This window comes from Heyndrickxia acidiproducens DSM 23148 (assembly GCF_000374345.1).
GTDB classification, from domain to species: Bacteria; Bacillota; Bacilli; order Bacillales; family Bacillaceae_C; genus Weizmannia; species Weizmannia acidiproducens.
The window spans coordinates 1-46,498 of sequence record NZ_KB893984.1 but is presented as its reverse complement, the minus strand read 5'-3'; the positions used below and the strand labels follow the sequence as shown (position 1 = coordinate 46,498).

Below are 46,498 nucleotides of genomic sequence, written 5' to 3'. Positions count from 1 at the left end.
AGAAAAAAGTTACCTCAAATGGCTTTCATCCCCCTGATGAACGCTATCCCGGAGAAAAAAGCGGTTCCACTTTAAGTAAAATTCCTCATGGGTGTGACTTACTGAGGAAGATTAGCTGAAGCTGATTATTTGTCTGGAAAATATAAATCAAATTTCAAAGTGGCCTCTTGAAAGTATTTGATTACTTCTTTTTCATTGAAAATAATTTTTTCTTCTTCAGCCAAAGTCCTGCCAAATCGGAACAAACCTTCACCTTCCTCATGTTTAACACGCGGAAGGGTTTCTTTACCCGGGAAAAACGCAGTGCCAACCGGGTATGGTGTATGGAAAGAAAAATGGCCGTTCTGCAATGATTCGTGTCCAACGGTGAGATAGTAGAGGGAATAGTAGTCTTTAATCCTCTCAACATGGCACTGGGGGCATTTTAATATTGCTGTTTTATTTTCTTCATAAAAATCCCGTTTGGTCACATAATCAAATTCTTTTTCATTCATCCATAATTCAAAATGCCGCGTGCAAAAATTCAGGTGTACAATCTTATCAGGTTGATCAGGGCGGTAAAACGAGAGAATGGCAAAAGGCGTCCGGATCAGCCGCCGCAGTGATTGATTTTTCATTTGGTAAAACATCTCTTTCTTTGCTTCATAGGCATGGACTTTTGTTCTTGCACGCCGGGCTTTCACCTGGCATTCTTTTGCCCAGCGGCTTGCCCACATTGTCCAGAAGCAAAGTTGCAGTGCTGCGCCCAATTGGCCGTCAATGCGGAACCAGTCCGACAGCATTTTTCTCCACTCTTCTTTGTAGAAATGTTTACGCATTTGCTCATTTTTCTTTTTGGTCACAATCGATTTTTTTGCAGCCAGTTTTCTTTTTTCTTCAATTTTTAACTGATGTTGCTTTCTCCATTCATTGATTTCCGCTTGTGTGATGAGGCGGATCGAATATCCTTCATACAACGGGTACTCCAATGTTTTTCCCCATTTATAAAAACTTGCATAGCATTCAACCGCAAGTTTGCCTTCCTTTGTCCTTCTTAGCCGCTCAGTTTTAGAAATACCCAGCATTTTTTCGACTGCTGCCGGGTGAAGAGCAAGATCCTGGGCATATTTTATGTAAATAAATGGAAGTTCCTTATCATCAATGGCCGCTATCACCCGTGTGAACAATTCCGGCTTTTTTAAGGAAGCTTTTTCTTTTTCCTTTAAACGAAGGATTTCGCCTAATTGGTTTTTTTTCAAAAAGGCAAGCCCTTTTATCCGGACTTTAACTGCAGAGAAAAGTTTTTACCATTGGGAAATACTTTCTTTTAAAAGGCTTTCTTTCAATAAGTTCAAATCTCTCAATTATTCACTATTTTTCGAGTTTCATAGGCACTTGATCCCGACCTAAACGATATCCGGATTCTATTGAATAAGGACAGAATTTTCTTATAAGACTGCCTTTACCTATGAATATAGCAAAGACAAAATTTAATGCACTAAACCCGTAAGATTTTCTGACAACTTTTATTATAATAAAAATCACACCTCCACCACCCGCATCCTACCGAAATGAAATCGGGCAAGTTACAGGAGATGACAGGCGCTTGGTTACATATTCGCTGCCTGCTGCTTTGCCTGTTCCAGTACATCTTCAACAGCTTTCGGTTCTATGTTTGGCGGGTATCTATGTTTGCGCAAAAACTCTTGCCTTCCCAGTACGGCTGCTCCCGGATGAAGAGCAAAATCCCGGCGTATTTTTTTAAAATTGAAAACAGCCAATACGGGTTGAATCCTCCTGAATTATGGTGGCTGCGCCAATTACTTTTATTGAGGAAAGGCTTGTTCCAAACAAACCTCCCCCAAAACCTGTTGTAAAACCAATTATAATGACTGAGGGAAAGGCTTGTCTCTAAAACCGTTTCCGGAGTCTTAAAGCGTCTGGGTCCGTACATCGTCCTCCGCGGGAAAGTCGATCACAGCCGGGCTGACTTTAAATCCCTTTGTGATAAAAACAAGATAAACAAAGCCAATGACTGCCCATGTGATGCCCAGTAAAAATGAATTGCGCTCCAGGTTCAGCCATAATACACCGATAAAGGCGGCACCGATGGCAGGCATGATCACATAGGAAAAAAACCCCTTTGCAGTGCGGTGCCTCTTCTTCCGGAATGCGTAGTGGGCAATCACAGATAAATTGACAAATGTAAACGCGACTAAAGCGCCGAAGTTAATAAATGAAGTTGCGGTTCCGAGGCTGAAGAACATGGCGCTTAAGGAAATGAAACCGACTAATAGGATATTGAACCAAGGCGTCCGGAATTTCGGGTGCACATAAGCGAACACTTTCTTTGGCAGAATATTGTCCCTTCCCATTGCATAGAGCAGCCGGGCGACACTCGCATGCGATGATACCCCGGAAGCAACCACTCCGGCAATTCCGCCTGAAAGAAAAATCATCTGTACGGCTGTGCCGCCGATCTTCATGGCGATTTCCGGTGACGACGCTTGCGGATCTTTAAAGTTTGCAACTGTTGGAAAAACCGATTGGGCAAAGTACGAAGCTGCCGTGAACAAGACGCCCCCCAATAATGCAGTAATGAAGATGGCTTTTGGAATGGTTTTTTTCGGATTTTTCGTCTCTTCGGATAACATGGCAACCGCATCAAATCCCAAATAGGAAAAGCACAACACTGCAGACCCGGCAACAAGCAACGACGGATCCATCCCGCTTGAATAAAACGGATGAACAGAAAACAGTTCCCCTGTCCCTTTTCCGTGGAGCAGTGCGCGGGCTGAAATGAAAACAAACATGGAAATAATCGCAATTTGAAAGACAACCAGGAATGTGTTAAAGTTTGCGGTAAAATTTACGCTGCGCAAGTTCAAAACCGTGATAAGCACCACAAATTCCAAAACCCAAATCCAGGAAGGCACAGCTGGGAAAAAGGCACTCAAATAGATTTTAAAGATTAGGGCATTCACCATAGGCAAAAACAAATAGTCCATTAACGCGGCCCAGCCGACCATAAAACCAAGATGGCGGTTTATCGCATGCTGTGTGTATGTATAAGCAGAGCCTGCGGTTGGAAACACCTGGATCATTTTCTGATAACTGGCGGCGGTCAAGAGCAAGGCGGCCAAGGCTAATATATAGGCTGCCGGAACATGCCCGTGAGTCATTTCAGAAGTAATTCCAAATGTATCAAATACAACCATCGGGGTCATATATCCGACTCCAAGCAGCACAATTTGCCATAAGCTTAATGAGCGTTTTAGGGTGACCGCTTGTTTTTCCATTATCATTCCTCCAAGATTAGGTCATTTTTCTATTCACGTAATCTCTTCCTCACGAAAAGGACAAATTTTTATCATTGATCAAATTGTACGAAACTGCATATTTTCTTTCATTATATTTGTAAAATTACCTAACATAAAAATTTTCTGTTATTTTAACGCAAATGAAGAGCGCCGGATTGTTTCGTCGCAAATCTGGTATAAGCCTGCCAAAAGACCTGCAGCTGAACAACAGGCGGGGGATAAACCATTCTCCCCCGCCAGCTCCTCTGCCTGGCCGTTACGGGCAAGCTTACATCCTGGTTATACTTCAAGTTCAGCAAGTACTTGATCAAATGCAGTTATGACTTGATTCACTTCTTCTATTGCAATCGTTAACGGCGGCTCGATGCGGATCGTTTTCGAGTTGACCAGTGTGCCGGCAACCAATATGCCTTCATCAAACATGCCTTTAGCAAAGTTATAACCGATTACGTCATTTTGAAATTCAATTCCGATCATCAGGCCCTGCCCGCGGATTTCAAAAATTTTATCCTCATGGCCTTTTGCCTGTTCCTTCAGGCGGGCAAGAAAGTAATCCCCAACTTTCGCTGCGCGTGCAGGAAGGTCCTCTTCCAGGAGTACGGAGATGGTCGCAATGGCAGCCGCGCAGGCAAGCGGGTTGCCGCCAAATGTCGTTGTATGCATGAACGGGTTGTCAAAAAGGTTTTTAAATACCTTTTCTTTTGCTACAACCGCACCGGCCGGCATAATTCCGCCGCCAAATGCTTTCGCCAGGCAGATGATATCCGGTACCACGCCGTACAGTTCAGCAGCAAACATTTTGCCGGTACGCCCCATTCCGGTTTGCACTTCATCCAAAATCAAGAGTGCCCCATACTCATCGCACAGCGCGCGGACTTCCTGCAGATAGCCATCCGGCGGTAAAATAATCCCGCCTTCCCCCTGGATCGGCTCTAAAAGAACGGCAGCTACGTCTTCTCCAACAAGCGCGCATGTTTCAAATGTTGTTCTCATCATATCTATATCGCCGAAAGGAACATGGCGGAATCCCGGTACGAGCGGCAAGAAAGGTTTTCTGAACATTCCCTTGGCCGTGCCGGACAACGAACCGAGGCTCTTGCCATGGAACGCGCGCGTTGCCGCAACAAATGTCGTGCGCCCGCTGTACATTTTTGCAAGTTTTAATGCCGCTTCAACGCTCTCAGTTCCGCTGTTTGTAAAAAACGAATACTTTAGATCGCCGGGCGTAATCTCCGCAAGTATTTTCGCCAAAATGGCACGGAGCGGGTCCAGCAGATCCTGGCTGTGGAGGGCCTGGCGTTTAAGCTGGTATTCGACTGCTTTTACCACTTTCGGATGCCTGTGGCCGACATTGTAAATGCCAAAACCGCCGAGGCAGTCAATATATTGTTTTCCATTCACATCCTGAAAGCATGAGCCCTTGTCAGACCATTCTACAGCTGCAAACTGTGTATCCAATGTGACAGTTTTTCTGTATTCCAAAAATCCCGGATTAACATATTCTCTGAAGCCGTTCACGGTTTCCGCCGTAATCCACTTTGCTTCTTCTTCGGTTACTTCCGGTTTTTCAATTAAGCCCAATACCTTTTCCATGTATTTGTGGAGATCCTGCCCTTTTGTTTTTACATCCATCGCATGGCTCATTTTCCCACTCCCCTTAATTTTAAATAAAATGAATGAACATCAGTCATTTTGCCGCAGGAAAGATCAGATGCGTAAAGCAAGTGATCTTTTAAAGAAATGGAAAAGTTCGAGCTTTGCCCCTTCCAGCGTGCTGCCTGTGTCGTTTGCAATATAAAATCTTTCCGCTTCATTTTCCATTAAGTTGATCATCATCGTGGCATGCCATTTCACGTTCACCGGAATAATTTGCTTCGTTTCGGCCGCTTTTGCTAAAATGCCTTCAAACCACCGGTAGTAAGGCGTATAAATCGTCTCCCACGTTTCCATCGAATATTCGAATGCTAAACCAGCATAGCATAGAACAATTACATCCTTATATTGTTTGGTGGTTTGAAACGTTTGGTCGATCATGACGAGCAAAATATCCCAGAAATCATCCTTTCCATGGGAACGCTTTTTGATTTTTCCGAAAGAATACGTCAACAAGTTTTCTGCTATTGCAGGGATCAAAGCATTCTTTGAGCGGAAATACAAATAAAACGTCCCCTGTGCCACGTCCGCTTTTTTTACAATGTCAGAAATGGATGCCTTTTCCATTCCCTTTTCTGAGATGACGTCAATGGCTGCTTTTAAAATGCGTTCATACTTTTCATTCCTTGCCTTTTCCAATCCACAACCTCCGCATTAAAATGACTGAAGTTCATTCATTTTTCTATAATATGAACTTGTTTTTATTTTAACCCCTATCCTATTTATTGTCTTCCGTTTTGTAAGAAAAAGCTACACTTTTTTTAAAACAGGTGCGGCTAAGTGAATTCAACCTGGATAAACTATAAAACATCATTAACATTTTTCATAGAAAATGGTAAGATTACGAATAGGTAAAAACTGTTTGATAAATAGATAAAAATTTCAGAAAAGGGACGAAGAAATGAAAAAGAAAATCTTAATCACGATTGGGATCATCCTTGCGATTCTCGTAATCGGAGGCGGCGGGCTGGTTTATTATGTCTACCATTCTGTGCAAAAAACCGCAGATAATATGTACGATGGCAAATCTGTCAAGCCTTCAAAAGAAAATACCGAGAAAATTAAAACCCAAAAACCAATATCTATCCTGCTTCTCGGTGTGGATGAGCGGAAAGGGGATGTCGGGCGTTCCGATACCATGATCGTCCTTACCTTAAATCCACAAAAGAACGCGATGCAGATGATCTCCATTCCGCGTGACACCAGAACTGAAATTGCCGGGAAAGGAACAATGAACAAAATCAATGCTGCCTATGCTTACGGCGGCCCGAAAATGTCTTTGGCAACTGTCAACCAATTTGCCAATTTAAATCTGGACCAATATATCCGGATTAACATGGAAGGCCTGTCCGACCTTGTGGATGCTGTCGGCGGCGTTACGGTTAACAATAAACTTGACTGGCACGATGAGGGCTATTATCAGAAAGGCTACCACTACCAAAAAGGAAATATCACCTTGGATACCGGCAAAAAAGCGCTTGGTTATGTGAGGATGCGCCATCTCGATCCGCAGGGCGACTTCGGACGCAACCAGCGCCAGCGTGATGTCATCATGGCTGTCATCAACAAAGCGGCCACGATCCAGTCATTCTCGCGTTACCAGGAAATCCTGGCTGCCATCCAAAACAATATTAAAACAAACCTTACTTTTACAGATATGAAAGACATTGCGATGAATTACCGTGAATGCCGCAACAATACAACAGACTATGAAGTTGCCGGCACAGGCGGAAAAATCGGCGGCGTTTATTATTTAAACGTCAGCGAAGCAGAACGCCAAAAGGTCCACAACATGGTCATCAATATGGAAAAATAAGAAAAAGGGGTCCGGCCCTGCTGATTGTGCGTTTCAACAGCAGGGCCGAATCCCTTATTTATTTTCTTCTTGAGGTTTTACCGGATCCCGTTCCGGTTCAATATCCTTGTTGTGATGCTGTTTTTCCTTTTGTTCCTGCGAGTCGCCTTTTTTGTCTTTGTTGTAATCCATGCTGAATCCTCCTCCCGGCTTGGTTTTTATGCCTTTTACACAATGTCCGGCATAAAGCCGTTCGTATTTTAAACATTACCCGGTGCTGTCCGGAGCAAAACATATTACGCTTACCCCATACAAAGGAAGGCACTAAAAAGAAGAACGAAAAAGCGGTGAACATATCCCATTTGGAATGTCTCACCGCTTTTTTGTGAACAATAAACATCCAGCCATTCTTGCGTAGGTTTAGAGCGAGCCGATCACCAATTTCTGTATCCTTGCTGCTAGGTATTCTTCTGCAAAAATCCTTCTTCCGGCGGTAATAAACCGTATCCTTTCGCGGTCAAAAAAGTTTCATGATCATCCATAAAACGAACAGCCATACCGGAACCGACAAAAGCATTCCGATCAGGCATCCTTTTGCAAAATTTCCATCATGTCTGTCCATTGGATCGATTCCTTTTCTCACCGGAACACCGCTTCCGATTCATTTTAATGATGCCATTATACCAATTGCCTCACCAGACCCCAAATTTTCCCGGAAAAATTTCGTCTTGAAGGAACACATGTTTGCATACCATAGAACGGGGGTGAGTCTATTGCCGCAAATGTTAACAGAGGGAGAAGAACAACTCATCGATGCGTTTATTCTGCTGCCGCTAGCCAGAAAAACACTGGCCTGGGATAAAAAAGCCATTGAAGCAAGCGCTATAAAATTCAAGGAGCCGTACATCCGGGCAATTGAAAATATGCTGGCCCGCCTGTCGCATGATTTATACAGCATAAAACGGGAAACAGGCCGGCAGCAGATGAAATTTTATAAAAGAAGCGACTTGGACTATACCGTGTTTGTGCGCGGATGGCGTTTTGAGAGAAGATACCACCCTTCGATTGCAGCTGATTGGGTGAAAGAACGGGTAACAAACTATCTGCTAAACAGCTGAAGAGCCGTCATCCTTTCCCCGTCCGGATATTTTTCCATTTCCGGAAGCTCTCCTCAAGGCGCATAAATCCTTTACCCATTTCTTCATCACTGCAAAACGCAAAGCAAAGGCGGATTTTCGTGCTTGGCGTTTCCTCCATTGTAAATGCATTCCCCGGTACAAAGATCACGCCATCTTCTGCAGCAATCCCCATCCACTCCCGTACATCTTTTTTCCCAACATCGGCCCAGTAAAACAGCCCGCCGGCCGGTTCAACAGCTGTCCACTGTTCCGTCTCATTCATGTGCCGGAGAAATTGTTTGGTCCACGCTTTTCTTTTTTCATAGAAGCGTTTTTGTTTTTCCAGCGTTGCCGGCCAGGCTTCTGAGGCGATCAAAGTACCGGCAAGCATTTGATTGAACGGTGATGTGCACGCATCCTGTACTTGCTTGAACTGCTCCAGTTTTTGAAGAAAAAAAGGATGGGCAAGAATGAATCCGGTTCTCATGGCAGGGGCAATTATTTTAGAAAAGCTGTACAAATAAATGACTTTTTCTTTCATGGGGTCGAGTTCAAATAAAGATGGAGGGCGATCATGGAACAGCAAATCCCGATATGGGTCATCTTCAATAATCGTAAAATCATATTGGTAAGCCAGTTCAATTATTCTTTTTCTTTTCTGAAGGGACGTTGTTACACCGGTTGGATTTTGAGCATTTGGAATAATATATAACGCTTTCAAACTCTTTTCCTGTAAGGCTTTTTCCAAAAAATCCACATCCATGCCATCATGTTCAAGCGGAATACAAACTGCCTGCAGCTGGTGCTGATGAATGGCGGATAGTGCAATCGAGTACGTATATTGTTCGACTGCAAAACCGTCCCGTTCATTGAGCAGCATACGGCAAACAAGGTCAAACCCCTGTGTATTTCCGTTGGTCGCCATGACATACTTTTCCGGAATATTTTCTTTCTTCGCAATGACTGAAAGGAATGGCTCAAACCCCTTGGCCCCGCAATACTGGTATAAACCGGGCGGCCCCGTATCAAAAATGGCATTCATACATTCCTGCAAAGGCTTTTTCGGAATCATGGCGCCATTTGGCATCCCCACACTGAAATAAACAGGATCTGCTGCAGATGTCTGAATGCTGTCCATGTAAGCATCAATGGCATTTTCTTTTATCTTCCCGCTCAAATCGGATAACACATGGTTCACTGCCGCACCTCACTCTCCTCCGCTGTCATCGGGCATATCAAACAGGGTCACAGAAAATGTGTATATCCTATTTATATGGTATGCGCGGAGGATCGTGCACATCCCCTGCGAATGAAAAAAGATGAAATGGACGATGCTTACCGGAGATGCCCGGTTACCTTTTCAGCAGTCCGGCTTTCCGAATTTTATCCCAGGTACGTTTTCAAATGCTTTTCCACAAATTGCAAATGGTCCAGCATCCCGTGCCTGGCTTTTTCCGTATCGCGGGTTTCAATTCCTTTCAATATCTGCTCGTGCTGTTCATACAGGACCCCGAATGTAGATGGGTTGGAATACAGCATCATTTTACGTGTCTCCTTCATTGCCTTGACCATCGTATCTGAGACCTGGCTCATCAATCGGGCAAGAAGCGGATTCTGCGTAGCGCGGACAATGGCGAGATGGAAAGCAAGATCCGCCTGTTCCCCCAGTTCTTCGTTCCCCGTTGCCCGTTTCATTTCGCGAAGGGCATCATGCATATCCGCTAAATCTGATGCTGCGCGCTTTTCCGCTGCCACAGCAGCTGCACCGGACTCTAAAATTTTGCGGACTTCCAAAAGATTTTCAATATCATCTTTATCCATTAATATGGCCTGGGAGATCGGATAAGAAAGGTTGCGTACGTCAAAACTGCGGATAAATGTTCCCTCTCCTTGTTTTAATTCGATATAGCCAAGCGCCCGCAAAGACGTAAGCGCTTCCCTTATTGCCGAGCGTCCAACAGAAAATTTTTCTGCAAGCTGCGGAACTGCATCCAGTTTGTCCCCGGGCTTTAATTCCCCTTGTTCAATCATGGCAATGATTTCATTTGCCACTTGTTCATAAATTTTTTTTGGCTTGATTTTTTTAAATTCCATTGATTTCCCCTCAATCCCCATTTGTAACAATTTTACCTTATGAGCCGTGAAAAAAATAGCAAATAAAATGGAAAAATCTATTGTATTTTCTTTCTATTATACTTATACTTTTTAACATGTAAACCTTGTCATCTGATGACATTTTCATATTGTCATCAAAAACTCGAATATGGGGATATTCGTGAGAAACAAACAAAGGGAGTGTATGATCTTGACTTATGTACAAAATTTTATTCCGATCCACGGCCACTTATTTTGGTCCGCCTTGATTGCTGTTTTGCCCATTGCGTTTTTCTTTTGGGCATTAGCAATTAAAAAGATTGCAGCGCATCTTGCCAGTTTTTTTACGATGCTTCTTGCTTTGGCTATTTCTGTAATCGTTTACAAGATGCCTGCTGCATTGCCGGTCATGTCGGCTACACAGGGAATTGTTTACGGGTTGGTCCCGATTTCCTGGATCATCGTCAATTCTGTTTTCTTATATAAACTTACCGTGAAAACCGGCCAGTTTGATGTGATCCGCAACTCTGTCGTTTCAATTACAGAGGATAGAAGATTGCAGGCTTTATTGATTGCGTTTTCATTTGGCGCTTTTCTGGAGGGCTCCGCCGGGTTTGGCGCGCCGGTTGCAATTACCGCTGCTTTGCTCGTCGGTCTCGGTTTTAACCCGCTCTATGCTGCAGGGATCTGCCTGCTTGCCAATACGGCGCCGGTTGCGTTCGGCGCGATCGGTTCACCAGTTATCGCGATGGCCGGCCCGACCGGCTTGCCCGCTTTGGAAATTTCAAAAATGATCGGGCGCCAGCTTCCGCTGATTTCGATGTTTATTCCGCTTTACTTGATTATCGTGATGGCAGGATTTAAAAAAGCCATGGAAGTGCTGCCTGCTTTGCTGGTTTCCGGGCTGTCATTTGCAGTCACGCAATTTTTCACCGCAAATTTTATGGGCCCGGAATTGCCGGATGTCTTGTCCGCACTTGTCTCTTTAATCACTCTGGCAGTGTTTTTGAAATTTTGGAAGCCAAAAAGCATTTTTTACTTTAAACATGAGGAGGCCGCAGCGGCTGTGGAAGCGGCGCCCGCATCCCAAACAAAAGGCCAGATTGCCAAAGCCTGGTCGCCATTTATTGTCCTGACGATTTTCATTACAATTTGGGGCATTCCGCAAATCAAACTTGCACTCACCGGACAATATACGGGCGGAAATGCAATTTTAAATGCAATAAACGGAATTGGCAGCGCAGCAACATTCAGTCCGAACGTGCCATTTTTGAATAATCATATTATTAACAGTTCAAATGACCCGATTGCTGCCATGTACAAACTGGACCTTTTGGGGACAGCGGGAACTGCAATTTTTGCCGCAGCGATCATGACAAAGTTTTTGTTGAACATTTCCTGGAAAGACTGGTTTCACGTGTTTTTCGATACTTTAAAAGAATTGAAGTTTCCGATTTTAACCATTTTGTTTATCGTCGGCTTTGCGTATGTGATGAATGCATCCGGCATGATTACGACCCTGGCTCTGACGCTGGCAAAAACAGCGGCCCTGTTCCCGTTCTTTTCACCGGTTCTCGGCTGGCTCGGCGTCTTCATTACCGGTTCGGATACGTCTTCCAATGTTTTATTCGGTACACTGCAGCAGGTATCCGCGCAATCTGTCGGCATGAACCCGCTTTTAGCACTTGGCGCCAACTCTTCCGGCGGGGTGACAGGAAAAATGATCTCCCCGCAATCAATTGCTGTGGCCTGCGCCGCAACCGGACTAATCGGCAGGGAGTCAGAACTGCTGCGCTTTACAGTCAAACACAGTTTGTTCCTGCTCCTCGTCGTTTGCATTTTGACATTCCTGCAATCAAATGTACTGTCATGGATGGTACCGTAACCGTCTGACATAAAGCCACCTGCCCTATGGCAACACGGGCAGGTGGCTTTATGTGGGTTAAGGGATCCCTTGCCAGGTGGGGGGTTTTATGGGGAATCTGACATTATGAATTATGGCCGGGTAATCTGGAATTTTGAAAAGCCCCGGGCTGTTATGGATAATCTCCATATTTAAGTTAGTCTGAAAAGTGGACACGACGAAATGAGACTCGTATATTTCACTTGATTTGGGTTCATTGGGCTTATGGTAGTCATTTTGAGCCTATATTTTGCCCGTGATGGCGTTCATCGCGCTTATGATAGGCATTTTGAGCCTATATTTTATCTGTGATCGCGTTCATCGGGCTTATGATAGTCATTTTGAGCCTATATTTTGCCTGTGATCGCGTTCATTGGGCTTATGATAGGCATTTTGAGCCTATATTTTGCCTGTGATCGCGTTCATCAGGCTTATGATAGTCATTTCGTTCCTAAATTTTGTCTGTGATCGCGTTCATCGGGCTTATGATAGGCATTTTGAGCCTAAATTTTGTCTGTGATCGCGTTCATCGGGCTTATGATAGTCATTTTGAGCCTAAACTTTGTCTGTGATCGCGTTCATCAGGCTTATGAACGACCGGGCACGTGGGTTTTCTTCCGGCTCGGGCTTTCATTTCCCCTATGAACGACCGGGCGCGCGAGTTTTTCTCCAGCATGGGCTTTCATTCCTCTTATGAACGACCGCGGGCGCGGGTTTTTTCCCAGCGCGGGCTTTCATTCCTCTTATGAACGACCAGACGCGCAGGTTTTTCTCCGGCACGGGCTTTCATTTCCCCTATGAACGACCGCGGGCGCAGGTTTTTTCCCAGCGCGGGCTTTCATTCCTCTTATGAACGACCAGGCGCGCAGGTTTTTCTCCGGCATGGGCTTTCATTTCCCCTATGAACGACCGCGGGCGCGGGTTTTTCTCCGGCACGGGCTTTCATTCTACCTATGAACGACTAAACGCGCGGGTTTTTCCCAAGCGTGGGCTTTCATTCCTCTTATGAACGACCGGGCGCGCGGGTTTTTCTCCGGCATGGGCTTTCATTTCCCCTATGAACGACCGGGCGCGCGGGTTTTTCCCCAGCACGGGCTTTCATTCCTCTTATGAACGACCAGACGCGCGGGTTTTTCCCAAGCGCGGTCTTTCATTCCTCCTATGAACGACCGGGCGCGCGGGTTTTTCTCCGGCATGGGCTTTCATTTCCCCTATGAACGACCGCGGGCGCGGGTTTTTCTCCGGCACGGGCTTTCATTTCCCCTATGAACGACCGGGCACGTGGGTTTTCTTCCGGCTCGGGCTTTCATTTCCCCTATGAACGACCAGGCGCGCAGGTTTTTCTCCGGCATGGGCTTTCATTCCTCTTATGAACGACCGCGGGCGCAGGTTTTTTCCCAGCACGGACTTTCATTCCTCTTATGAACGACCGCGGGAGCGGGTTTTTCTCCGGCACGGGCTTTCATTTCCCCTATGAACGACCGCGGGCGCGGGTTTTTCCCCAGCACGGGCTTTCATTCCTCTTATGAACGACCAGGCGCGCGGGTTTTTCCCCAGCACGGGCTTTCATTCCTCCCATGAACGACCATGGGCACTGTTTTTCTTTCAGCACGGCTTTCATTCTCTTTATGAACGACCGCGGGCGCGGGTTTTTCCCCAGCACGGGCTTTCATTCCTCTTATGAACGACCAGGCGCGCGGGTTTTTCCCCAGCACGGGCTTTCATTCCTCCCATGAACGACCATGGGCACTGTTTTTCTTTCAGCACGGCTTTCATTCCTCCCATGAACGACCATAACTGCAAATTTTTCCCCGGCACGGGCTTTCATTCCTCTTATGAACGACCACGGGCACAGGTTTTTCCCAAGCGCGGGCTTTCATTCTACCTATGAATGACTTGTCTAATAGGCCGCTTCTATTGAACACTTCGCCCTGTTTTTTTATCTAAATATCTCTTAGAAATCTGCTATAGACAATCCGCATCATATGTACATACCGCGGTAATAAATAAGCCTTTGTAAAATTCTTCGGTTTCCCTCACCTGAAATCCCGCCTGCCTGATCAAAGCCAGCGTGTTGCGGTTTAAATGGCAGCCGTCGCATATTTTTTTCCAAAACGGCGTAAGCATGTCCTGCGTTTTGGCGAGCAGCGGCTGCTCCATTTTTACATGTTCAAAAAATAGAAAAACAGCACCCGGTTTGGCGACCCGCTGGATTTCTTTCAACGCTTTTTCAGGGTCGGGGATCGTGCAAAAAACAAGTGTGGAAACAACCGTGTCAAAAGTTTGATCTGCAAAATCCAGTTGTTCCGCCGTCTGTTGGTGGCAGTAAATGGGAACGGACGCCGCCTGCAAACGGGACGCTGATTTCTTCTGCATCTCCCTGCTCGGCTCAATGGCATCCACCTGCTGGACTTCTTGATAGAGCGGAAAATTCACGCCCGATCCCGAACCGATTTCCAGCACACGCCCCCTTGCTTTTTGCAAAAGTTTTTTTCTAACCGCCGTAAATCTTTTGGCTTCCAGCGGTTTCATCCCGAAGTCATATATGTATGGAAACCATTTGCCCATCTAAACCATCCTTTCTATAAATCATTCTAACATTTTTCCGAAAAAAGCCCTCCTCTCCAGGGAATGTGCCCCCACAACAAGGGGAATTCCGAATAGATGCCAGGCATCCACCTAACATTACCATTTTTTAAATTAACCATTGATTATTATCTTTCTAACTATTAAAATATTAATTACGATTCTTATATTTAAATATTATTCTAAAAATTTGACTGGAGGACTGATTATGACGCGACCAATCAAACTGCTTGCCCTTCTTCCAATTATCGGAGTTTTCAGCGGGCCGGTATTTTTTAATCAGGTAAAGCCTTTTGTCCTTGGCATGCCGTTTCTGCTCTTTTGGCTAGTGATGTGGACGGTCCTTTCCTCGCCTATAATGTGGATCGTTTATCACTTTGATCCTGACAGGAAGGAGGACAGACTTGCATGAATTCTGCTTTGCTCATCATTTTCGCCTTTCTGCTGATGTCCATTGCCTTGGGCGTCCGGGCAAGAAAAGGAAAAGAAATGGACTTGGAACAATGGTCTGTTGGAGGAAGAGGTTTCGGTTCTATTTTTGTATTTATCCTGATGGCCGGTGAAATTTATACCACCTTCACATTTCTGGGAGGCAGCGGCTGGGCATATGGAAAAGGCGGGCCCACTTACTACATTATTTCGTACAGTGCTGTCGCCTACATCATGTCCTATTTTCTTCTTCCAAAGGTTTGGAAATACGCCAAACAGCACCATTTATTATCGCAGTCAGATTTTTTTGTATCGAAATATAACAGCCCTTATTTGGGTATCTTTGTTTCTCTTGTCGGTGTGTTGGGAATGATCCCCTACTTCATTACGCAATTAAAAGGGCTGGGGCTAATTGTCTCCCAGGCATCTTACGGAAGCATTTCCCCAAATGCCGCGATTTGGATCGGTGCGATTGCAGTCACCATCTACGTCATGATCTCAGGCATACATGGTTCTGCATGGACAGCTGTCGTAAAAGATTTCTTGATTCTGGCCGTTGTATTGTTTCTTGGCATTTATTTACCTATTCATTACTATGGCGGGATACAGCCGATGTTCGAAGCCATCAACGCAAAAAGCCCGGGATTTCTGGCTCTTCCGGAAACAGGGCAAAGCGCTTCGTGGTTTATTTCCACGGTTTTACTGACATCACTCGGTTTCTATATGTGGCCGCATACTTTCGGATCTTCCTATTCCGCCAAAAATGCGAATGTATTTCGAAAAAATGCGATAATCATGCCGCTTTATTCCCTGGTTTTGCTATTCGTGTTCTTTGTCGGATTTGCAGCAATTTTAAAAGTGCCCGGGTTAACAGGATCCGATACCGACCTTGCCCTTTTAGAAATTTCAAAGGCTACTTTTGATCCATGGATGATCGGTATCATCGGAGGCGCCGGCGTACTGACAGCCCTCGTTCCAGGTTCCTTAATTTTAATGAGTTCAGCAACTCTTTTATCAAAAAATATTTTTAAAGTCGTAAACAAAAAAGCATCCGACAGGCAGGTTGAAGCAGCCGCCAAAATTCTTGTTCCTGTCGTAGCATTAATCACTGTTTACTTCACAATCAACGGCGGGGATACAATTGTCGCTTTGCTGCTCATGGGATACAGTCTTGTCACCCAGCTCTTTCCTGCCTTTGTTTTCAGCTTGCTGAAGCATAACTTTGTAACAAAATATGGCGCATTTGCCGGCATTGCGACCGGGGTTTTTACCGTTGCTTATGTGACACTTTCCAATCATACGGTTGGCACTTTAGTACCGTTTCTGCCCCAGCCGGTACAGGATTTAAATGTCGGCATCATCGCAATGATCGTGAATCTGTTTTTCCTTGTTACCGTAAGCCTGGTAACACGCCCTTTTATGGCAGCAAGAGAAGCAGGTATGGAGTTGGATAGTTAATGATGAGTTACCTATGATTGGTGCCTTCATGATGGCGGGTATGATTTGCAGGTGTTTATGCGGGATTATATGGAGAAATTAGTCCGGGTGGTTGTAATTTAAAGCGGGCGGGTATTAAAAATCTCAACTTTTAATAAAAGCCAGAACAGCTGTCGTATATGACAGTTGTCCTGGCTTATTGAGTGCTATTCCAAATTTAACGCCGTGTCTTTTTTAAATAATTTCAATACGATCAAATAGACAATACCAATTGCCAGCCAAATAAATCCAAGTTTCTTAGATAACGGGTCAAGACTGATCCACACATAGGCAATAACAGCAAATCCGATCAGCGGAAGCAGCAGATGTGCAACATAATTTTTGCTTTTTTTCTTTCTGATAAAATAATTCATTACAGATAAATGCAAAAACAAGAACGATGATAAAGCCCCGAAATTGACGACTGAAGAAAGTTTGCCAATCTGTGATGAGAAAAATGCTGTTACAATAATAGAAATGATTGCGATCAGCAGCGTGCTCAGATAAGGTGTTTTGTATTTCGGATGGATTTTTGCAAGGAAACCCGGTAATTTACGATCGCGAGCCATGCTGTATAAAATCCGTGAAATGGCTGCTTGTGCGACCAGCGCATTCGCGATTCCCCATGAGAATGCCGTTGCGACAATCGTGAGTACTTTCAGCCAAGTTCCGCCGGCTATCTCTGCAATCTGATAAAAAGCAACGTCCGGATTTTTAAACGCGTTAAAATTCGGCCAAATCAAGGCAGCAACCCATGTTTGGATAATAAATAATCCGCCTACGGCTAGAAGAGAGTACACGCATGCTCTTCCGATGGATTTGCTGCCTTCTGTCGTCTCTTCCGCCAGTGTGGAGATGCCGTCAAATCCAAGGAAACTTAACACTGCAATAGAAACAGCTCCCATGACAACACTCATGCTGAAATGGCTGTGATCATATAGCGGCTTTACCGTAAATTCTGCACCGTTTACACCTTTTACAATTGCTGCAATGCCAACCGCAAGAAAAATAGCAAGTACAATTAGTTCAAGTACAACAATGATTTTGTTTGCTTTTGCCGTAAACTCAATGCCTCGGACATTGATGACTGTGTTAATTGCTATGAACAAAACAGCCCATGCGATAATCGGCACTTGCGGAACAATATCGTGTAACGCTGAAGCACTAACGAGATAAAGCAAAGCCGGTACGAAAATATAATCTAATAAAATCAGCCATCCTGCAATAAAGCCGACTGAATCATTAATGCCCCTTTGTGCATAAGAGTATACAGAGCCTGCAATCGGGAAAGCTTCAGACATTCGCGCATAACTGAATGCTGTAAAAGTCATCCCTACCATGCCAATTAAATAGGTAAGAGCGACCATTCCATTCGAACCCTGGGCAACCGATCCGTAAATCCCGAACGGGGCAATCGGCACCATAAATACCATTCCGTAAATAAGTAAATCCCCAAAAGTTAAGGACCGTTTCAGCTCCTGTTTGTAGAGCGGCTGCTGGTCCGCTTTTGCCATTGTTTGTTCCGCCATTGTATTTCCTCCTAAAATATTTTGGTAATGCCAAGCTGATTGATAATCATTTTTGGTACAAACATTCTGGCTGTTTTAAGCGGATCGACTATTTGGCTTACTTGAACATCCCCTGCCGCACTTAATAACATGGTCACCTCACTAACCGACAAATCGGAGCGCTCTGCCAAGTAGTGAACCATCTCCTTCACTGCTTCCTCTGCTGCCTCATCAAGAGTAGGCTTGGAAACAATAAACGCAAACCCTTCTTGATTTTCAACAACCGGCGTGCTTAATGCTTCACCTGTTATAACGGTTAACGCAACTGTTATTTTGGCAGGAATTTCAACACCGGAAACACAAACTTCCCCATCGCCCATAGCGGCATGAACATCTCCTAAGGAAAACAAAGCCCCTTCATGGAACACCGGGAAGTATAATGTTGCGCCTTCTGTAATTAAAGTCGTATCCATATTCCCCCCATGTTCCCCTGGTGTGCCGCAATTGACTTCCCCTTCTTTCGGCGCCACACCAATCACGCCGATCATTGGCCTTAACGGGAAGTTGATTTTTCCATTAAACACCGCATGACTATTTTCTACATGGATTTTCCTGATTGAAAAGTCAGTGAGTTCACTTCCCAGGACACCAAGTTCCGGACCGGTTACCATCGTACCCTCTTTTTCCAGTTCGATCTTTTTGATTTCCACTTTTATAATATCCCCTGGAGCTGCCCCTTCTACATAAACCGGGCCTGTTGCAGGATTAATTTGGTTCCAATCAATAGAGTTGTAGGCTGTTTTTTCACTATCAATCTGATTTAAAAAACAATCGTACGTTTCAACAACAATTTCACTACCCGACTTCACACGCATAGCAGGTTCATGTTTTGCACTCATTGCATAAATATAATTTTCCCTTGAGAGTAATTTTGTCATATATTTAACCTCCTTACCTATATCTTAAAGTATTAAGAATATTAACATTTATAAAATCTTGACATTATTTTATTAAATCTTTACTTTTTCTTGTCAGCATTACTGCCAATCCCACAATAAAGGCACCTACAGCAGTAACAGCAAGCGCTGCGTAAAAATTTCTCAACAAAATACCTGTCGCTCCTCCACAAATGGCTACAACAAGAACGGAAAACGGGAGCAAGATTGTTCGCTTCTTTTTTCCGACAAGCAAGGCATAAAAAGGAAGGGAGATGGCCACGTAATAAAGAAAATAAATTTTCCATAAATATTTCACGTTACTCCCTATTCCAAATTGGACCAGCACACACAGTGAAACGATCAGCAACAAGGTGATAAAAAAATTTTTCCTCTTTTGAAGCATTGCCTTCCGTTCAAATAAGAAAGCCAACATAACGGCTAAAGCGTAAACTGAGAACATAACCGTATTCATGATACTAAAAAGCCAAACAATGATAATCATCGACCGTATAAAAGGAGGCGGGAAAGAAAAAATAGCATGACCCAGCCCAGTAAAAGTGGAAATGCGGAATTTACTCATTAAGTACACAGTATAGAGCATGATTGAGAGCGGAACGCCGGAAAAACATAGCAGTGATAACCTGATTGTGCTATTCCGGTAATTTTGTTTAATCGAGCATAGTACCTGCCATAAAAAAACATGTACTGACAGCATACCGATAAAGGCCATAAATAAAGCGGCAACCAGCAAGACCATATTTTTTGTATGGGGGATCACCATACTGTAATGTTGATATATATGATGAATTCCTTCTCTTAAAAAGAAAAAAAGCGGGACAAAAAGCAGGATAAATCCGCAAATCAATAGAAATGCATAGCCTGTCCTGTACATCACATGTATCCCGCCCAACCCGGCAATGATGAGACAAAACAATGCAGCGAGACCAGTAAAAAGGGCCGGAGACATTTGAAAATTCATTTCAAAAATACGTCTTGCAAAAGATAGCTGCAACATCAAACCATCCAAATTTGCAATGAGCAGTAGAAAAAACCCCAGTTTAAACCCGGCCGGCGATAACCTGTTTTCATAAACTTTTAATAATACCGGGCAGTTCTGTCCTCTCTCTTGGACATGCCATGGCAGATAGTGAATGCAGATCAATGTGAGAAACAAAAATAAGATCAAAAAAAACAAACTCCACAAATAACCAAAATGAAACGTACAGTAGATGGGAATCACTAAATAAGTTTGCGTAAAAAACGATATCCAGATCAACACAATCCCTTGCTGAATACCAAACCTCTGGCTTGGATGAAGAAATTGAAACCGGGCAGAAGGATCTGCAATTTTTTCCAAATTAAAAACCACCATAGCCGCAAACAAAAACAAAATGAGGTACCAATCAATCATGATATTTACCTTCCCTATATTGTGTTGGGGTTTCACAGGTATGCTTTTTAAACGACTGGCTGAAGTGGTTAATCGTGGCAAATCCCGTTTCTTCCGAGACTTTTTGGATCGACCAGTCCGGATGTTTTTTTAAAAATACTTTGGCCATCTCAATTCGATAAGTCAACAAATATTCTTGAAAGCTCATGCCGAGTTCCTTAGAAAATTTCCGGCTTAAATAATTTGGGGATACATGAACCCTTGCGGCAAGATCAGCCAAGTTAATTTTCGAACGGTATTCCTCCCGAATCACCCGGATTACTCCCTGAATGTCAAGGGAAAGCCCTTCTACATAACCATAACGATTCATATAATGTTCAAGCATTCGGTATAATTCTTCCGTCATAATTGGTTTCACGAGATAGTCGAACACATGCAGTTTTATCGCATGTTGGGCATATTGGAAATCAGCATGCGCCGTAATCATCACGCATTCTGTTTTATAGTTTCCCCTTATATAATCGCATAACTCTAAACCAGACTCCCCCGGCAAATGGATATCTAGCAACGATAAATCGATTAAATGCTGGCTGAGCACTCTTTTTGCCTGTACCGCGTCCTCAGCTTCAAACAAATTCCATTCCGGGTAACGCTGATGAATTAAAAATACCAGCTGCTCCAATTCAAGTAATTCATCATCGACGATTAAAATATTCATACTTTTCCCTCCGGTGTATATGGCCATACCACTATAGAAACTGTTTTATCGCCTTCTCTTTTCACAGATAATTCTGAACGTAAATCATAAATTAAATCCAGCCGTTTCCGAATATTCATAAGGCCTACACCCATACCGTCCGGATCTGAAGCATTTATACCCGGCCCGTTATCCGCAACAAGCAGTGTGACCCAATTTCCTTCCCGTTTCAGCAAGATTTCTAGCTGTTTATCCCCCGGCTGTTTTTCAAGCCCATGTTTAAAAGCATTTTCCACAAGGGTTTGTAGCATATAAGGAGGCATGTAAGTCGGTTTCGCATCTTCTTCAAATTGTGTGTTCACTTTCAAACGGTTTCCAAAACGAATCTTCTGGATGGAGATATAGTGGCTTGTATATTTCAATTCTCTTTCAAAAGAGACGAGCGATTCTTTTTCCGTATATTTATAGCGAAGGAATTTTGAAAATTCTTCAAGTGAATGAGTTAAATCCCGGGCCCGCCCAAGCCGGTTTAACGATAACATCGCATTTAACGAATTAAATAAAAAATGAGGCTGGATTTGCTGGTTGAGCTGCAAATACTCAATCCGATGCAGTTCCTTTTCCATTTCCATTTTTCTATTTTCCAGTTGCAGATAATCCAATTCTTTATCCAAAAAGCCTAGTAGCAAAAGAACAACATAACCCGCAATTGGTGCGCCCAAAGACAACATCACCAGCAATGTAAAAATCCACTCATCCATTACAGCGCTGCTCCTATCCAATTATTTAAAAAGTTATTATAATAAAATGTTTTAATCAATGAAATAAATTATATCATAAATTTGAAATTTCTTATTTGGCCCTTAGAAACCCTACCACGTTGATTTTACTAGGCTTTTATTCTTAATTTCATCTTTAGAACCCCGATAAAGACAATCTACTTCAAAAAGTTATATACTGAAAATAGAATGAAAACCTTCACAATAAAGGCGGTGTGTAAAATGGAAAGTGTTTCAATTTTGGGTTGCGGAACGATGGGGCATACGATTGCTTTGTGTGCGGCATGGGCAAACATGGATGTAAAAATGAAAGGGATGGACCAGGCTGATATTGAACGGGGCCTCTCTGGAATTAAGAAAAAGCTGGACACACTGATTGACAACAGCATCATAAAAGAAGCAGACAGAACAGAAATTCAACGCAGGATTTCAACGATGACTTCCTTGGAGGATGCCGTAGACGGCGCAACCTTTGTCATCGAAGCGGCGCCGGAAGACTTAAAGTTAAAACAGGACCTTTACCAACAGCTCGACCGGCTTTGCGGGCCGTCCGTCATTTTAGCGAGCAACACTTCCGGACTGAAGCCGACCGATATTGCCGCACAATTGGCGCATCCTGAGCGGGTTGTGGTGACGCATTTCTGGAATCCTGCCCACCTTGTGCCGCTCGTTGAAGTCGTCCGCGGCAAAAAAACAAGCGATGAAACGGTCGCACGTTCTATGAAACTGATCAAACAGATGAACAAAAAACCAATTGAAGTCAAAAAAGAAGTGCCGGGCTTTGTCGGGAATCGGCTCCAGTTTGCGCTTTTTCGCGAAGCCCAGGCTTTGTTGGAAGAAGGCGTGGCGACGAAAGAAGACATTGACGCGGCCGTTACATTTGGAATTGGGCGCCGTCTGCCAGTAACCGGACCGATTTTATCTGCCGACATGACCGGGCTTGATGTGGCAAAAGCGATTACCGACTACTTATTCCCCGTGCTCAGCAACGCCGCGCAATCGGCTATTCTCCAACAGCTTGTTGGCGAACAGAAACTCGGAGATAAAACGGGAGAAGGCTTTTACAATTGGAATGATGCTTTTTCAAAGGCCATCAACGAAAAACGGGAAAAAGTACTGATTCAATTTTTAAAAAGTGATATAAAATAAAATCCCGGGCTTCCATCTGATGCATGCGGGCAGCCCGGTTTGCTTCCGGAAGAAATGTTGCTGTTATGAAATGAACTTAAGTTTTTACATCAAGGCCAGGCGTCAATTGCATGATGACTGCTTTTTACAGCAGGCAACAAAGCAGCAATGTTTTGTTCATTTTATATATTATTTTTTCACATAAAATAACCGTGATACCAGCAGGCCTGTTGCGCCCAACCCGATAAATAAAATCGTCCTGACAAGTAAATTTACAGTGTACAAATCGACAAATACTAATTTGCAGAGTGTAATCATCAGCAAGATCATGCCGGCAAAGCGGAAACTTTTCTTATCCTTCAAGACACCGATTACGATGCCGGAAACTGCATAGATCATCCAGGCGAATGACTGGACCATCATCCGCAGGCTGACAGACCAGCCGCCGGTAAGTGCATTGGCCGCTTGTGTAATAAACATAAGGTGGATAAACGCATTGGCGCCGATTAAAAAGTTTCTGAAGCCCGTTTGTTGTTCATAATAAGCAGACGTAAGCTGGTAAAAGGCATAAAATGTCCCGATGAATACAAGCCAAACCGCCGTTTCAGGACTGAGTATGTCCCGGATCCGAACAATGGTCAACGTAAAAAGAACGGCGGGGATAAAAATAATGTACCCGATTACCTGCTGAACAGCCACCCTGAAAAGGCAGCCCAAATAAATAGCGAATAATCCTGCAATCAGGTAAACAGCCAAGATCAGGACGCCATGTGGCAGTATTTGATACAGTAGGAAAGAAAAGCTAACCGTACTGATTGAAACTGCAACAGCCAGCTGGTCTTTTATTTGCTTTTTCCAGCCGTTGTAGGCAAACCAGCCATAAACGGCTGCAACAGCCAGCAAATAAACGTTAAATAAAGTATGTTTTAGATCTGCCTGGTGATCATGGAATGGCGGAATAGGCACGCCCCAGCAAATATAGGCCCAGATAGTTGTCAGTGTAAAACTCGTAAACATCATCGGCAATACTACCTGCTCGAACTCCTTGCGGTAAAAGCTGAAATAGCAAAGCAGCACATGCTGGGCCAATGCGCCAAGAACAATGGAATAGGCAGCGCCATCAGCAGCACCGCTTCCCAATAGGGCGATATAAAGGAGAAATACGGCCGCATGCCACAGACCGCTTGCTGCATACAATAAATTTCTATAGCCCTGCTTTACCGCAAATAAAAGCAGCAGCGCATAAAAAACCGTTTCGTACCAAATGACGAAATTGGCGGCGTGCTCCCTGCCCTCGACTAGAAAAGGGATGAGATAGCCGGCGCATGCCGTCAGAATTGCAATGGCTTCTGAGCGGTGGCGCTTTGCCAAATAAATCCCCAACAACACCCAAATGATATTTAAAATAAATGCAGCGGCCGGCGGAACCATGCCATATAAAGCGTGCATGGCAAATGTCGTTAAAATCGCAACCGAAATCGACCCCGACAACAGCACCTTTCCGAGCGCATCCCTTTGTTTTTTGACCTGTCTTTCCCCCAGCCAGGCGAGAAGCCCTGCAAGTCCGTACCCCATCAAGATCCGGATCAGGTCCGTACCCGCAATAGCAACAATCGTAAACGCAAAAATGAGTCCGAGCAGCAGCACGAAAATAAAAATTCGTGGAAGCCAGACCCGTCCAATCCGGTACTCCCAGTCCACCGGTACGTGCTGGCGGGCGGGTGGTTCCGGTATCTGCTGCTGCTTTGGTTGTTCTGACTGCTTTGGTTGTTCTGGCTGCTTTGGTTGGGAAACAGTTTGATTCTCAGTTTTTTTTGATAGGACCGGTTCCGGTTTTTTATACCTGTTTTCTTGATTCAAGCGGTCATCTTTTAAAGCCTGCACTTCTTTTTCTAAAGCCTCAATTCTCAGTTCCAATCGTTTGATCCGATCGTGTTCCACTTACATCCCCCCTTGCCCTCTTCTCATTGTATTCGCAGCCGCCGGACTTTTTTCCTTTCCTTTTATTGCGTTTTTTCAACAAGAGTCAAAAACCGCCAACCCCGGCGATTTTTGATTAATAAGGCTTTTGTGATTGCTCCTGAATGACTCCTTTTTCAAAAGGATTTTGCATTCTGCTTTTTCATTTGTAACTTTCGCGGCGCAACGCTCGCAAGTACGGCTCCGAGAATGGTGACGACACCGCCCGCAAGCGTAATGGCTGAGATTTGTTCATGCAGCACCAATATGCCAAGCAGCACGGTCCAAACCGGAAGAAGATTAATATAAGGTGCTGCACTTCCTGCCCCGACAATCTTTACTCCTTCGTTCCAAAACCTTCCATCCATTTAATGAACCTTTCCGCAACATTTCTCCCGATTATCACCCCCGTAAAATTTCGGCATGCATTTTGCTTATAAATCGTTGTGCTACAGCATATATCTGAAAGGGGAAAGGCTCATTTTGTAACCGCTTACTAATCCGCAGGGGGAATGAACATGGATCTCATTATTATTCTATTATCTTTGGGACTATTGATGTTTGTGGCTTACCGGGGGTATTCTGTTATACTATTTGCGCCGATATGTGCGTTGTTGGCTGTGCTGCTAACCGCCCCGGAGTATGTACTTCCATTCTTCTCTAATGTTTTCATGGAAAAAATGGTCGGCTTTATCAAATCCTATTTTGCCGTTTTCCTGTTAGGAGCGATTTTTGGTAAAGTCGTCGAAATGTCCGGGCTTGCGGAGTCGATCGCCAAGACGATTGTCCGCTTAATCGGGGCAAAGCGGGCGATATTGGCCATCGTGTTGCTGGGCGCGATTCTTACTTACAGCGGTGTCAGCCTGTTTGTCGCCGTTTTTGCCATCTATCCGTTCGCCGCACAATTATTCAGGGAAGCCGATATTCCAAAACGGCTCATCCCTGGCACGATCGCACTCGGGGCTTTTACGTTTACAATGGACGCTTTGCCGGGCACCCCGCAAATTCAAAACGTGATTCCAATTGCTTTCTTTAAAACCGACATATACGCAGCGCCGGTACTCGGTCTGCTGGGTGGCGCCTTTGTCCTGCTTGTCGGGCTTTTGTATTTGGAATACCGGCGCAAAAAAGCGGAAAAAGCTGGCGAGGGATACTACGGATTGAAGGCTGAGACGGCTGCTGCACTTGAAACAGGCCAGACTGCCGAAAAAGAACCGATGCCTGATCTTTCAAATTCCCAACCTTTAGCACGCCAGATTTTCGCATTTGTCCCGTTGATTCTTGTCGGAGTCATGAATAAAGTGTTTGTGACCTATATTCCGCAATGGTATCCGAACGGCTTTGATTTTTCAAAAATCGGCCTTGAAGCTTTCGGCGTTGTCGATATTTCTGCCGTTGCCGCAATCTGGGCTGTGGAACTGGCACTCGTCATCGGGATCCTTGCGACAATTGCATTTGACTGGAAGCGGGTGAAGAAAAACTTTAAAGAAGGACTGAATGCCAGCATCGGCGGTTCGCTGCTGGCAACAATGAATACCGGCGCCGAATACGGTTTTGGCGGGGTGATTGCTGCTCTTCCAGGTTTTACAGCAATCAGCCATGGCATTTCCCATACCTTTACAAACCCGCTTGTTAACGGTGCTGTGACCACCACCACGCTCGCCGGTGTGACCGGTTCGGCTTCAGGCGGCATGGGGATTGCATTAAGCGCGATGGCCGACCAGTACAACAAAGCGATTGCCGCCGCCCATATTCCGCCTGAAGTTATGCACCGCGTTGTTGCAATGGCATCCGGCGGCATGGACACCCTCCCGCATAACGGTGCTGTCATTACGCTGCTGGCAGTCACAGGCCTGACGCATAAGCAGTCTTATCGTGATATTTTTGCGATCACCATCATTAAAACATTATCCGTCTTCATTGTGATTGCACTCTATACCTTGTTTGGAATCGTCTAACCGGTTTTGCCGCCTCCTGAACGAAAAAACGTATGGGATATCAATTTTTCGTCATAACTGCTCATAAAATGTTATGATTAGCACCGTTCCGTTTTATGCATATAGAAAGCCAGCTGTATGTCCCCTGTGCACCAAATGGATCCACGATCTGGAAAAATATCCGCGAATCGTAACATCACACAGGGGGATCACGACAACTTACACATAAAAAAGAAAGGGGTTTTTCTTTTGAGCCAGAAAATCTATTCATCTTTTGCATCCGCCATTGACGAAATCCAAGACGGCGCCACCATCATTGCCGGGGGCTTCGGGCTGTGCGGCATCCCGGAAAAAGCGATTATTGCCCTCCGTGATAAAGGCGTTAAAAACTTAACGATCGTCAGCAATAACTGCGGTGTCGATGACTGGGGTCTCGGCCTCCTGCTCGCGAACCGCCAGATTAAAAAAATGATCGCCTCCTACGTCGGCGAAAACAAAACGTTTGAGCACCAGTATTTAAACGGCGAGCTGGAAGTCGAACTTGTGCCGCAGGGGACGCTTGCCGAACGGATCCGTGCAGGCGGCGCCGGAATTCCCGCGTTTTACACCCCGACCGGCGTCGGCACCCCGGTTGCGGAAGGGAAAGAACAAAAAGTGTTCGATGGCAAAACGTATATTCTTGAAAAAGCCATCACTGGGGATTTTGCTTTTGTCAAAGCATGGAAAGCTGATCCGTTCGGCAACCTCGTTTACCGCCGCACTGCCCGGAACTTCAATCCGATTGCAGCGATGGCCGGAAAAGTCACGATTGCCGAGGTGGAAGAATTGGTCGGCACCGGTGAACTAGACCCGAATTTTATCCACACCCCGGGCATTTACGTCCAGCGCGTGCTGCAAGGCGAGAACTACGAAAAAAGAATCGAACGCCGCACAGTAAGGGCATAAGGAGGAGAAAAACAAATGAACGAAACGCGATTAAAAATTGTCAAACGGGCGGTGCTTGAAATTAAAGACGGCATGAATGTGAACCTTGGAATCGGGATACCAACTTTGGTTGCCAACGAAATTCCTTCCGATTACAATGTATTGCTGCATTCGGAAAATGGGCTCCTTGGCATCGGCCCATACCCGTCGGAACCGGAACTGGATCCGGATTTAATCAATGCCGGAAAAGAAACGGTCACTGCTGTACCGGGTGCTTCCTACTTTGACAGTGCCGAATCTTTTGCGATGATCCGCGGCGGGCATATCGATCTCGCCATCTTAGGCGGCATGGAAGTGTCTGAAACCGGTGACTTGGCCAACTGGATGATTCCCGGCAAAATGGTCAAAGGCATGGGCGGGGCCATGGATCTGGTTCAGGGTGCGAAAAAAGTGGTTGTCATCATGGAGCATGTCAATAAACGCGGTGAATCGAAAATCAAGCGGGCCTGCACCCTGCCCCTAACAGGAAAAGCTGTTGTCCACCGCCTGATTACGGATCTTGCTGTCTTTGATTTTACGGATCGCGGCATGGTTTTATCCGAACTGCAAAAAGGCGCAACCATTGAAGAGGTCAAAGCGAAAACAGAGGCGCACTTTATCGTCAACACAGCAGGGAATGTCCAATAGATAAGACAGGGGGAACAGAAAATGAGCTGCATTCTTGAAGGTAAAACAGCACTGGTTACCGGAGCGGGAAGCGGCATCGGCCTTGAAATCGCGCGCTCGTTTGCGGAAGAAGGCGCTGTTGTCGTCATTTCCGATAAAAATGAAGAATCCGCCCGGACAGCGGCGCAAAACCTGGCAAAAAATGGATGGAAGGCCGTCGCCGCACCGTGTGATGTCACCATCGAGCATGATTTCAAGCAAACGATTGAAACAGCAGCCGACACATTCGGCAGCCTGGATATTCTTGTCAACAATGCCGGTCTCCAGCATGTTTCGCCAATCGAATCCTTCCCGACAGAGAAATTCGAACTGCTCATTAAAGTGATGCTGACGGCACCATTTATGGGCATCAAACACGTTTTTCCGATCATGAAAAAGCATGGCGGCGGTACCATTTTAAACATGGCTTCCATCAACGGGCTGATAGGATTTGCCGGAAAAGCCGCCTACAACAGTGCCAAGCATGGCGTTATCGGCCTGACCAAAGTCGCCGCTTTGGAAGGCGCGCCATACGGCATCAATGTCAACGCCATCTGCCCGGGCTATGTTGACACCCCGCTCGTCCGCAACCAGTTAAAAGATTTGGCGGCAACGAGACAGGTTGCTTACGAAAAAGTGTTCGAGGAAGTGATTTATCCGCTTGTTCCGCAAAAACGGCTGCTTGCCGTTTCTGAAATTGCCGACTATGCCGTCTTTCTGGCGAGCGGCAAAGCAAAAGGCGTGACCGGGCAGGCAGTCGTCCTGGACGGCGGATATACAGTGCAGTAAATTTCCAAAACAATCGGATCAAAAAAAAGCGGTGGGCCCTTGCAAATCAGGTGCTTCACCGCTTTTTTTACGATCATAATCTCAAATTAGAAAGCCCGACCCGTCACGCAGCTGCAAAATCCATAATTTGTTTCAAGCGTAACCTCTCCCCGACCTGCGATTTTTTACCGCCTAAAACGCGGCTTGGCGAACGCAATAAACATCAGACAGCCAGGCGTTTGCAGATCAGCAAAACCAGTTTCTGTGAAAATGCAAAAAATACAGGATTGACTGCGTATGCAGCAAATTTCCTTTCTCTTTTTCTTGAACTTTCAAACAACAAAGTCTATAATGAATGCAAGTTACGAAACGGAAAAACGATGAAGAGGGAAAGTAAGGTTCACGAATTTTCACAGAGAGCTTCTGCAGCTGAAAAGAAGCAAAAGGACGAATCCGAACAATGGCCTCAGAGTTCCGTGCTGAAAGTCTTTCAGGGCAAGTAAGTTCCGGCGGGATCAGGCATCCGTTAACCATGCCGAAGTATAAGGAACATTGATTTAAGAGCTCCTGTACTTGCAGAGGCTGTTTATGTGAGTAAACAGCAAACAAAGGTGGTACCGCGTGCGATCAACCACGCCCTTATTTATGTCAAATAAGAGCGTGGTTTTTTATTTGCCCTCACCATTTCACACAACGATCAGGAGGAATGAACATGACAAATCCATTGGTATTGCAGACAGATTTTGGGCTTTGTGACGGAGCGGTCTGCGCGATGAACGGGGTCGCCATTTCCGTTGAACCGTCTTTGCGCATTTTCGATCTAACCCACGAAATTCCGCCTTACAATATTTGGGAGGCGTCTTACCGGCTGTATCAGACCGTTTCCTATTGGCCTGCGGGAACCGTTTTTGTGAGCGTGGTTGATCCCGGCGTCGGCTCCGGCAGAAGAAGCATCGCCGCCAAAACAGCGAAAGACCACTATATTATCACACCGGACAACGGCACCCTCACCCATATCAAAAAAAGCATCGGCATCACAGCAGCAAGGGAAATTGATGAAACCATCAACCGGCTCCCGAATTCAGAGGAATCGTATACTTTCCACGGCAGGGATGTATATGCCTATACCGGTGCAAGATTAGCAGCAAATGTCATTACGTTTGAAGAAGTCGGCCGTGAAATCCCGGCGGACAGCATCATTGAACTCCCGAAAAAGGATCCGGTCCTTCAAAATGGCGTGATCGAGGGAAATATCGATACATTGGACGTACGGTTCGGGAATCTGTGGACCAATATTGATTCATCCCTGTTTAAACAGCTGGGGGCAAACTTCGGCGATTCCTTCGAAGTCACGATTTCAACTGAGTCGCGGCAGCATTACAAAAACATTATGACATTCGGCCACTCTTTTGCAGACAGCCATATCGGAGAACCGCTTTTATACATCAATTCCCTGTACAAAATCGGCGTTGCCATCAACCAGGGCTCCTTTGCGAAAGCGTATCACATTGAAACAGGGGCGAAATGGAAAATTACCATTCAGAAGGCCGCGAAAATTATCTATAACAAGTAATTTTACAAACGTAATCGCGGTGTATTTAGAGCCGGGCTGCTTTAGCAGGTCATTTAATTTTTTTGCTTGCATCCCTTGACATTCCTGCAAGCCGGTACTACAATTAGTACCAATAAAAGACGCAATGATAAGGACATGAATCCTTCCTCCCTTTCTTACCAGAAAACAGGGTCTTGGCTGGAAACCCTGAAGAAACAGGATTGATTTACCGCCTTGGAGCAATTGTGGGGAAATGAACAGTAACCATAATCGGGTCAAACCGTTATCTTTCCAGAGCATGGCTGTACGAATTTTATGCGCCATGGAACTAGGGTGGAACCGCGACCGCACTCGCCCCTTTTTTAAGGGATGGGTGCGATTTTTTATTTTATCAGAAAAAAGCATAGAAAAGGATATGGATCATGTTTCCCTTTCTTTCCAGAGAACAGGGCCTTGGCTGGAAACCCTGAAGAAAAAGGCATGGTCTACCCCCTTTGAGCTGCCGTGGCGAACCGCTTTTTGTGAAAGTAGCCCCGGCCGGAAAATCCGTTATCAATCCTTGAGCATTGCATGTGGAAGTTTGTGCGATGGAACTAGGGTGGAACCGCGACCGTACTCGCCCCTATCATTGGGGAAGTGCGGTTTTTTATTTGATCAAAATATTGGAGGGCGTTATGATGGCAAATCAAGCAGAAGTCGAAAGCAGAAATCACCGTAAACTGGGGCAGGACCTCGGGCTCTTTATCTCAATGGAAGAAGCGGCAGGCATGCCTTTCTTTCTGCCAAAAGGGATGGCTTTGAGAAATGAATTGGAAGGTTATTGGAAAAAGGTTCATCAAAAAGCGGGTTACCAGGAAATTAAAACACCGATTATGATGAAACAATCACTTTGGGAACAATCCGGGCACTGGGACCATTACCATGAAAATATGTACTTTTCCCATGTTGATGACCAAAATTATGCGATCAAACCGATGAACTGCCCGGGGGCGATTTTAATTTTTAACAGCAAGCGCAGGAGCTATCGTGAACTTCCGGTACGTTACGCCGAACTCGGCCTCGTCCACCGCCACGAACTGTCCGGCTCTTTAAACGGCCTGCTGCGGGTGCGCGCGTTCACACAGGATGATGCCCATATCTTCGTCCGCCCCGATCAGATCGAGGCAGAAATTGAAAAAGTCCTGGCTTTGATTCACGAGGTATATGCCCACTTCGGTTTTGACTACCGGGTCGAACTATCTACCCGCCCTGATGAATTCATGGGCGCAGTAGAAGATTGGAACCAGGCGGAAAACGCATTGGAAGCCGTCTTGAAAAAACAAGGCCTTGACTTTCAAATCAACGAAGGCGACGGCGCATTTTACGGCCCGAAAATTGACTTTCATATTTTAGATTCACTGGGCCGCAGCTGGCAATGCGGAACAGTCCAGCTCGATTTCCAAATGCCGGAAAAATTTGGCTGCTCCTATATCGGCGAAGACAACAATGCCCACCAGCCTGTCATGATCCACAGAGCCATCTATGGATCTGTTGAACGCTTCATGGCGATTTTAATCGAACATTTTGCCGGAAACTTCCCATTTTGGCTGGCCCCGGTTCAGGCCGTGATCCTGCCGATTTCAGACGCGCAGCTTGATTACGCGAATGAAGTCAAGGCAGAACTGGAAGCCCGTGATTACAGAGTCGAAGTGGATGGCCGCGCAGAAAAAATCGGGCTGAAAATCCGCGAAGCCGAACAGCAAAAAGTCCCGTACATGCTCGTCGTCGGCAAAAAGGAAATGGAAAACCGCACCGTTTCACTAAGGAAGCACCAGGAAGGCGACGTTGGCGTGATGGCACTGACAGAGGTAGTCGAACGGTTTCGTTCTGCACAATAAAAAGAGTCTTTTCTAATAAGATCAGAGCTTTCATTGCAAAAAGCAGGGGTTCTGGCTGAGTTATGGCCACAGTCTTCTGTGTGTCTGCCCTAACAGGTGAATACGTTTCTATAACGGCATTTGGACTGAATAGACTAATTTCAAGCCCACACAAACAAGTGAATGTACGTTTCTATAACGGCACCCTTCTCATGGATGAAGCCCATTTCGCGTGAAATTAACCGCCGGGATGGGCTTCATCAACGTTATGAAAGTCATTTTGAGCTTTCTTTTTACTTGTTTTGAGCTTCATCCTGCCAATGAAAGCCATCTGACCAATCTTTTCCGCCTGAAATGTCCTTCATCTCCATTATGAAAGACATTTCGGGCTTTTTTTTACTTGTTTTTAGGCTTCATTCTGCTTATGAACACCATCTGACCCCATTTTCCCGCTTGAACTGTCCTTCATTGGCGCTATGAACGACTGTGTGACTGGATTTTCAACCGGCGCGGGCTTTCATAAGTGGGATGATCGACCGTGTGATTAAATTTTCAGCCGGCGCGGGCTTTCATAAGTGGGATGATCGACCGTATGATTAGATTTTCAGCCGGCGTGGTCGTTCATAAGGAAAATGACCGACCGTGTGACTGGATTTTCAGCCGGCGTGGTCGTTCATAAGGGAAATGACCGACCGTGTGACTGGATTTTCAACCGGCGTGGTCGTTCATAAGGGAAATGATCGACCGTGTGATTAGATTTTCGGTGGGCATGGGACTTCATAAGCGGGATGATCGACCGCATGATTGGATTTTCAACCGGCGCGGGCTTTCATAAGTGGAATGAACGACCGTGTGATTGGATTTTCGGCGGGCATGGGACTTCATAAGTGGGATGATCAACCGTGTGATTAGATTTTCAGCCGGCATGGTCGTTCATAAGGAAAATGATCGACCGTGTGACTGGATTTTCAACCGGCGCGGGCTTTCATAAGTGGGATGATCGACCGTGTGATTAAATTTTCAGCCGGCGCGGGCTTTCATAAGTGGGATGATCGACCGTATGATTAGATTTTCAGCCGGCGTGGTCGTTCATTAGAGAGATGAACGACCATGTAGTTGTAAATCACATTGGTATGGTCGCTCATAAAAATCCGCGGGTAGTTTGTTCACTAATTTGCCCTTTTCTCTTACAAAAAATGGCAAAAACCAAGAAAGTCGATAGGAATATTCTTGATTTTTGAAATCATGTCCAGTAAAATAAAGATGTTGCTAAAAATAATGAATATTTCTTATCAAGAGCGGCGGAGGGACTGGCCCAATGAAACCCGACAACCAGCATTTTACAGAATGTATGGTGTTAATTCCAGCAGATCTGCATCTGAAAAGATAGGAAAACAACAAAGCGCTCCAAAAGCGTAAAGACGTCGTTTTCTTATATGAGAAACGGCTTTTTTGTTGCCTGCTGGCAGATGGGAAATATTTAAAGGGGGAAAAGAATCAAAACAATTACGGAGAGTACTTCATTTTTTACATAATCGATCCAACCGGGCCTTTGTACAATATTTTGGACGAGGAACACCGGCGCCGAATCAAATTGTCTTTATTTTTAAAGCGATCAAAACGGTTTGATTTCTCATGTTACATACACGAGCAAGTCAAATGATGATCTGGTAATCCCAAATCTATCTATCTTTATCTATATAAAATGAACGAAACACTGCTACTCTGCTGCCAACTGTAAAAAGCAGCAGTCATGCAAATTGATGCTGCGTCTTAATGTAAAAACGAAGTTCATTTTATTTATCGCCAAAAATCATTGTCGCTCATCTAATGGGCAAAATCATCTTTGAGGAGTGCATGCGATGGACTGGACCGTTATACAGCAAAGCCTGCCCCTGTTTGAGAAGGGATTCTGGCTGACTTTGAAATTGTCTTTTTTAGGAATCCTCGGCGCAGCGCTTATCGGTTTAATATGCAGTTTCATTCAGTATTTTAAAGCCCCGGTATTGCGGCAGCTCGTTGCGGCTTATGTTGAACTATCGCGAAATACGCCATTATTAATCCAGTTATTTTTTATTTTTTACGGGCTGCCACAGATCGGCATCAAAATTCCGGCCCAGCTTTGCGGGATCATCGGCATTATTTTTCTGGGCGGCAGTTACATGGCTGAAGGGTTTACCGGCGGGCTGCAAGGTGTATCAAAATCACAAGTCGAATCCGGGCTTGCGATTGGGCTGAGCCGTTACCAATTGGCGCGCTATGTCGTTTTGCCCCAGGGTTTGATGCTCAGCGTCCCTGCTTTTGCTGCTAACATCATTTTTCTAATCAAGGAAACATCGATTTTTACCGTCCTGGCAATCCCGGAATTGACCAATACGGCGCTCGACTTAATTGGAATGTATTACCACACAAATGAGTACTTGTTTGTACTGGTCCTGGCTTACGCGATCATATTAATTCCACTGTCGATCTTACTGACATGGTTAGAAAAGAAGGTGCGATATGGGACATTTGGGAATTAATATTCTTTTTGATGGGATCAACTTTCAACGATTATTAGGCGGATTATATGTCTCAGCTAAAATCGCCCTGTTGTCGATTCTCATTGGCGGTGCGCTCGGTATTCTCTTAGGTGTGCTCAGAACATTGCGTATTCCGCCGCTGCGTGCCATTTTGCGCCTGTATTTGGAATTTTTTCGGATTGTGCCGACCATCGTGCTGCTGTTTTTGTTTTATTATATTTTGCCGCAAAGCTTTCATCTCAATCTCAAGGCAGATACGGTTGGAATTCTCGTATTCAGTTTGTGGATGGCCGCAGAAATGAGCGATATCGTTCGCGGTGCGCTGATTTCAGTTCCGAACCACCAGATTGATGCAGGAAAAGCGATTGGCTTAAATGGTTTTCAGCTCTATCGGTATGTGATGCTGCCGCAATCAATTCATTTAATGATTCCGGCTACCATCAACCTGATGACCCGGATCATTAAAACAACCTCGCTCCTGTTGCTGATCAGCGTTGTGGATGTCATCAATGTCGGGCAGCAAATTATTGAAGCAAACAGCCACCGTTATCAGGACGGCGCTTTCTGGGTGTATGGTTTTATCTTCATCTTATATTTTATTTTATGCTATCCGCTATCCTGGTGGGCAAGGCGATTAGATAGGAGGGGCAAGGAAGAAGCAAATGGCTGAACTTTTAAAAGTAGAACACTTAGAGAAATCATATGGCGATAAACAGGTGCTTCATGACATCTGTTTCGATGTTGCAGAAGGAAGCGTCGTTGTCCTTCTTGGGCCTTCCGGATCAGGAAAAAGTACATTGATACGCTGTTTAAACGGCCTTGAAGAATTTCAATCCGGTTCCATTGTTTTCAACGGTAAGCCTGTACAGCCGTCGCAAAAAGTCTGGCGCAGGCTGAGGCAGGAAATCGGAATGGTTTTTCAAAGTTATGATTTATTCCCGAATCTGACGGTAATGGAAAATATCCTGCTCGGGCCGGTCAAGGTTCAAAAGCGCAAAGAAGACGAAGCCGCCAAACAGGCATTAAGCTTACTGAAGGAAGTCGGAATGGAGCAATATGCAGCGGCCTACCCGCGTGAATTATCCGGGGGCCAGAAACAGCGGGTGGCGATCGTCCGGGCGCTTGAACTCAATCCGAAACTGATGCTCTTTGATGAGGTCACCGCATCGCTTGACCCGGAAATGGTCCGCGGCGTTCTCGAAATTATCCTGCGCCTGGCCAAAAATAATATGACGATGATCGTTGTCACGCACGAAATGAACTTTGCCCGCCAAATTGCTGACAAAATTCTGTTTCTTGAAGATGGAAACATTCTCGAACAAACAGCGGGCAACCAATTTTTCACGAAACCGCAGACAATCCGTGCTCAAAAGTTTCTGGAAAGCATGGAATTCTAACCAACAACATTTAAAATTGATACATCTTGGAGGAAAAGATCATGAAAAAATTTCGTTTGGCATCCGGTTTATTAACAGCTTTTGTGCTTATATTGGGAGTGGCGCTAGCGGGCTGCGGCAAGTCATCTTCTACCAGCTCGAGCAGCAACCCGTCCAGCGTTTCCGCGATTAAGAAAAACGGCACGATTAAGATTGCTGTTTTCGGAGATTTGCCGCCATACGGATGGGTGGATAAAAACGGTAAGCGTGCCGGTTATGATGTTGCGCTTGCCAAACAAATCGGCAAAGATTTAAACGTCAAGGTCAAATTCGTTCAAGTAAATGCAAACAGCCGCGTTGATGCATTGAAATCGAACAAGGTTGATCTCGTATTGGCCAACTTCACTGTAACGCCGGAACGCAAACAAGTCGTGGACTTCGCTGAACCCTATATGAAAGTTTCCATTGGGGTGATTTCGCCGAAAAACCACCCGATCACCAGCGTCAGCCAATTAAAAGGAAAGTCTTTAATTGTAAACAAAGGCACCACGGCAGAGAATTATTTCACGAGCAAGCAAAAAGATGTGAACTTGCAAAAATATGATTCGAAGACAGAACAATTCAATGCACTGAAGAATGGGCGGGCAGCAGCACTGGCTGATGATAATTCCTACCTGTATGCCTGGGTTAAAAATCACCCGAAATACACCGTTGGAATTAAAACGCTCGGGCCGAACCAATATATTGCACCTGCCGTTAAGAAAGGAAACAAATCGCTTCTGAACTGGACAAACAAGGAAATCAAAAAATTAAACAATAATGGCTTTTTCAAAACAGACTACAATCAAAATTTGAAACCGTATTTCAGCAGTGATATCACAGCAGAAGACATTATCATTACAAAATAATCAAGCCCCTATCACAAAGCAGGGATCCCTTATTCCATTCGGAAAACAAGAGATCCCTGCTTTTTTCTAAATGGGATAAACCCCAAAAAAAGTTCCCCTTCCAATCATAATTAAAGGGGAACTTTTTAAATTGCTTTTAAAAACTCAGGCATGTTTTAGAATTTACGTCCTTTTTTGTATACATCTTTATCACCTTGAAGGACTTTAACGTCTTCAAGCGAATAAATACGAGAATACATAAGCTAGAAGTCCGTAAAATTAGTTTGGTAAAAATACAAGTATTTCTCTATTGTAAGTACCTACTTCTGGGTTAGAATATTATTACCAATTTATCTGACAAATACCTTTTCTCTGTTTTTCATTTATTTCAGACAGAAAACATACTAGAAAACATAGCATAATTTTTATAATGATTATTTTCGTATTTGTCGAATAAATCTATTGAATTGCCATTCGTTTAGGAGTAAGCTATACAATACATACACTATTTTAATTGGAGGTGCTGTACATGCGTCTTAGTCAAGTCGTTAGAAGCGGCCCGAATCAGTACATATGTGAAGAAGATGCAGCAAAATATTTAGAAGAAAAATTAGCGGATTTCAAGCATCCGGTTGTAATTACCGGTGTAAAGTCGTACAAGGCTTTCCAGGAGTTCGCTTCGGTGCCGGAAACTTGGCCGGTGCTCCGTTATGACCATACAGCAAGCGATAAAAACATGGCGGAATTAGCCGAAAAAGCAGGGGATGCGGACGTTATCGTCGGGATCGGCGGCGGGAAAGTGCTGGATACTGCAAAAGGAACGGCAGAACTCCTCGATTGTGAAGTCGTATTGGTACCGACAATCGCCGGAACATGCGCCGGTTATACCCCGCTCTCTGCGGTATACGATGAATTCAGCCAGTTCAGCCATGTTGCCTACTATAAACGATCAGCATATTTAACCCTGATCGATTTGCGGATCTTGCTCCATTCCCCTGTCGAATATTTATTAGGCGGAATCGGCGACTCTCTTGCCAAATGGTATGAATCAGAAGCCATTACACGAAATATGCCGTCCTTACCGGTGATGGTTGAACTCGGGCTTAACTCTGCAAAAACCATTCGTGAAGGCATCCTGCGTGACAGCGAACAAGCCATTAAAGACCAGACAGCAGGAAAAATTACCGATGCTTTCCGTAATATCGTTGAGATTATCATCGGTGCTGCTGGAACTGTCGGCGGATTTGCCGGCGAATACGGCAGAATGGCTGGTGCCCATGCGATCCATAACGGGTTGTCCTTCTTGCCGGAAACCCATTCCATTCTGCACGGTTCAAAAGTCGCTTATGGCATTTTGGTCCAATTGGCCGCAACAGGGGACTTGGATGAAGTGAAAAAATTGCTGCCGCTCTATCAAAAACTTGGATTCCCTTACAATTTAGACACCCTTCATGTAACGGAAAATCATGAAGCAGCAATTGAAAAAGTAGCAGCCTATGCAGCAAAACCGGAAGAATCCTTCGTCCTGCTCGGCGATTATTCAAAAGAAAAAATTGCCGAAGCGATGAAGACGATTGAACAGCTTGCAATGGAAAAAACAATAGCCGGTTGATAAAACAATACGAAACAGCGAAAAGGGTGGTGCCGGCAACAGCACCACCCTTTTCTTATATTTTATGAGCTTTAACTTCTTAAAAAACTTATTTTTCTTTCAAAAAAGCGGATAAATTTCTCTTTTCTCTTCGAATATTTTTTAAATTACTTTTCAATTGGCTGAACCTTCAAAACGGATGCAGCGGTCCACTCTTCTCCGCTTTTCAGTTCAATCAGCCTGTCTTTTTATAGCTAAGTGGTACGTTTGGAGCATTCACCATATTTGTTTGCGGTTCAGGACAAAAAAATCCGCTTTTCGCATCATCATTGTACAACATCCAGAATCGGAAGGACGGATCCCGCAGCAAAACAAAGGAAACCTTCTCCTTACTATCCGTTAAGACCATTTGATTTTCTTCAGCTTCTCGCGCAATATAATGATGATCCAAAGGTTTAAAATAAGGCGAATTTCCTATATCAGCTAGTTGTCTCTCGTCTTTATCCAGCTCGATAAAATGGCCGGTAGGAAGAGACCGCTCATTTAATTCAACTCGTTTTAGGACACCCAACTTCAAAATACAGTCCGCTTCTGTGCTTGTTTTGCAAAACGGTGCTTGAATGGACGTATGGCAACCCAGCATAACCGGCATACATTAGAACTTTCATTCACTATTTTAACACTCTGCTCCAAGCCCTCAGATGATAAGGTATAGCGTAAGTACATTTTAAAATGATTGGGATAATAGCGATAAATTTCGGATAATTCATCAACAATTTGTACAAGTTCGACATAGCTTTCCCCGTCTCTGTAGCCTTTATCATATATTTTCCAGGGACGTGCATAGAAGAAACCATGTAAATGATTATGGGTGGCGTCCTCATTTATAGAAAATTGATATGGTCTTCCAGCAAATGTGAATTTTTCCATTTTCAATTCGATTAGGTGGAAATAAGACTGGGATACCATATAAGAAAGGATTAACTTGAAAGTCGTCCATCTCCTCTGCTGAAGGTTCTCGTAAAAAGCAATATCCCCTATCAACATTACGAAAAGCAATGAGGTTCCCGCCGAATTCTGGTAAAATAACAGCTTGATATGGAAAACAATTCAATTCAATTGCATTAAAACCGTTAAAAGTGGTATCTACAGCTTGATTTGCTACCAAACCTTTCATACTCAACTCTCTCTGTTTTTAAAATTATAGAATTATCCCCATTTCATTTTAATTATGACAGGGTTGAATAATGTAAAGAGACAAGGAAACCGTTTTCTTTATTTTGTACTATAAAGGGCACCAGATACAGCTGGCTTCCCTTTCAATTTTTATCACATCTTAAGTTGTCCTGTTCCCTTTAAAAAATCCTGAATCATAAAAGAAGCTGAGCCAAGCGCAGTTGCATTCCGGTTTAGTTGTGAAATATAAATTTGGCGGCTCTGGTGCACAAATCGCGATACCCGGGACGCAATCGTACTTTGAATTGAATTCAGAACAATTGGATTGGCTTCGATTAGATTGCTGCGAAGCACAATCGCCTCAGGATTAAACGTATTAATAATGTTCGTCAAACCAATGCCCAAATAATATCCAAATAGTTCCAATTGTTCAATGGTTTCATTATCATTTTCCTGAATCCATTTTGATGCTTTTTCCAGCGTGATATCCTCTTTTGATTTCAGATTATATAAGTTTTCATAAAAAGCATGTTCGGATGCATAAAGTTCCCAACATCCATGATTGCCGCATCTGCACAATTTTCCGTTAAAATCAATGGACATATGGCCCATTTCCCCAGAAAACCCTTCTGTGCCCCGATATAAAGCATCATTTACAATAATACCGAGACCAATCCCAATCCCGATACTAACATAAATGCCATTGTGGCAGTTTTTTAAGGAGCCAAACAACTTTTCACCGTACGCTCCTGCATTCGCTTCATTGTCAATTAAAACCGGACAATCAAAATGGTCTTCAAGCAGTTTTTTTAAATCTACATTGCGCCATTTTGAGTTAGGCGTGAACAAAACCATTTGTTTCCTGTTCACAAACCCATGAACCCCTGCCCCTATACCAATAATTCCATAAGGGGAATCGGGCGCTTTACTAGATACAAGTCTGATTCTTTCAATAATAATCGGTTTAACTACTTCAAAAGAAGGATCAGCAAACTCACAGTAATCGCTGTATACAATGCCCCCTTCTAAGTCGGTTAAAATGGTCAAAATATAATTGACTCCGATGTCTACCCCGATAGCATAACCTGCATTTTTATTAAACACAAGCATAACCGGTTTCCTACCACCGCTTGATAAGCCGGTACCAATTTCAGTCACTAAATTCTTATCAATCAGTGTAGCAGTTTGGGAGGAAATGGTTGCTTTATTTAGCTGGGTAATTTTGGATAACTTAGCACGTGATACTGGATAGTGCTTAATAATTTCGTTTAAAACAACTCGTTGATTCTGAATTTTAATAAACGCTTGATCGGCTGTGTTCATATTATCTCTTCCTCATTTGTATAACCGTTAAACAAACATCATCTCTTTTATTGGTATGTTTTTATTATATCACAGTTTTTTTAAAAAAGGCTGTTGTTTTCACAAAATGAAAGTGCTATTATGTACTTGTACTTAGTTTAACAGTTAAACAAAGTTAATCGTTATTTTTTTAGGGCTCTATGAATGCGGTTTCATTTTATCTATTTAAAGGAGGAAACAAAAATGGCTTATTTCCCAAATGTTCGTAGAATCGACTATTCTGGTAAACAATTAAAAAGCGATCTATCTTTTAACCATTACAACCCAAAAGAAGTTGTAGCCGGTAAAACAATGGAGGAACATCTTCGCTTCTCTGTTGCTTATTGGCATACCTTTACTGAAAAAGGCACAGACCCATTTGGTGCTGGAACAAAAGTCCGCCCCTGGGATCATTTAACCGGTCTGGATCTGGCAAAAGCCAGAGTAGAAGCTGCTTTTGAATTTTTTGAAAAACTGGGCAATCCCTTCTTCTGCTTTCATGACCGCGACATTGCTCCAGAAGGGGAAACTTTAAGGGAAACAAATAAGAATCTCGATGTTATTGTCGCTATGATTAAAGATTATATGAAAACTAGCAATGTAAAACTTCTTTGGAATACAGCCAATATGTTTACAAATCCCCGTTTTGTACATGGTGCTGCAAGTTCCTGCAATGCAGATGTTTTTGCATACGCCGCTGCCCAGGTCAAAAAAGGATTAGAAGTCGGTAAAGAATTAGGTGCGCAAAACTATGTTTTCTGGGGCGGGCGTGAAGGTTATGAAACCCTATTAAATACAGATATGAAACTTGAACAGGATAATTTGGCCAGATTCTTCCACATGGCTGTAGATTACGCAAAAGAAATCGGCTTTGATGCCCAATTCTTGATTGAACCGAAGCCAAAAGAACCAACGAAACATCAATATGATTTTGATGCCGCAACGGCGATTGCTTTCTTAAAAACATATAATTTGGACAAAGATTTTAAACTGAATCTTGAAGCCAACCACGCTACTTTAGCTGGCCACACATTTGAACATGAAATTCGTGTAGCCAGAACACATGGGCTTCTGGGTTCACTGGATGCCAACCAAGGCGACCCGGCACTCGGATGGGATACAGATGAATTTCCAACCGATCTTTATGCAACCACTTTGGCGATGTATGAAGTGTTGAAAAACGGTGGGCTTGGAAAAGGCGGATTAAATTTTGATGCGAAAACACGGAGAGGATCCTTTACTACAGAAGATCTTTTCTATGCTCATATTGCAGGGATGGACAGTTTTGCCCTTGGGCTGAAGGTGGCCAACCGCTTGATTGAGGATAAAGTATTTGATGAATTTATAGAACAACGCTACAGCAGCTATCAAACAGGCATCGGCGCCGAGATCGTTTCCGGAAAAGCAGATTTTAAATCATTAGAAAACTATATCCTGGATAAGAAAGAAATTACCAATCAATCCGGCAGACTGGAACAATTAAAGAACACACTAAATCATTATATTGTTAAAGAAGCTTATCAAGGGGCATTTGCTTAAGATTATAAAAAATTTTGGCTGGCTCGCCAATATTGGGCCAGCCGCTAATATCTGTCTAATGAACAGCGAGGAGATCAGAATGAAATATGTAATAGGAGTAGATCTTGGAACCAGTTCCGTTAAAGTACTGCTTGTAGATCAAAATGGAAATATCTGTGCTTCCGTTTCTAAGGACTATCCATTGATTCAAATTCGACCCGGATATAGCGAACAAGATCCTGAACAGTGGGTTCAAAAAACAATCCAGGCCTTAAAACAATTAACCACAGAATCAAATGTTAGCGTTGAGGATATTGAGGGACTTAGCTTCTCCGGACAAATGCACGGCTTGGTACTGCTTGACGAGCATTTTCATATTATTCGCAATGCTATCCTTTGGAATGACACAAGGACTACTTCCCAATGCAGGAAAATTGATCAACAACTAGGTGGGAAATTACTTGAAATTACGAAAAATCCAGCGCTAGAAGGATTCACTCTTCCTAAAATTCTTTGGATAAAAGAGAATGAACCGGAAAATTTGCAAAAAACACGTTTCTTCCTGCTGCCAAAAGATTATCTGCGCTTCCGGTTAACAGGAGCAATCGGTATGGATTATTCAGATGCTGCCGGAACCCTTCTTTTGGACATTGTCAATAAATCATGGAGTACAGATATCCTTCGTATTTTTGAAATTCCTGAACATATTTGTCCGCCGCTGGTAGAGACGGAAGATATGGTTGGTACCATCCTGCCTGAAGTTGCATTTGAATCCGGTTTATCTCCTGCTACAAAAGTCTTTGCAGGTGGTGCAGATAATGCATGCGGCGCAATTGGAGCCGGTATTTTATCTGAAGGAAAAGCTTTATGCAGTATTGGAACATCAGGGGTATTTCTTTCCTACGAAAAGGATAGTACTAAAAACTTTGGTGGAAAAGTTCACCTTTTCAACCATGGGCAAAAAAATTCTTATTATACAATGGGGGTCACCTTAGCAGCGGGTTACAGCTTAGCTTGGTTTAAGAATACTTTTGCAAAAGATGAATCATTCACTTCCTTATTAGAAGAAGCAGCCCTGTCCCCTATCGGTGCAGGAGGTCTGATTTTCACTCCGTTTCTGGTTGGAGAACGGACACCTTATACAGATGCGAAAGTAAGAGGAACCTTTACAGGAATAGACAGTTCTCACACCAAACGTGATTTTACACGTGCTGTCCTAGAAGGGATTGTGTTTTCAATTAATGAGAGCGTTGAAATTTTCCGCAATTACGGAAAAACAATTGATAAAGTCATTTCAATCGGGGGCGGTGCAAAAAGCGACCTGTGGCTACAGATTCAAGCTGATGTATTTAACGCCAAAGTGATAAAATTGCAAAATGAACAAGGTCCTGGTATGGGGGCAGCCATGATCGCAGCAAGCGGCTTGGAATGGTTTCCATCTCTAAAAAAGTGCGCGGACGCCTTTATTCAAGAGGCAAAAGTTTACGAACCTATTCCGGAAAATGCAGCGCGTTATCAAGCATTCTATCAAGTGTATAAAGACGTGTATCCGCGTACAGTTGCGATAAACCATCAATTATTTGATTTGAAAAACACGAGATAATGTAACTCTTATCCGTTTCATACCGAACTCAGGAGGGAAAAACCATGAAGTTTAAGGTCAATAATGGTCTGATTTATTTTTTTGGTGCTCTGGGCGGTCTTTTATTTGGCTATGATACCGGTGTCATTTCAGGTGCCATTTTATTTATTAAAAATGATCTGCACCTTACATCCTGGACGGAAGGCATTGTTGTTAGTTCAATATTATTTGGTTGTATGATTGGTGCAGCAATAAGCGGCGCCTTGTCTGACAGATTAGGAAGGCGCAAAGTCGTTTTGATTGCTGCAACTGTCTTTTGTATCGGTGCTTTAGGAACTGCATTAGCACCAAATACGATGTTTTTAATTCTTTTTCGTATTGTATTGGGCATTGCAGTCGGAAGTGCCTCTACCCTCGTTCCGATGTACTTATCAGAAATGGCACCCACAGCTATTCGTGGTGCTTTATCGAGTTTGAATCAATTAATGATTATGACAGGAATTTTGCTCGCCTACATCGTCAATTATATCTTCTCTTCTATAGAAGGTTGGCGATGGATGCTTGGTATCGCATTAATTCCCGGGTTACTGATGCTCATTGGCATGTTTTTCTTACCAGAAAGCCCCCGTTGGTTATTGAAACAGAAAAAGGAAGAAGAAGCACGCTCCATCCTAAATTATATGCGTAAAGGAAAAGGAGTAGAAGAAGAAATTAACGAGATTAAATTAGCCAATAAATTAGAAGAAAATCAAGGCGGCTGGAGTGAAGTTAAACAGCTGTGGGTCCGTCCGGCATTAGTTGCAGGGATTGGCTTGGCAGTTTTCCAACAGATTATCGGATGTAACACTGTCCTTTACTATGCACCTACCACTTTCACAAATGTTGGGCTTGGTGCGTCCGCAGCCATCTTAGGAACTGTCGGTATCGGAATTGTAAATGTAATCATAACAGCGGTTGCAGTATTAATAATTGATAAGATCGGCCGTAAACCTTTATTGCTGATCGGAAATGCTGGGATGTCCATTGCTTTATTTGTACTCGGAATTGTAAACGTTTCACTAGGCCAGACTACTGCGGCCAGTTGGACAACAGTCATTTGTTTAGCTATCTACATTGCCTTCTTCTCACTTAGCTGGGGTCCGGTTGTATGGGTCATGCTTTCAGAAATATTCCCACTCCGAATCCGCGGAATTGGAATGGGAATTGGCAGTGTTACAAACTGGCTTGCAAATTTGGTTGTTTCCCTCACATTCCCGAAATTAATTGAACAATTCGGTATTAGTACGATGTTTATCAGCTATGGAATTATGGGAGTATTCGCATATATTTTTGTAAATAAAAAGATTCCAGAGACAAAAGGGAAGAGTCTTGAACAAATCGAGATGGAACTTAGAGATAATGCAATCAGCAAAGGAATTGACTTAGCGCATACCATTACAAAATGATTGCATAGAAGCATACCCAAAGGCTGTCTTAGGCAGCCTCTTTTTAATTCTATACTTATTTAATTCTTGCAATCATTTGCAGTAGACCCATGGCGATACAACTGCAAAATTATATAGCCTTCAATGGCTTTTACCGTTTGGAGAATCCGTTTTTGATCTTGTGTCTCTGTGATCTGTTTAACTGGCTGAGTTCCGCCTTTTTCAGATACCGTTTTTAGTCTAGGCATTGAACGAATCCGAAAATATAAGCGAATGCCTCGAGTGTCTGCTTAAGTGCCCGAAACGTAATTCCGTTTGAAACATAAAAGTAGCGAATCTATGAAAAAAAAAGAACGGAACGGCATTAAAATAGTATTAAAGAAGTTTTTTACATGTTACTAAAACTTGAAAGTACGAAAATCGTGCAAACCCCTTGTCACCACTGCGGTTACCCCGGCTAATTTAGAGCTAAGCTGCTTTAATTAGGTGTTTTTGATAGCTGACAGGTAACTTTTTTAAAAATTGCTCAATAATAGTATTTAGTACTTCTTCACAAAGGATATACTCATCCTTAAAAGCTTCTTTAA

The 46,498-nt window shown here is 44.0% G+C and carries 39 protein-coding genes, 1 riboswitch and 3 other annotated features; of the genes, 20 read left to right on the top strand and 19 right to left on the bottom strand.

Annotation, left to right across the window (positions count from 1 at the left end; translation table 11 throughout):
* Positions 1-125: 125 nt before the first annotated feature.
* From C232_RS0105230 to C232_RS0105205, 5 genes are all read right to left on the bottom strand, one after another.
* The gene (locus C232_RS0105230; RefSeq protein WP_018662016.1) at positions 126-1,238 is read right to left on the bottom strand and encodes a hypothetical protein; all 1,113 of its coding nucleotides are present in this window, start codon (positions 1,236-1,238) and stop codon (positions 126-128) included.
* Between the two features lie 351 nt (positions 1,239-1,589).
* Positions 1,590-1,760, bottom strand: a complete 171-nt coding sequence (locus C232_RS19735) for a hypothetical protein (protein ID WP_018662014.1) — start codon at positions 1,758-1,760, stop codon at positions 1,590-1,592.
* A 150-nt stretch (positions 1,761-1,910) separates the two neighbouring features.
* On the bottom strand, positions 1,911-3,278 hold the full coding sequence (locus C232_RS0105220) for an APC family permease (protein WP_018662012.1): 1,368 nt from the start codon (positions 3,276-3,278) through the stop codon (positions 1,911-1,913).
* 300 nt (positions 3,279-3,578) lie between these two features.
* Positions 3,579-4,931, bottom strand: a complete 1,353-nt coding sequence (locus C232_RS0105210) for a putrescine aminotransferase (RefSeq protein WP_026314487.1) — start codon at positions 4,929-4,931, stop codon at positions 3,579-3,581.
* A 75-nt stretch (positions 4,932-5,006) separates the two neighbouring features.
* Positions 5,007-5,591, bottom strand: a complete 585-nt coding sequence (locus C232_RS0105205; RefSeq protein WP_018662007.1) for a TetR/AcrR family transcriptional regulator — start codon at positions 5,589-5,591, stop codon at positions 5,007-5,009.
* A gap of 262 nt (positions 5,592-5,853) precedes the next feature.
* On the opposite strand from C232_RS0105205, the gene C232_RS0105200 reads away from it, so the two are divergent.
* Positions 5,854-6,768 carry an LCP family glycopolymer transferase gene (locus C232_RS0105200; RefSeq protein WP_018662005.1) on the top strand — a complete coding sequence of 305 codons (915 nt, stop codon included), beginning with the start codon at positions 5,854-5,856 and terminating at the stop codon, positions 6,766-6,768.
* 761 nt (positions 6,769-7,529) lie between these two features.
* Positions 7,530-7,865: a YhjD family protein gene (locus C232_RS0105185; protein WP_235801517.1), complete on the top strand. Its 336-nt coding sequence runs from the start codon at positions 7,530-7,532 to the stop codon at positions 7,863-7,865.
* Between the two features lie 7 nt (positions 7,866-7,872).
* Here the strand turns inward: C232_RS0105185 and C232_RS0105180 are convergent, their stop codons facing one another.
* Positions 7,873-9,063 carry an aminotransferase-like domain-containing protein gene (locus C232_RS0105180; protein WP_018661997.1) on the bottom strand — a complete coding sequence of 397 codons (1,191 nt, stop codon included), beginning with the start codon at positions 9,061-9,063 and terminating at the stop codon, positions 7,873-7,875.
* 185 nt (positions 9,064-9,248) lie between these two features.
* The gene (locus tag C232_RS0105175; protein WP_018661993.1) at positions 9,249-9,959 is read right to left on the bottom strand and encodes a FadR/GntR family transcriptional regulator; all 711 of its coding nucleotides are present in this window, start codon (positions 9,957-9,959) and stop codon (positions 9,249-9,251) included.
* Positions 9,960-10,170: 211 nt separating this feature from the next.
* Between C232_RS0105175 and C232_RS0105170 the strand changes: the two genes are divergently transcribed.
* Positions 10,171-11,844, top strand: coding sequence for an L-lactate permease (locus C232_RS0105170; RefSeq protein WP_018661990.1), 1,674 nt, complete (start codon positions 10,171-10,173; stop codon positions 11,842-11,844).
* 1,983 nt (positions 11,845-13,827) lie between these two features.
* Here the strand turns inward: C232_RS0105170 and C232_RS0105145 are convergent.
* Positions 13,828-14,430, bottom strand: a complete 603-nt coding sequence (locus C232_RS0105145) for a class I SAM-dependent methyltransferase (RefSeq protein WP_018661980.1) — start codon at positions 14,428-14,430, stop codon at positions 13,828-13,830.
* 226 nt (positions 14,431-14,656) lie between these two features.
* Between C232_RS0105145 and C232_RS0105140 the strand changes: the two genes are divergently transcribed.
* A complete protein-coding gene (locus C232_RS0105140; protein WP_018661978.1) occupies positions 14,657-14,860 on the top strand; it encodes a DUF3311 domain-containing protein in 204 nt (67 codons plus the stop codon).
* Entirely contained in the window at positions 14,857-16,335 is a 1,479-nt protein-coding gene (locus tag C232_RS0105135) for a sodium:solute symporter family protein (RefSeq protein WP_018661976.1), read from the top strand. Before C232_RS0105140 ends, C232_RS0105135 begins: the two co-directional genes overlap by 4 nt.
* A 185-nt stretch (positions 16,336-16,520) precedes the next feature.
* On the opposite strand, the gene C232_RS0105130 is transcribed toward C232_RS0105135, so the two are convergent.
* From C232_RS0105130 to C232_RS0105110, 5 genes are all read right to left on the bottom strand, one after another.
* Complete coding sequence (locus C232_RS0105130; RefSeq protein WP_018661974.1) at positions 16,521-17,882, bottom strand: APC family permease; 1,362 nt, start codon at positions 17,880-17,882, stop codon at positions 16,521-16,523.
* Positions 17,883-17,893: 11 nt separating this feature from the next.
* Positions 17,894-18,799, bottom strand: coding sequence for an acetamidase/formamidase family protein (locus C232_RS0105125; RefSeq protein ID WP_018661972.1), 906 nt, complete (start codon positions 18,797-18,799; stop codon positions 17,894-17,896).
* 64 nt (positions 18,800-18,863) lie between these two features.
* Complete coding sequence (locus C232_RS20200) at positions 18,864-19,664, bottom strand: hypothetical protein (RefSeq protein ID WP_235801516.1); 801 nt, start codon at positions 19,662-19,664, stop codon at positions 18,864-18,866.
* Between the two features lie 538 nt (positions 19,665-20,202).
* Entirely contained in the window at positions 20,203-20,907 is a 705-nt protein-coding gene (locus C232_RS0105115) for a response regulator transcription factor (RefSeq protein WP_018661968.1), read from the bottom strand.
* A complete protein-coding gene (locus tag C232_RS0105110) occupies positions 20,904-21,647 on the bottom strand; it encodes a sensor histidine kinase (RefSeq protein ID WP_018661966.1) in 744 nt (247 codons plus the stop codon). Before C232_RS0105110 ends, C232_RS0105115 begins: the two co-directional genes overlap by 4 nt.
* A 240-nt stretch (positions 21,648-21,887) precedes the next feature.
* Between C232_RS0105110 and C232_RS0105105 the strand changes: the two genes are divergently transcribed.
* Positions 21,888-22,814, top strand: coding sequence for a 3-hydroxyacyl-CoA dehydrogenase family protein (locus C232_RS0105105; RefSeq protein ID WP_018661964.1), 927 nt, complete (start codon positions 21,888-21,890; stop codon positions 22,812-22,814).
* Between the two features lie 168 nt (positions 22,815-22,982).
* Here the strand turns inward: C232_RS0105105 and C232_RS0105100 are convergent, their stop codons facing one another.
* Both C232_RS0105100 and C232_RS0105095 read right to left on the bottom strand, forming a co-directional pair.
* Positions 22,983-24,734 (bottom strand): DUF2339 domain-containing protein, encoded by a 1,752-nt coding sequence (locus C232_RS0105100; RefSeq protein ID WP_018661962.1) that lies wholly within the window; start codon positions 24,732-24,734, stop codon positions 22,983-22,985.
* A 155-nt stretch (positions 24,735-24,889) separates the two neighbouring features.
* The gene (locus tag C232_RS0105095; RefSeq protein WP_018661960.1) at positions 24,890-25,120 is read right to left on the bottom strand and encodes a DMT family transporter; all 231 of its coding nucleotides are present in this window, start codon (positions 25,118-25,120) and stop codon (positions 24,890-24,892) included.
* A 150-nt stretch (positions 25,121-25,270) separates the two neighbouring features.
* Between C232_RS0105095 and C232_RS0105090 the strand changes: the two genes are divergently transcribed.
* The 11 genes from C232_RS0105090 to C232_RS0105025 all read left to right on the top strand — a co-directional run bounded on the left by C232_RS0105090 (position 25,271) and on the right by C232_RS0105025 (position 38,891).
* On the top strand, positions 25,271-26,710 hold the full coding sequence (locus C232_RS0105090; protein WP_018661958.1) for a GntP family permease: 1,440 nt from the start codon (positions 25,271-25,273) through the stop codon (positions 26,708-26,710).
* 228 nt (positions 26,711-26,938) lie between these two features.
* Positions 26,939-27,634, top strand: coding sequence for a CoA transferase subunit A (locus tag C232_RS0105085; protein ID WP_018661957.1), 696 nt, complete (start codon positions 26,939-26,941; stop codon positions 27,632-27,634).
* A gap of 15 nt (positions 27,635-27,649) precedes the next feature.
* Positions 27,650-28,300, top strand: a complete 651-nt coding sequence (locus C232_RS0105080) for a CoA transferase subunit B (RefSeq protein ID WP_018661955.1) — start codon at positions 27,650-27,652, stop codon at positions 28,298-28,300.
* A 21-nt stretch (positions 28,301-28,321) separates the two neighbouring features.
* Positions 28,322-29,107, top strand: a complete 786-nt coding sequence (locus C232_RS0105075) for a 3-hydroxybutyrate dehydrogenase (RefSeq protein WP_018661953.1) — start codon at positions 28,322-28,324, stop codon at positions 29,105-29,107.
* Positions 29,108-29,457: 350 nt separating this feature from the next.
* Positions 29,458-29,730 (top strand) — a binding site (T-box leader).
* 68 nt (positions 29,731-29,798) lie between these two features.
* Complete coding sequence (locus C232_RS0105065) at positions 29,799-30,659, top strand: SAM hydrolase/SAM-dependent halogenase family protein (RefSeq protein ID WP_018661949.1); 861 nt, start codon at positions 29,799-29,801, stop codon at positions 30,657-30,659.
* 115 nt (positions 30,660-30,774) lie between these two features.
* Positions 30,775-31,000 (top strand) — a binding site (T-box leader).
* Between the two features lie 33 nt (positions 31,001-31,033).
* Positions 31,034-31,265 (top strand) — a binding site (T-box leader).
* Between the two features lie 50 nt (positions 31,266-31,315).
* Positions 31,316-32,515, top strand: a complete 1,200-nt coding sequence (thrS, locus tag C232_RS18410) for a threonine--tRNA ligase (protein WP_018661946.1) — start codon at positions 31,316-31,318, stop codon at positions 32,513-32,515.
* 1,265 nt (positions 32,516-33,780) lie between these two features.
* Positions 33,781-33,887, top strand: a riboswitch (SAM riboswitch).
* 469 nt (positions 33,888-34,356) lie between these two features.
* Positions 34,357-35,016 (top strand): amino acid ABC transporter permease, encoded by a 660-nt coding sequence (locus C232_RS0105045; protein ID WP_018661941.1) that lies wholly within the window; start codon positions 34,357-34,359, stop codon positions 35,014-35,016.
* Positions 34,997-35,686 carry an amino acid ABC transporter permease gene (locus C232_RS0105040; protein WP_018661939.1) on the top strand — a complete coding sequence of 230 codons (690 nt, stop codon included), beginning with the start codon at positions 34,997-34,999 and terminating at the stop codon, positions 35,684-35,686. The genes C232_RS0105045 and C232_RS0105040 overlap by 20 nt, the downstream gene beginning before the upstream one ends.
* Complete coding sequence (locus C232_RS0105035) at positions 35,679-36,413, top strand: amino acid ABC transporter ATP-binding protein (RefSeq protein WP_018661936.1); 735 nt, start codon at positions 35,679-35,681, stop codon at positions 36,411-36,413. The genes C232_RS0105040 and C232_RS0105035 overlap by 8 nt, the downstream gene beginning before the upstream one ends.
* A gap of 41 nt (positions 36,414-36,454) precedes the next feature.
* The gene (locus tag C232_RS0105030) at positions 36,455-37,300 is read left to right on the top strand and encodes a transporter substrate-binding domain-containing protein (protein ID WP_018661933.1); all 846 of its coding nucleotides are present in this window, start codon (positions 36,455-36,457) and stop codon (positions 37,298-37,300) included.
* 508 nt (positions 37,301-37,808) lie between these two features.
* Positions 37,809-38,891, top strand: coding sequence for an iron-containing alcohol dehydrogenase family protein (locus C232_RS0105025; RefSeq protein WP_018661931.1), 1,083 nt, complete (start codon positions 37,809-37,811; stop codon positions 38,889-38,891).
* Positions 38,892-39,105: 214 nt separating this feature from the next.
* On the opposite strand, the gene C232_RS19260 is transcribed toward C232_RS0105025, so the two are convergent.
* The 4 genes from C232_RS19260 to C232_RS0105010 all read right to left on the bottom strand — a co-directional run bounded on the left by C232_RS19260 (position 39,106) and on the right by C232_RS0105010 (position 41,369).
* Positions 39,106-39,522 carry an aldose epimerase family protein gene (locus tag C232_RS19260; RefSeq protein WP_211211479.1) on the bottom strand — a complete coding sequence of 139 codons (417 nt, stop codon included), beginning with the start codon at positions 39,520-39,522 and terminating at the stop codon, positions 39,106-39,108.
* On the bottom strand, positions 39,444-39,800 hold the full coding sequence (locus C232_RS20515) for an aldose epimerase family protein (protein ID WP_211211476.1): 357 nt from the start codon (positions 39,798-39,800) through the stop codon (positions 39,444-39,446). Before C232_RS20515 ends, C232_RS19260 begins: the two co-directional genes overlap by 79 nt.
* Entirely contained in the window at positions 39,751-40,047 is a 297-nt protein-coding gene (locus C232_RS20110) for a hypothetical protein (RefSeq protein WP_211211475.1), read from the bottom strand. Before C232_RS20110 ends, C232_RS20515 begins: the two co-directional genes overlap by 50 nt.
* Positions 40,048-40,199: 152 nt before the next feature.
* Complete coding sequence (locus C232_RS0105010; protein ID WP_018661929.1) at positions 40,200-41,369, bottom strand: ROK family protein; 1,170 nt, start codon at positions 41,367-41,369, stop codon at positions 40,200-40,202.
* A gap of 222 nt (positions 41,370-41,591) precedes the next feature.
* Here C232_RS0105010 and xylA point away from each other — a divergent pair, with 222 nt between their 5' ends.
* From xylA to C232_RS0104995, 3 genes are all read left to right on the top strand, one after another.
* A complete protein-coding gene (gene xylA, locus C232_RS0105005) occupies positions 41,592-42,926 on the top strand; it encodes a xylose isomerase (protein ID WP_018661927.1) in 1,335 nt (444 codons plus the stop codon).
* A 79-nt stretch (positions 42,927-43,005) separates the two neighbouring features.
* The gene (gene xylB / locus C232_RS0105000; protein ID WP_018661924.1) at positions 43,006-44,508 is read left to right on the top strand and encodes a xylulokinase; all 1,503 of its coding nucleotides are present in this window, start codon (positions 43,006-43,008) and stop codon (positions 44,506-44,508) included.
* Positions 44,509-44,552: 44 nt separating this feature from the next.
* Entirely contained in the window at positions 44,553-45,932 is a 1,380-nt protein-coding gene (locus C232_RS0104995; RefSeq protein WP_018661922.1) for a sugar porter family MFS transporter, read from the top strand.
* Positions 45,933-46,498 lie beyond the last annotated feature (566 nt).

Coding starts and splice junctions, on each gene's coding strand:
- C232_RS0105220 (WP_018662012.1), bottom strand. CDS start 3,278: ATGGAAAAACAAGCGGTCACCCTAAAACGCTCATTAAGCTTATGGCAA.
- C232_RS0105210 (WP_026314487.1), bottom strand. CDS start 4,931: ATGGATGTAAAAACAAAAGGGCAGGATCTCCACAAATACATGGAAAAG.
- C232_RS0105200 (WP_018662005.1), top strand. CDS start 5,854: ATGAAAAAGAAAATCTTAATCACGATTGGGATCATCCTTGCGATTCTC.
- C232_RS0105185 (WP_235801517.1), top strand. CDS start 7,530: ATGTTAACAGAGGGAGAAGAACAACTCATCGATGCGTTTATTCTGCTG.
- C232_RS0105175 (WP_018661993.1), bottom strand. CDS start 9,959: ATGGAATTTAAAAAAATCAAGCCAAAAAAAATTTATGAACAAGTGGCA.
- C232_RS0105145 (WP_018661980.1), bottom strand. CDS start 14,430: ATGGGCAAATGGTTTCCATACATATATGACTTCGGGATGAAACCGCTG.
- C232_RS0105140 (WP_018661978.1), top strand. CDS start 14,657: ATGACGCGACCAATCAAACTGCTTGCCCTTCTTCCAATTATCGGAGTT.
- C232_RS0105135 (WP_018661976.1), top strand. CDS start 14,857: ATGAATTCTGCTTTGCTCATCATTTTCGCCTTTCTGCTGATGTCCATT.
- C232_RS0105130 (WP_018661974.1), bottom strand. CDS start 17,882: ATGGCGGAACAAACAATGGCAAAAGCGGACCAGCAGCCGCTCTACAAA.
- C232_RS0105125 (WP_018661972.1), bottom strand. CDS start 18,799: ATGACAAAATTACTCTCAAGGGAAAATTATATTTATGCAATGAGTGCA.
- C232_RS0105115 (WP_018661968.1), bottom strand. CDS start 20,907: ATGAATATTTTAATCGTCGATGATGAATTACTTGAATTGGAGCAGCTG.
- C232_RS0105110 (WP_018661966.1), bottom strand. CDS start 21,647: ATGGATGAGTGGATTTTTACATTGCTGGTGATGTTGTCTTTGGGCGCA.
- C232_RS0105105 (WP_018661964.1), top strand. CDS start 21,888: ATGGAAAGTGTTTCAATTTTGGGTTGCGGAACGATGGGGCATACGATT.
- C232_RS0105095 (WP_018661960.1), bottom strand. CDS start 25,120: ATGGATGGAAGGTTTTGGAACGAAGGAGTAAAGATTGTCGGGGCAGGA.
- C232_RS0105090 (WP_018661958.1), top strand. CDS start 25,271: ATGGATCTCATTATTATTCTATTATCTTTGGGACTATTGATGTTTGTG.
- C232_RS0105080 (WP_018661955.1), top strand. CDS start 27,650: ATGAACGAAACGCGATTAAAAATTGTCAAACGGGCGGTGCTTGAAATT.
- C232_RS0105075 (WP_018661953.1), top strand. CDS start 28,322: ATGAGCTGCATTCTTGAAGGTAAAACAGCACTGGTTACCGGAGCGGGA.
- C232_RS0105065 (WP_018661949.1), top strand. CDS start 29,799: ATGACAAATCCATTGGTATTGCAGACAGATTTTGGGCTTTGTGACGGA.
- thrS (WP_018661946.1), top strand. CDS start 31,316: ATGGCAAATCAAGCAGAAGTCGAAAGCAGAAATCACCGTAAACTGGGG.
- C232_RS0105045 (WP_018661941.1), top strand. CDS start 34,357: ATGGACTGGACCGTTATACAGCAAAGCCTGCCCCTGTTTGAGAAGGGA.
- C232_RS0105040 (WP_018661939.1), top strand. CDS start 34,997: ATGGGACATTTGGGAATTAATATTCTTTTTGATGGGATCAACTTTCAA.
- C232_RS0105035 (WP_018661936.1), top strand. CDS start 35,679: ATGGCTGAACTTTTAAAAGTAGAACACTTAGAGAAATCATATGGCGAT.
- C232_RS0105030 (WP_018661933.1), top strand. CDS start 36,455: ATGAAAAAATTTCGTTTGGCATCCGGTTTATTAACAGCTTTTGTGCTT.
- C232_RS0105025 (WP_018661931.1), top strand. CDS start 37,809: ATGCGTCTTAGTCAAGTCGTTAGAAGCGGCCCGAATCAGTACATATGT.
- C232_RS19260 (WP_211211479.1), bottom strand. CDS start 39,522: ATGCCGGTTATGCTGGGTTGCCATACGTCCATTCAAGCACCGTTTTGC.
- C232_RS20515 (WP_211211476.1), bottom strand. CDS start 39,800: ATGGAAAAATTCACATTTGCTGGAAGACCATATCAATTTTCTATAAAT.
- C232_RS20110 (WP_211211475.1), bottom strand. CDS start 40,047: ATGAAAGGTTTGGTAGCAAATCAAGCTGTAGATACCACTTTTAACGGT.
- C232_RS0105010 (WP_018661929.1), bottom strand. CDS start 41,369: ATGAACACAGCCGATCAAGCGTTTATTAAAATTCAGAATCAACGAGTT.
- xylA (WP_018661927.1), top strand. CDS start 41,592: ATGGCTTATTTCCCAAATGTTCGTAGAATCGACTATTCTGGTAAACAA.
- xylB (WP_018661924.1), top strand. CDS start 43,006: ATGAAATATGTAATAGGAGTAGATCTTGGAACCAGTTCCGTTAAAGTA.
- C232_RS0104995 (WP_018661922.1), top strand. CDS start 44,553: ATGAAGTTTAAGGTCAATAATGGTCTGATTTATTTTTTTGGTGCTCTG.